Origin of the sequence: Bradyrhizobium jicamae (assembly GCF_001440395.1) — a bacterium.
Taxonomy (GTDB): domain Bacteria; phylum Pseudomonadota; class Alphaproteobacteria; order Rhizobiales; family Xanthobacteraceae; genus Bradyrhizobium; species Bradyrhizobium jicamae.
On the sequence record NZ_LLXZ01000001.1, the window covers coordinates 1 to 53,399 of the forward strand.

A 53,399-nucleotide genomic window follows, 5' to 3' on the forward strand; every position below is an offset into this window, starting at 1 on the left:
CGCGGCTCCGAAGGCTGTCGCAGCGGATGCGCCGCTGGCGCCGTCGGTTCGCAAGCTCTCCGCCGAGAGCGGCATCGATGCCGCGACCGTGCCCGGCTCCGGCAAGGACGGCCGCGTCACCAAGGGCGACATGCTGGCCGCGATCGAGAAGGCGGCTTCCGCGCCGACGCCGGTGAATCAGCCGGCCGCTTCGGTGCAGGTCCGCGCGCCGTCGCCGGCCGATGACGCCGCGCGCGAAGAGCGCGTGAAGATGACGCGGCTGCGCCAGACCATCGCGCGGCGGCTGAAGGATGTGCAGAACACGGCCGCGATGCTGACGACCTTCAACGAGGTCGACATGAGCCACATCATGGCGATGCGCACGCAATACAAGGACGTGTTCGAGAAGAAGCACGGCTCCAAGCTCGGCTTCATGGGCTTCTTCACCAAGGCGGTGGTGCAGGCGCTCAAGGACATTCCGGCCGTCAACGCCGAGATCGACGGCTCCGACCTGATCTACAAGAACTACTATCACATCGGCGTCGCCGTCGGCACCGACAAGGGCCTGGTCGTGCCCGTGGTGCGCGACTGCGACCACAAATCGATCTCCGACATCGAAAAGTCGATCGCCGATTTCGGCCGCCGCGCCCGCGATGGTCAGCTCAAGATCGACGAAATGCAGGGCGGTACCTTCACCATCACCAATGGCGGCATCTACGGCTCGCTGATGTCGACGCCGATCCTGAACGCGCCGCAATCCGGCATCCTCGGCATGCACAAGATCCAGGAGCGGCCGATGGTGGTCGGCGGCAAGATCGAGGTCCGCCCGATGATGTACCTGGCGCTGTCCTACGATCACCGCGTGATCGACGGCAAGGAAGCCGTGACCTTCCTGGTCCGCGTCAAGGAAAGCCTGGAGGATCCGGCCCGCCTGGTGCTGGATCTCTGAGACGTCAAGCTTGTCGGCATCGGTGTCAAAACCGGGCGTCGCGAGCCGTGGATCGATGCGCGCTCATGTGCGGAGGCTGATGTGACCGATAAAGTCGTTGTAATCACCGGCGGCAGCCGCGGCATCGGCCGCGCTACCGCGCTCGCGGCCGCCGCGCGCGGCTATCGCATCGTGGTCGGCTACGCCAGCAACAAGGCGGCGGCTGATGAGGTCGTCGCGCTGATCGAGGGCAAGAACGGCAAGGCGATCGCGGTGAAATGCGATGTCGCCGAGGAAAGCGATATCCTGGAGCTGTTCAAGGCGGCGGACAAGTTCGGCTCGTTGGGAGCGCTCGTCAATAATGGCGGTATTGTCGGCAAGAGCGGCGTGCGCGTCGACGAGATGTCGGCCGAGCGCATCCAGCACGTGATGGCGGTTAACGTCACTGGCTCCATCCTCTGCGCGCGTGAGGCGGTGAAGCGCATGTCGACCAAGCATGGCGGCAAGGGCGGCGTCATCGTCAATCTTTCCTCGGTCGCAGCGAGACTCGGCGCGCCGAACACCTATGTCGACTACGCCGCGTCCAAGGGCGCGATCGATTCTTTCACGGTCGGACTTGGCTATGAAGTTGCCGGTGAAGGCATCCGCGTCGCAGGCATCCGTCCCGGACTGATCGACACCGAAATCCACGCCGCGGGCGGCGAGCCCGATCGCGCCCATCGGCTCGCGCATCTGGTGCCGATGAAGCGCGTCGGCAGCGCGGAAGAAATCGCCAACGCCATCGTCTGGCTGATCTCGGACGAGGCATCCTACGTCACCAGCGCCATCCTCGACGTCTCGGGTGGGCGGTAATCCCTGACACCTTTCTGAAAGCTACAGGACTTCATCATGGCTACCTACGATCTCGTCGTCATCGGCACCGGCCCGGGCGGATATGTCTGCGCGGTGCGCGCGGCGCAACTCGGCATGAAGGTGGCGGTGGTCGAGAAGAACGCGACGCTGGGCGGCACCTGCCTGAACGTCGGCTGCATGCCGTCGAAGGCGCTGCTGCATGCGTCCGAAATGTTCGAGGAGGCGGCGCATTCCTTTGCCAAGATGGGCGTCAGCGTTTCCACGCCGAAGCTCGATCTGCCGGCGATGATGAATTTCAAGCAGCAGGGCATCGACGGCAACGTCAAGGGCGTCGAGTTCCTGATGAAGAAGAACAAGATCGACGTGCTGAAGGGCGCCGGCAAAATCCTCGGTGCCGGCAAGGTCGAAGTCAGTGGTGACGGCAAGACCCAGACGGTCGAGACCAAAAACATCGTCATTGCCACCGGCTCCGATATCGCGCGGCTGAAAGGCATCGAGATCGACGAGAAGCGCGTGGTGTCATCGACCGGCGCGCTTTCGTTGGCAAAAGTGCCGGAAAAAATGCTGATCATCGGTGCCGGCGTGATCGGCCTCGAACTCGGCTCGGTGTGGCGCCGGCTGGGGGCGGAGATCATGGTCGTCGAATTCCTCGACCGCATCCTGCCCGGCATGGACGGCGAAGTGGCGAAGCAATTCCAGCGCATGCTCGAAAAGCAGGGCTTTGCGTTCAATCTCGGCTCCAAGGTCACCGGCGTCGATACATCGGGCAAGATGTTGAAGGTCAGTGTCGAACCGGCGGCGGGCGGAGCGGTGGAAACGCTGGAAACCGATGTGGTGCTGGTATGCATCGGCCGCGTGCCCTACACCGAAGGGCTGGGCCTCAAGGAAGCCGGCATCGCGCTCGACAACCGTGGGCGCGTGCAGATCGATTCGCATTTCGCAACCAGCGTGAAGGGCGTCTATGCGATCGGCGACGTGGTGGCGGGGCCGATGCTCGCGCACAAGGCCGAGGATGAAGGCGTCGCCTGTGCCGAGATCATCGCCGGCCAGGCCGGCCACGTGAACTACGATGTCATCCCAGGCGTCGTGTATACCACGCCGGAAGTGTCGTCGGTCGGCAAGACCGAGGAAGAGCTGAAGCAGGCGGGCGTCGCCTACACCTCGGGCAAGTTTCCGTTCACCGCCAACGGCCGTTCCAAGGTCAACCAGACCACTGACGGTTTCGTGAAGATTCTCGCAGATGCGAAGACCGATCGCGTACTCGGCGTGCACATCATCGGTCGTGAAGCCGGCGAAATGATCCACGAAGCCTGCGTTCTGATGGAGTTTGGTGGCTCCGCCGAAGATCTGGCGCGCACATGCCACGCTCATCCGACCCGTTCGGAGGCCGTCAAGGAAGCCGCGCTTGCGGTCGGAAAACGCGCGATCCATATGTGATCTAGATCCGGGACATACCGGGTAGAGCATGGCTGAAGAAGCGGATATCCGGTTCTCGAAAAGGCCATGCTTTTGAACGAGGAGATAGAGCGGAGCGACCAATCAATGGACGTCATTCCGCTCTAGGGATTACGATCGATGATGCGCCGCCTGTTACAGCCGTTCTGGGTCCTGCTCGCGATCATCTTCCTGATCGAAGCCTGGCTGTGGGATCATCTCGAGCCGATCGTCGAGCGCATCGTTGCGCTGATCCCGCTCCGCGCCTTCAAGCAATGGCTGTCCGATCGTGTCGATGCGCTGTCGCCGGCGATGACGCTGATCGTCTTCGCCGTGCCTGTCATCCCGCTGTTTCCGCTGAAGCTGGTAGGCCTCTGGCTGTTGGCCAACGAATACTGGGTCAGCGCCATCATCGTCATGGTGCTCGGCAAATTCTTAGGCCTCGGCGTCACCGCGTTCATCTTCGACGTGACGCGCGCCAAGCTCCTGCAGATGGCGTGGTTCAAGAAGGCCTATGAATTCATCATGGCGATGCGCGCCAAGGCGGCGGAGCTGGTCCAGCCGATCAAGCAGCGCATCCGCGACATCCTGCGTGGCGACGGCACCGGCTGGTCATCGCGCATGCTGCGGACCATCGCACGCTTCCGCAAGAGCGTGCATCAGGCGCGGTAGTGGCGTCACCACAGGTGTCGTAGGGTGGGCAAAGGAGCAAAGCGACGTGCCCACCATCCATCACCGAAATCGCTGTGAGATGGTGGGCACGCTGCGCTTTGCCCACCCTACGGATCACGGCGTTCGCAGTTGCGCACCGATGACGAACGAAGGATCTCAATGCAGATGCAAGAGATGCGGCGCGTAGAGGCCGAGCGCGGTGATGGCGATGCCCACGATCGCCAGGGCGCCTGACACCCAGGCCAGAACCAGCATGCCGGTGATGATGGTGGCGGACGCCAGCACGATGCCGATCTGGAAGGCGGCGGAAGCGATTTCATAGTGATGATACTTCGCGGTCGCCTCGTCGCGCTGGTGCTCGGCGTGCTTGGCGCGTTTTGCCAGCTCCTCCGAACCCTCGCCGGTTTCCGGCTCCGAGCGATAGCGCTGCGCGGTCTTGTTCCAGTCGTCGATCTGCTTCTGCAGCGCCGCCTTTGCCGCATCGTCGCCGACGGTGCCCATGCTAAGCTTCGCGTGCTCGGCGGTGGCCTGCACCACGGTGCGACGGATGCTCTTGGCCTGGAAGAATGCCCAGAGATTCGAAGCCTCGACATTCCTGCTGATGGCTTCGGTCTGCGCACCCTTGCCCAGCGTTTCCGACAGCGCCAGAAACAGGGCGATCACCGCGATCAGCAACGCGATCTTCTTGTTCGAGCCCGACGCGTGCTCGGCATGCTCCGCATGCTCCATGCTTTCATGTGCGCCCATATTTTCCCCTCTCCAGTGAGATCAAAATTCACGATTGCCGAACGGGCAGTTCAAAGCAAGCGTCAAGCAGCCATTTGAACTGTTGCTTTAAGGGATTATTTTGTCGGTCCTTTTAAGCTTTCAATATGACAACCGCCGATTTCCTTGCAGTCTGTTTTTGGCCGCTCGTCATTCTTTTCGCCGTGCTGCTGAAAACCGTCCGCGACCCTGTGCTGTTGCGGTGGATCGGCGCCATCATCGGGCTCTTCATTGCGCTTTGCGTCCTACTGTGGGTGGTTTATGGCCCTAGCTCGCTGGTCGGTGTCGTCGACTTTTATCTGTTCTTGTTCATTGTTGGGCTCGGGCTGATCTGGCTCGGATTGCAAGAGTGGCGCTTCTTTCGGCCGGTTTCGAAATCGATATGGAAGGCCTGTGCAGCGATGCTCGGCGGTGCCGCCCTTGCGGCCCTGATGGGCACGATCCTGATTCAGGACTTCTTCCAGTCACCGATCGTTCTCGAAGGCCGCGTTCAGAACGTGCGAACGCGAGGAAGGCACAACAGCGAATACGTCGCCGACATAGCCGGTCGCACAGTCAAGGTGACGACACCGGTCTATGAGCGACTGAAACTCCTGCCGGTCGTCCGCGCGGAGGTTGGTCGCGGATCGAACTACGTGTATGCGATTGAGTATCTCGCTAATTAGAGCAGGATGGGATCAGGCTGGGCCGTGACGACCGACCGTCTCGAGCCCCGGACACAAGCGGCGGGCCACTACAAGCCGGGGCCCATTCTACTTTGCATGGGGTTGTTTTCGCGATTTTGTGTCTGACCGCGTCACCCGCGCGGGTGGGCGCTCTTGTACACTTGCAGCAGCCGTTCGCTGTCGATCCCGGTATAGATTTGGGTGGTCGAGAGCGAGGCGTGGCCGAGCAGTTCCTGGATCGCGCGCAAATCGCCGCCGCGGCTGAGCAGATGGGTCGCGAAGGAATGCCGCAGCGCATGCGGCGTGGCGCTGTCGGGCAGCCCCAGCGCGCCGCGCAGCCGCTCCATGGTGAGCTGGATGATCCGGGGGGATAGCGGCCCGCCGCGCGCGCCGACGAAGATCGGCCCGGCCGGAGGCAATGAATGCGGGCACATCGCAACGTAATCGGCGATCAGGGTAAGCACGTTCTGCAGCACCGGCACCATTCGGGTCTTGTTGCCCTTGCCGGTGACGATGATGACGTCGCCTTCGCCGGGTTTGGGCACATCGCGGCGCTTCAGTCCGAGCGCCTCGGAGATGCGCAGGCCCGATCCGTAGAGCAGCGCCATGACCGCGGCGTCACGCGCCAGGATCCAGGGTTCGCGTTCCTCGCCGGCGCGCTCGTTGGCATCCGCAAAGCGCTTGGCGGCGTGCATCTGGATCGGCTTGGGCAGGCTCTTTGCAATTTTCGGCGCGCGGATGGCGGAGAGGGCGCCGACCCTGCCTTTGCCTTCCCGCTCCAGAAAGCGCCCGAATGAGCGCAAGCCCGCCAGCGCCCGCATCAGCGAGCGCCCGCCGATATCGTCGGCGCGGCGCATCGCCATGAACGCCCTGACGTCGGTGGCTTCCAGCGCGGCGAACCGTTTCAGTGTGACAAGGCTTCCCCAATGCTCGGCGAGAAAGGTGAGGCACTGGCGGAGGTCGCGGGCGTAGGCTTCGCGTGTCTTCGGTGACAGCCGCCGTTCGGCGCGCAAATGCGTCAGCCAGCGCCCGACTTCCCGCGCGAACGCCTCGTCGGCGCAATCGAGCTCAAGCGCTTGCGGTGTCGGAACTTCCCTGGCCATCATCCCTGCCTTTGGAGTTCGCCTTGGAGGCCGCGCTCCAACGCATTATATGGCACCTCTTTGGTTTACCGTTCGCTAACCGGCCGGAGCAGCGCTAGCCTCGCTCTGGATACCCTGAGCCTGATTCCCCTGATGGACCACGCCACCCGCCAAACCAGTTCCTCGGCCTCGTCGACCCGCGTGGTCGACGTGCTGGTGCCGGTCGCGCTCAATCAAAACTATTCGTACCGCGTGCCGCGCGGCATGGAGTTGAAGCCGGGCGATGTCGTCTGCGTTCCGCTCGGCCCGCGCGAGGTGGTGGCAGTGGTGTGGGCGGAGAACGCCAATCCCGATCCGCGGCTGCATAATCGCCTGAAGGACGTCGGTGAAAAGCTCGACGTGCCGCCGCTCAAGGAAGAGCTGCGCAGCCTGGTCGACTGGGTCGCCAACTACACGCTGTCAGCGCGCGGCATGGTGCTGCGCATGGCGTTGCGGATGGGCGAAAATCTCGGCCCCGAGCGGATGCGCCTCGGCGTGCGGCTGGTCGGCGAGCCGCCGCGGCGGCTGACACCGGCACGACGCCGGCTGATCGAAGTGCTGTCGGATGGCCTGCTGCACGGCAAATCGGATGCGGCGCGGGAAGCCGGCGTCAGCTCCGGTGTGGTCGACGGTCTGGTCGACGAGGGCACGCTTGCGATTGAGGCGATGCCGCCACCGCCGGCGCCGCCGGCGCCCGATCCAGCCTTTGCCCAGCCGGAATTTTCTCCCCAGCAACGCGCGGCGGTGGACGCGATGCGTGCGCTCGCCGCCAACGGTACGTTCCATGTCGCGCTGCTCGACGGCGTCACCGGCTCGGGCAAGACGGAAGTCTATTTCGAGGCGATTGCGGAAGTCGTCCGGCGGGCCAAGCAGACGCTGATCCTGATGCCGGAGATCGCGCTGACAGGACAATTCCTCGACCGCTTTGCGCAGCGTTTTGGCGTGCGCCCGATCGAGTGGCACTCCGAACTGACGCCGCGCACAAGGCAACGCAATTGGGCCGCGATATCGGCCGGCGAGGCGCCGGTCGTGGTCGGCGCGCGCTCGGCGCTGTTTTTGCCTTACGCGGATTTGGGCCTGATCATCGTCGATGAAGAGCACGACCAGGCCTACAAGCAGGATGAGGGCGCGCATTATCACGCCCGCGACATGGCGGTGGTGCGGGCTCACATTGCAAAGATTCCGATCGTGCTGGCGTCGGCCACGCCGTCGGTCGAGAGCGAAGTCAATGCGCGCAAGGGGCGCTATCAGCGCGTCGCGCTGCCGTCGCGTTTCGGCGGCCAGCACATGCCGCATATCGAGGCGATCGACCTGCGCCGCGCGCCGCCGCCGCGCGGCCGCTTCATCTCGCCGCCGCTGGCCGAGCAGATCAGGTTCGCGATCGAGAAGCGCGAGCAGGCGCTGCTGTTCCTCAACCGCCGCGGCTATGCGCCGCTGACGCTATGCCGGGCCTGCGGCCATCGCTTCGCCTGCACCATCTGCGACGCCTGGTTGGTGGACCACAGGTTTCGCCAGCGCCTCGTCTGCCACCATTGCGGCTTCTCGATGCCGCGCCCGAACATCTGCCCGCATTGCCAGGCGGAGGAATCGCTGGCCGCGATCGGTCCGGGTGTCGAGCGGCTGCAGGAAGAGGCGGCGTCGCTGTTTCCGGAAGCGCGCACCATGGTGCTGTCGAGCGATCTCATCACCTCGATCGAGACCATGCGCAGCGAGCTGAACGAAATCGCCGAGGGACGCGTCGACATTATCATCGGCACGCAACTGGTGGCGAAGGGACATAATTTCCCGCGGCTCAATCTGGTCGGCGTCGTCGACGCCGACCTCGGCCTCGGCAATGGCGATCCTCGCGCCGCCGAGCGTACGTTCCAATTGCTCAACCAGGTGATCGGCCGCGCCGGGCGCGAGCAGGGCCGCGGCATCGGCTTTCTGCAGACCCACCAGCCCGAACATCCCGTGATGAAGGCCTTGGTCGCGAGCGACCGCGAAGCCTTCTACGCCAGCGAGATCGACTCGCGTGAGCGCACCGGCTACCCGCCGTTCGGCCGGCTCGCCAGCCTGATCATTTCCGCGGGCGATCGGCCGACTGCGGAAAGTTTTGCCCGCAGACTTACCGCCGTCGCGCCGATCGACGAGCGCATCCAGGTGCTCGGCCCCGCGGAGGCGCCGCTTGCGGTGATCAAGGGCCGCTACCGGTTCCGCATTCTGGTGAAGTCGCTGCGCAACGTCGATCTGTCGGAATATTTGCGCGAATGGCTCGCCGCCGGGCCGAAGACCAAGGGCAATCTCAAACTCGAAGTCGACGTCGATCCGCAGAGCTTTTTATGAGCGCCGAGCCCTTCAATTGGGAAGGCGCGCGTCAACCATTGGACCACAGATTGGTCGTGTATCCCTGCTCGACGAAGGCGTCGATCTTCGCCGCCTGATCCTCGTCACCACCGGTCCGGGCCGCAAAAATCTTTCCGAACGAGATGCGCTTGGCTTCCGGCCAGTGCTCCGGTTCCCAGAGGTGCGATCGGATCACCGAACGCGCGCAGTGGAAGTAGCTCCGCTCGATGTGGATCCGGATGGCAAGCAGCGCCGGGCGGCCTGACTTCCCAAGCGCGGCCAACAATTCGGCATCGTCAAACATCTCTGCCCGGCCCGAGAGCCGCAATGTCTCGCCGGTTCGGGGCCGCAGGAAGATCATGCCGATCCGGCCGGTCTCGATGATGTTCTGCAGGCCGAACGCGAGGTTGTTGCCGGCCCGTTCGGGAAGCAGCACCGTTCTGTCGTTTTCGACGTGGGCGAACCCGGGTTCGTCTCCCTTTGGAGACACCTCAATCGGCCCGTCGCGACCGGCCGTGGCCATCAGCCCAAACGGGCACGTCCGGAGGAAATCGATCGCCTGTTCGTCGAGGAAGGGGAGTATCTTGGCCCTGGTGGTCTCGCGGGGCTCGGGGAGGATGCCTCTCAGTTGCTCCACGGTTTTGACCTGGCTCATGATTGCGATCTCGTCAGTGAGGTGGGTCTGAAGCCGCGGAACGCCGCCCGCCTGTGTTCCCGCAGAACCTAGCACGGTCCTCCTGGCACCGTGGTGGCCAGAGCGGCACGGCAACAAGAATGCCTTTAACAAAAAGGCCTGCCGTCATTTGCGACGGCAGGCCTTTGTTGCCGCGGGAAGTCCCGCGACCATTTTCGCAACGCAACGCTACTCGATCTGATGGACCGGAAAACGGCGCGATTAGCGCGCCTTTAGGAAATAACCTCGGCGGTGACGTGGCCGACGCCGGCGCCGGTCAGGCCGATGGCACGGGCAGCGCCCTTGGAGAGGTCGAGCACGCGTCCCTTGATGAAGGGGCCGCGGTCGTTGATCGTGACGATCACGCTTTGGCCGCGGTGGGTCACCCGGAGCTTGGTGCCGAACGGCAGCGAGCGGTGGGCTGCGGTCATGGCGTTCTGGTTGAAGCGCTGTCCGGAGGCAGTCTTGCTGCCGGATTCATTGCCGTAGAAGGAAGCCTTTCCCGAGAAGCCGCGCCCCGTGCTCTGGGAGCCGATCGAGGCGTTGGCGTTCATCCAGTTGTCGCCGGCCGGCTGGGTCTTGGCTTGGTGGGAATGGTGGTGGTGATGACGGTGATGCCTCGACTTGGCGGAAGCTTCGGTGACGCTGCCGCCGACCAGGAGAGTTGCGGCGATCAACGCGAACGCTGTACGCGACCGGGTTAGAGTTCCCGGCACGATCGTATTGGTGTGCAACATTAAACCAATCCCTCAGAGAGTATTGCCACATGCGTGACAAATGGAACCCCCGTCCCAGTTTCAGCGGTTGCCGTTTGGTCACGCAATAAGGCATGAATTGGGCAGTAGTTCCTTATTATCGGCGGCTGACATATCTTGTTACCGTGTGCAACTAATCACGCGATATTCCGTAATCTTGGGCTTTAACCGAATTTTAACCCATTGAATACTGTCTACTACTCGCGAATACAGTCATCCTTAGGCGTGGAAAGATTTAGGCAAGTAATGGCCAAATGGAGGAGATTGGCCTGGTTCGTTCCGAGGGCGCCTGCTCATGGCCGCCATGCAAATACGATTGGAACCAATGCGTCGCTTGCTGACGCGTGCCAGCCGCTCGTTCGGCGCCCGGCCAAATTCCGGAGCGCTGAGCTGTCTCAAAACAACCTTCAACCGGTTCTGAAAATCGCCATGCGACAAGGCATCGCCCGAGCGCGCGGTCATGTTGCACCTGCGCGCTTGCTATGATAGCAAAGCCGCGATTTTACCGATCCCGGCACTTCCGTGCCGGTCGAAAATCGAAGTCCCGCTTGAATTCCAAGGGCTTGGATCGCTAGGCGCCGCTACCGTGGCGACGGTTTTTCCCTTGCGAATTTGACAGCTGAAAAGAGCGAGTCTGTGGCTGCAGAAGATCCGTCCGTTTCCGGGGTGTCCGGCCGTTATGCTACGGCCTTGTTCGAGTTGGCGCGCGACGAGAAATCCATCGACGCAGTAAAGGCCGATCTCGATAAATTCGAAGCCATGCTGAACGAAAGCGCCGATCTCAAGCGCCTCGTCCGCAGCCCGGTCTTCTCGGCAGAGGCGCAGGCCAAGGCGCTCAATGCGCTGCTCGACAAGGCCGGCATCACCGGCACCTCCGCCAAATTCCTTAAAGTGTTGACCGCCAACCGCCGGCTGTTCGCCGTGGCCGATGTGATCCGCGCCTTCCGCGCGCTGGTGGCGAAGTTCAAGGGCGAGGCGACCGCCGACGTCACCGTCGCCGAACAGCTCAATGAAAAGAATCTCGACGCGCTGAAGACCGCACTGAAATCAGTGACGGGCAAGGACGTCGCGCTCAACGTGAAAGTCGATCCCTCCATCATCGGCGGCCTTGTGGTCAAGCTCGGCAGCCGCATGGTGGATAGTTCGCTTCGCACCAAACTCAATTCGATCAAGCACGCGATGAAAGAGGCAGGCTGATGGACATCCGCGCCGCGGAAATTTCCGCGATCCTCAAGGACCAGATCAAGAATTTCGGCCAGGAGGCTGAGGTCACCGAAGTCGGACAGGTGCTGTCCGTCGGCGACGGTATCGCTCGCGTCTACGGTCTGGACAACGTCCAGGCCGGCGAAATGGTCGAGTTCGAGAACGGCACCCGCGGCATGGCGCTGAACCTCGAAACCGACAACGTCGGTATCGTCATCTTCGGCGCCGACCGTGAAATCAAGGAAGGCCAGACCGTCAAGCGCACCCGCGCCATCGTGGACACGCCGGTCGGCAAGGGTCTGCTCGGCCGCGTCGTCGACGCGCTGGGTAACCCGATCGACGGCAAGGGCCCGATCCAGGCCGACAAGCGCATGCGCGTCGACGTCAAGGCGCCCGGCATCATTCCGCGCAAGTCGGTGAGCGAGCCGATGGCGACCGGCCTCAAGGCGATCGATGCGCTGATCCCGGTCGGCCGCGGCCAGCGCGAGCTGATCATCGGCGACCGTCAGACTGGCAAGACCGCGATCGCGCTCGACACCATCCTGAACCAGAAGCCGCTCAACGCGCAGCCCGACGAGAACATCAAGCTGTATTGCGTCTACGTCGCGATCGGCCAGAAGCGTTCGACCGTTGCCCAGTTCGTGAAGGTGCTGGAAGAGCAGGGCGCGCTGGAATATTCGATCGTCGTCGCCGCCACCGCCTCCGATCCGGCGCCGATGCAGTACATTGCGCCGTTCACCGCCTGCACTATGGGCGAATTCTTCCGTGACAACGGCATGCACGCCGTCATCATCTATGACGATCTGTCGAAGCAGGCCGTCGCCTACCGCCAGATGTCGCTCCTGCTGCGCCGCCCGCCGGGCCGCGAAGCATATCCGGGCGACGTGTTCTATCTGCATTCCCGCCTGCTCGAGCGCGCGGCGAAGCTCAGCAAGGACCATGGCTCGGGATCGCTGACGGCGCTGCCGGTCATCGAAACCCAGGCCAACGACGTGTCGGCCTACATCCCGACCAACGTGATTTCGATTACCGACGGTCAGATCTTCCTGGAAACCGACCTGTTCTTCCAGGGCATCCGCCCCGCGGTGAACGTCGGTCTGTCGGTGTCGCGCGTGGGTTCGTCGGCGCAGACCAAGGCGATGAAGAAGGTCGCCGGCAAGATCAAGGGCGAGCTGGCGCAGTACCGCGAAATGGCGGCGTTCGCGCAGTTCGGCTCCGACCTCGATGCTTCGACGCAGCGCCTGCTCAACCGTGGTTCGCGCCTGACCGAACTCCTTAAGCAGCCGCAGTTCTCGCCGCTGAAGATGGAAGAGCAGGTCTGCGTGATCTGGGCCGGCACCAACGGCTATCTCGACGCGCTTCCGGTCAGCAAGGTGCGTGCATTCGAGGATGGCCTGCTGTCGCTGCTGCGCGGCAAGAACGTCGACATTCTCAACGGCATTCGTGACAGCCGCGATCTCTCCGATGATCTCGCCGGCAAGCTGAAGGCCGCGGTCGAAGGTTACGCCAAGACGTTTTCTTGAAGATTTGCCGTTGAGGCCCGGCTTCCAGCCGGGCCCGACGAACAGAGTGGCTTGCGATCGGGGCCTTGAGGCCAGATCGCCGGGGTGAACTGAGAATGGCTTCACTTAAAGACATGCGGGTCCGCATCGCCTCGACCAAGGCGACGCAGAAGATCACCAAGGCGATGCAGATGGTCGCGGCATCGAAGCTGCGCCGTGCGCAGACCGCTGCCGAAGCGGCCCGGCCCTACGCCGAAAAGATGGATGCGGTGATTTCCAACATCGCCGCTGCCGCCGCCGGTTCGCCCGGCGCGCCGGCACTGCTGGGCGGCACCGGCAGGGACCAGGTGCATCTGCTGCTGGTCTGCACCGGCGAACGCGGCCTGTGCGGCGCCTTCAATTCGGCGATCGTGCGTCTGGCCCGCGAGCGGGCGCTGTCCCTGATGAACCAGGGCAAGGAGGTCAAGATTTTCTGCGTCGGCCGCAAGGGCTACGACCAGCTTCGCCGCACCTTCGACAGGCAGATCATCGACCACGTCGATCTGCGCGGGGTTCGTCAGCTCGGCTTCGTCAACGCCGAGGACGTCGCCAAGAAGGTGCTGGCCCTGTTCGAAGCCGGCGAGTTCGACGTCTGCACGCTGTTCTATTCGCGCTTCAAGTCCGTCATCGCGCAGATCCCGACCGCCCAGCAGGTCATTCCGCTCGTCGTCGAAGAGCCGGCTGCCAATGCCGGTCCGTCGACTTCTTACGAATATGAGCCGGAAGAAGACGAGATCCTGACGCGGCTGTTGCCGCGCAATCTGGCGGTGCAGATCTTCCGCGCACTGCTGGAAAACAACGCTTCTTTCTACGGCGCGCAGATGAGCGCGATGGATAACGCCACCCGCAACGCCGGCGAAATGATCCGCAAGCAAACCCTAGTCTATAACCGAACCCGTCAAGCCCAGATCACCAAGGAGCTGATCGAGATCATCTCCGGCGCCGAGGCGGTCTAGCGCACGAACCAACCGACGGTCGTTCAAGTACAGAATTTCGAAGGAGAGCAATTCATGGCCACAGCAGCTAACCAGATCGGTCGCGTCACCCAAGTCATGGGCGCCGTTGTCGACGTGCAGTTCGAAGGTCATCTGCCGGCCATTCTCAATTCGCTGGAAACCAAGAACGGCGGCAACCGCCTGGTGCTGGAAGTCGCGCAGCACCTCGGTGAGTCCACCGTGCGCACGATCGCGATGGACGCGACCGAAGGTCTGGTGCGCGGTCAGGAAGTGACCGACACCGGCGAGCCGATCGCCATTCCGGTCGGTGACGGCACGCTCGGGCGCATCATGAACGTCATCGGCGAGCCGATCGACGAAGCCGGTCCGATCAAGTCCGAAGGCAAGCGCGCCATCCACCAGGAAGCGCCGACCTATACCGACCAGTCGACCGAAGCTGAAATTCTCGTCACCGGCATCAAGGTCGTCGATCTGCTCGCGCCCTACGCAAAGGGCGGCAAGATCGGCCTGTTCGGCGGCGCGGGCGTCGGCAAGACCGTGCTGATTCAGGAGCTGATCAACAACGTCGCCAAGGCGCACGGCGGTTACTCGGTGTTCGCCGGCGTCGGCGAGCGTACCCGCGAAGGCAACGACCTCTATCACGAGTTCATCGAGTCCAAGGTGAACGCCGATCCGAAGAATCCCGATCCGAGCGTGAAGTCGAAGTGCGCGCTGGTGTTCGGCCAGATGAACGAGCCGCCCGGCGCCCGCGCCCGCGTCGGCCTCACCGGCCTGACCGTCGCCGAGCACTTCCGCGACCAGGGCCAGGACGTGCTGTTCTTCGTCGACAACATCTTCCGCTTCACGCAGGCCGGCTCCGAAGTGTCGGCGCTCTTGGGCCGTATTCCTTCGGCGGTGGGTTATCAGCCGACGCTCGCCACCGACATGGGCGCGCTGCAGGAGCGCATCACCACCACGCAGAAGGGCTCGATCACCTCGGTGCAGGCGATCTACGTGCCGGCCGACGACTTGACCGACCCGGCGCCCGCCACCTCGTTCGCCCACTTGGACGCCACCACGGTGCTGAGCCGCGCGATCTCGGAAAAGGGCATCTACCCGGCGGTTGACCCGCTCGACTCCACCTCGCGCATGCTCTCCCCGCTCGTCGTCGGCGAGGATCATTATCAGACCGCGCGCATGGTTCAGCAGGTGTTGCAGAAGTACAAGTCGCTGCAGGACATCATCGCCATTCTCGGCATGGACGAACTGTCGGAAGAGGACAAGATCGCCGTGGCCCGCGCCCGCAAGATCGAGCGCTTCCTGTCGCAGCCGTTCCATGTCGCCGAAGTGTTCACGGGCTCGCCGGGCAAGTTCGTCGACCTCGCCGACACCATCAAGGGCTTCCGCGGCCTCTGCGAAGGCAAGTACGACCACCTGCCGGAAGCGGCGTTCTACATGGTCGGCACCATCGAAGAAGCCGTCGAGAAGGGCAAGAAGCTGGCTGCTGAAGCGGCTTAAGGGGCGAATGGTGGACAGGGAGTAGCGAACAGCGCTGCTCCCGTTCTTCCCACTCGCTGTTCGCTACTCGCTACTCGCAGGTTCTCCATGGCTACCTTCCACTTCGATCTCGTTTCACCTGAAAAGCTCGCCTTCTCCGGCGAAGTCGATCAGGTTGACATTCCAGGGCTGGAAGGCGATTTCGGCGTGCTCGCCGGACATGCACCGGTCGTGGCCGCGGTTCGCCCGGGCATCCTGACCATCATCGCCGGCGGCACCCGTGAAAAGGTGATCGTGCTCGGCGGCCTTGCGGAAATGTCGGAGAACGGCCTCACCGTGCTCGCCGACGTCGCCACCTCGATCGAGGATGTCGATCGCGCGCAGTTCGCCGAGACCATCGCCGAGATGGAAGCGAAGCTGGCCGAGAAGGAAGGTGGAGAGCTCGATCACGCCATCGAGCGGCTCGACCACTACAAGAGCATCCAGATCGAACTCAACGCCACGGCCATGCACTAAGCCCCGGGGCATCGCTCCGGGGCGGAATGAAGGCCCGGTTGCTATCAGCGCTCGTCACGTCGTGACGGGCGCTTTGTTTTTGACCTCGCCCGAAAGCATTGATTGCCCATGCGGTGCTGGCGTCGGGCTGGCCTCGACAATGTTGCACCGGGGAACTTCTGGCGGCATTCTGCCGCACCGGAACATGGTTCGGGGGCTGCTGTTCATGAAGCGCAAGATCGCGGCGATTTTTGCGGCCGATATTGCCGGTTACTCCAGACTGGTTGCCGAGGACGAAGAGGAGACGCTGCGTCGCCTGGCGTCCTACCGTCAGGTCACCGATGATTTCATCGCCAGGGGCGGCGGCCGCATATTCAATACCGCCGGCGACGCGGTGCTCGCTGAATTCCCCAGCGCGGTCGAAGCCGTGCGTTGCGCAATCGACATCCAGGAGAGCCTGCGCACCCGTAACATGGCCTATCCGCCCAGCCGGCAGATGGCCTTTCGCATCGGCATCACCATCGGCGACGTGGTCGAGCGTGACGGCGATCTCCTGGGCGACGGCGTCAACATCGCCGCGCGGCTCGAGGGACTCGCCGAAGTCGGCGGCATCTGCATCTCGCGCGCGGTGCATGAGCAGGTCGCCAACAAGCTGTCGGTGCAGTTCGCCGACATTGGCGCGCAGGAAGTGAAGAACATCCCGACGCCGGTGCATGCCTATATGGTGGCGATGCGCCGCGAGGACGGCACCTACACGACGCCGCAGGTCAAGAAGCCGGCGAAGTCGCCAGGCGTCGCACAGCCGAACTGGATGTGGCCGGTCGCCGTCACGGTGGTCGGCCTCGCCGCGATCGGTGTCGGCGGCTTTCTCTATCTCACCAAGCTGGAGACCTCGGCGACCAAGGTCGCATCTCCCAGCAGCATGGCGAGCCCTGCGCCGTCGCCGTCAGCGATCGCGGCCGTGCCCGCTCCGGTGCCCGCAGCCAAAGCCCCGGAGCGCCCATTGCCGCAACCGCCGTCGCCATCGGTGGTCGCGTCGGCCGACAAGTTTGCTGCGGCTAGCATTCCCTTCATCAGCGACAAGGCGCGCGCCTCGCTCGCCACCGACTACGCGCCGGCGGCCGACTTCAAGGCATTCGCGCTGAATGTCGGCGGGTTCAGTGCCTTCGTCACTGCGCAGCCGAGCGAGGAGGCGGCGAGGAGCGCGGCGGTCGAGCAATGTCAGAAGCGCGCGGAAGCCGCGCAATCGCCGCGCAAATGCGAACTGTATGCAGCCGGCGATGCGATCGTGTATGCCCATGGCAAACCGCCGCTGCCGCCATTGCCCTGGGTCCGGCGTGATCCCGCGACGGAGCAGCCCTTCGTCGCGAAGAATGTCCCGCTCGCCCGGGACCCTGCCAAGGCCCGCCTCGAAGCGGTTTATGCGCCGGCGCGAAGAAACAAGGCGCTGGCGATCGGACCCGGCGGCGGCGTATTGTTCTTTCCCATCGCGCTCGATACGGCGGACGAGGCGGTGCGGCGCGCGCTGGAGTCGTGCGGAGGAATCGCCAGCGTGCCATGCATGGTCGTCGCGATCAATGATGATTTCGTGGTCCCGATTCCGACCACGCTGAAGGTCACCGGCTTCTTCAGGGCCACCGGCAGCACGATGATATCCGCTGACGCACGCGACGATGTCGCGCGGCGGATGTCGGAAGCGCAGAGCGGCTGGAACGCGGTCGCGGTCGGCGCGGCCGGCCGGCCGGGACTGGCGCTGAAGGCGGCGAGCGAACAAGCGGCGATCAACGAATCGCTCGCCGATTGCGTCAAGCGTGACAGCAATTGTCAGGTTATCGGGATTGGCCCGTTTTCGGTCGGGCCGAACTAGTCCATGACGCGCCTGCGCCCAGTTCATCCGACGTCGACAGTATCCCGGGAGTCCGAATGTCTGCCGTCCGCCGGCCGATCGCCAGCAGCATGAACAGGTGCCGGTAGCCTTGGTACCTGGCGGCCGGACGGGTGCGTTCCCGCCCGCTGAACATCAGCGTGCCATTCCGGTCATGCACCCGCCATTCGAAGCTGCGGCGGCGCTTGGTCACAGTCACGTCGTTCATATGAGGCGAGACACCACGCGTTGCGATTTGTTCCATAACAACTCGTCTGCTGCCATGGTCCCTGTCAAGTGAATACGCGAGCGCCCGTCCCCACTATTCCATGAACCGGGAAGACCGGCCATAGGTTAGAGGTAGCGCATCGCGCCTGATGGCGCCTAGTGGGCGAAACCTGCAAACAGCCGGGTCACGGTCCGGTAGACGTCGCGCCGGAAGGGCACCACGAGATCGGCGACGCGTTCCAGCCTCTCCCAGCGCCAGGAATCGAATTCGGCCGGTTGGCCGTTGCGCGGCGTCAGCGGGTCGATCTCCTCGTCGCGGCCGGTGAATCGCACCGCGAACCATTTCTGTCGCTGGCCGCGGAATTTCGCCAAACGATGGTCGGGCGGACCGTCATAGGGCGGAAATTCATAATTCATCCAATCGGTCTCGCCGAGGTATTCGGCGCTGGCCGCCCCGGTCTCCTCCCAGAGCTCGCGCATCACCGCATCGCGCGGGTTCTCGTCGGCATCGATGCCGCCCTGCGGCATCTGCCATTCCAGCCCGGGAAGAATGATTTCCGGCCCGTCGTCGCGGAAGCGGCGGCCGATCAGCACGTGACCTGAGCTGTTGAACAGCGCAATTCCCACATTGGGCCGATAGGGCTTGTCGGACATGTCGATGGGAGCACCCGGTTCTCGTTGCGAAAAGGCGTCGAAGCGAACGGACTAACCGCCCGCGAGGCTGGAAAATTCCTTGACCACGCGTTCATAGACCGGCCGTTTGAACGGAACGATCAGGGTCGGGAGATTCTTCATCGGCTCCCAGCGCCAGCTCACGAATTCGGCCTTGTGTCCGCCGCCGCCGGGGCTGGCGACATTGATCTCCGCGTCCTTGCCGGTGAAGCGCACCGCGTACCATTTCTGCCGTTGGCCGCGATAGCGCCCCTTCCAGGCGCGACCGGCCACCGTGCGGGGAATGTCGTAGATCAGCCAGTCCGGGACCTCGCCGAGCTTTTCCACCGAGCGGACGCTGGTTTCTTCGTAAAGCTCGCGCTTGGCGGCCTCCCAGGTATCCTCGCCGGGATCGACCCCGCCCTGCGGCATCTGCCAGACATGGGTTTCATCGACATGTTCGATGCCGCCGGCGCGGCGGCCGATGAAGACCAGCCCGGCCGCGTTGATCAGCATCATGCCGACGCAGGTCCGGTAAGGCAGGTCTTCGTAGCGCGCCATTTCCGTCAGCTCTTCCTTGCCTGCATCAAGTTACCCACAATCGGTCTAACCGGCGCAGTCGGGGAAAGCCCGGTTCGCCGCCATCAGCTTGATCTCTAGCCTGATTTTGATTTCAGCATCGCCGTTGTCAATGGCACAAGCATGATGCCGCGGCTGTCCAGCGTCTTGATCCAGGCGGCAAGGCGATCGATCGAAATCGGCAGGGCCGAGGCGACGCCCACCGCCGTTCCGCGTTCCTTGGCGAGCGTCTCCAGCTTGACCAGCGTCCGGTCGATCTCGGCCGAGGTCGGTACGGCGTCGATGGTAAAATCGGCCTTGGCAAACGGCATCGATTGGGCCGCCGTGAGCGATCCGGCGGAGCTGCGCGGCGAGGAGCCGTCATCGAGATAGCCGAGGCCGCGCTTGGCCGCCTCGCGGATGATCGGCTGCATCACGGTGTCGGTTGCCGTGAAACGTGCGCCCATGAAGTTGGCAATCCCGGCATAGCCTTGAAAGCGGCTGAGGTGCCAGTAAAGCCGGTCGATGTTCTGCTCTGACGTCAGCGTCGTCAGCAGGGTTTGCGGTCCGGGATCGTTATCGGGATAGTCGAACGGCTCCATCGGAACCTGCAGCAGGATCTCGTGGCGCTGCGCCCGCGCCCGCTCGGCCAGTTTGGCGGGGTCTGCCCCGTAAGGCGTGAAGGCCAGCGTCACGGCCGGCGGCAGTTTCATGATGGCGTCGGTGGTCTTGGCGGCGCCGACGCCGAGGCCGCCGACGACGATGGCGATCACGGGCATCTTGGCGGCCTTGATGCGGTCGGCGTCGGCTGCATAGACCGTGAACGGCTTGAGGCCGTCGGCCACCACCGGGATCATGCCGTAACGCGACTTTTCCAGAAGCCGCTGATCGATGCCGGCCATCGGGCTTGCCGGCGCGGATTCCGCGCCTGCCTTGTCGCCGGCGTCGCCGCCGATCACGATGTCCTGGCGCTTGCCGCTGGAGCCGTCGATGATGGTGACGGTCTTGTTGTCGCCAGCCGGGGCCTGCGAGGACGCCGATTTCGCCGCCTTCTCGGCGACAGGCTGCCTGTCGTCCGTCGCCGGCGTGCGCAAGGCAACGCGGGCGCTCGGCTCCCCGCCCAGCGGGTTGTCGACAAAGAGGGCAACGGTCAGGAAGCCGACCAGGAACAGGCCGAGCAGCACCGCCAGCGCCTGCATCGCGGTGAACGGTAGCCGAAACCGGCGCTTCTTGCGCTCCGTTTTCTGCCCGAGCGGCGTGCTCAGTTCGTCGGCCGTTTCCGTCATGGACCTCCCCGAATCAACCACGCCGACGATACCACGATGGGCCGGATTCGAGCGCCTGCGCCGGGCCCGCAAAAGCACCGGTCAGGGGAGAGAACGAAAAAAGGGGCGGCCCGAGAGCCGCCCCTTTGTGTTCTGACGAAAACCTGTCTGGCGAAAATCCGCCGGATCAGTTCGCCGCCTTGGTGGCGGGCTTGTCGACTGCCGCCTTGTCGCCGGTCGCCGGCGCGCTCGCCGTCGACTTGATGCCGTGCAGCAGGTCGGCCGCGGTCTTCAGCGCCTTGTCGTCCTTGGCGTCCGGCGGCACGTAGGACTGCGATCCGGTCTTTTCGTCGCCATCGTTCTTCAGGTGGCCGCGCAGCGAAGCCTCGCCCTTGGTGTCGGTGCGCGACTTCAGCTCATCCGGCACATCCTGCAGCACCTCGATGTCGGGCACGATGCCCTTGGCCTGGATCGACTTGCCGGACGGCGTGTAATAGCGCGCGGTGGTCAGGCGCAGCGCGCCGTTGCCGCTGCCGAGCGGAATGATGGTCTGCACCGAGCCCTTGCCGAACGAGCGGGTGCCGACCAGCGTCGCACGCTTGTGGTCCTGCAGCGCGCCGGCGACGATTTCGGAGGCTGAGGCCGAGCCGCCATTGACCAGTACGATGATCGGCTTGCCCTTCGTCAGGTCGCCCGCATGGGCGGCGCGGCGCTGGGTTTCCTCGGCATTGCGGCCGCGGGTCGAAACGATCTCGCCCTTCTCGAGGAAGGTGTCGGAAACCGTCACCGCCTCCTCCAGCAAACCGCCGGGATTGTTGCGCAGGTCGATGATGAAGCCCTTCAGCTTGTCAGCACCGATCTGGTTGGTGAGGTTGCCGATCTCGCGCTTCAGGCCTTCGGTGGTCTGCTCGTTGAAGGTGGTGACGCGGATATAGGCGATGTCGTCCTGTTCGACGCGCGCACGGACCGAGCGGACGCGGATGTTGTCGCGCACCAGCGTGACTTCGATCGGATTGTCCTGGCCCTTGCGGATGATCTTGAGACGGATCTTGGTGTTGACCGGTCCGCGCATCTTCTCGACCGCCTGGTTGAGGGTGAGACCCTGCACGGCTTCGTCGTCGAGATTGGTGATGATGTCGTTGGCCATGATGCCGGCCTTCGACGCCGGCGTGTCGTCGATCGGCGAGACGACCTTGATCAGACCGTCTTCCATCGTGACCTCGATGCCGAGCCCGCCGAATTCACCGCGGGTCTGCACCTGCATGTCGCGAAAACTCTTCGCGTCCATGTAGCTGGAATGCGGATCGAGGCCGGCCAGCATGCCTGAGATCGCCGACTCGACAAGCTTGCCGTCGTCGGGCTTCTCGACATAGTCGCTGCGCACGCGCTCGAACACGTCGCCGAACAGATTGAGCTGGCGATAGGTGTCCGAGGTTGCGGCACGCGCACTCGATCCCATCAGCACGGAACGAGGCTGGGTGACGAAAAGCGTCAAAGCCGCACCGGTGGCGGCGCTGAGAAGAATTACAGAAGTCTTGCGCATCATCCGCGAACCTTTTCGCCTTCGTTAGCGGCCCACCATGGGCCTGAGTCGATTGGAGTGCCGTCCTTACGGAACTCGACGTAGAGCACCGGCTGACTCGCGGTCGTCGCGAGAATGGATGCGACCTGGGACGTCGTCCCCATGGTCGCGACCGGCTCTCCCGTAAGTACAAATTGGCCGATGTTTACCGAAATGCGCTCCATCCCGGCGATCAGGACATGATACCCGCCCCCGGCATTGAGGATCAAGAGTTGTCCGTAGCTGCGGAAGGGCCCGGCGTAAACAACCCAGCCGTCACACGGGGTTGTGACCTGAGCCCCGGCCCGGGTGGTCAAAGAAATGCCTTTTTCCACGCCACCCGCGCCGTCGGAACCGCCAAAATCGCGAATCTTGCGGCCGTTAACCGGAAAGGCGAACAGTCCCTTCGCAGAAGCGAATGCGATCGCCGGACTGAGCCGGGCGGGATCCTTCAGTGCCCCCAGATTGGGCTTGCCGCCCGGGGCGGGCGGGGCGCCCTGCAGGCTGGCGGTGGCGGCCGCCTTGGCGGCGCTCTTCAGGTCCTGCTCCATTTTCGAGATCAGGCCCTGCAAACTGTCGACCTGCTTGGACAGGTTGATGGCACGCGCGCCTTCGGCCTCCATGTCCTTTTCGATCGCGCTCTGCTTGCGCTGCCGCTCTTCCACCAGCGCCGCCAGCCTGATGGAATCGTCCTTCATCCGGTCGCGGTCCCGGGCCAGCACGTCGCGCTGGTTGGCAATGTCCCTGCGCAGATTCACCAGCTCGGTGAGATCGGCCGTGAGTTTTTCCGCGCGGCCGCGCAACTCGGGCACGACGGACCCAAGCAGCATGGCCGTGCGCAGCGATTGCAGCGCGTCCTCGGGCCGAACCAGCAACGCCGGTGGCGTGCGCCGGCCGGCCCGCTGCAGTGCCGCCAGCACCTCGACGATTTCGGAACGGCGTGAATCGAGCGAAGCGCGGATCTGCATCTCGCGGCTGTCGAGCGGTCGCAGCCGCCCCTCGGTCTCGCCGATGCGGGTCTCGAGGCTGCGCACCTGCGCGGCGATGTCGATGATTTGCTGGTTGAGCTTGGAGCGGTCCTGTCCGATTGCCGCGATGTCGGCTTTCAGTTTCTGTTGCAGCTCGGCGGCCTTGCGCTGCTCCTGGCGCGCCGCCTCCAATTCCTGCTCCCGCTGCTTGAGGGCGTCGGGAGAAACTGCCGTCGCCTGCTGCGCGGGCGCCGCAGGCTGCTGCGCCAGCGCCGGCGATGCCGTGGCGAAGCTTGCGGAAAGCAAGATCAGCGGAAGCGACACGGCTGACATCAGGGACACGCCGCGATCGGCGGTGCCAGGGTATGAATGAATGTCCCGCGTTGAATGCATCCGGCCTATGCTGCGTTGTCTGTATTCACCTCACCGTGCCTTACGCGCGATGGTAGGGGTGGCCGGCCAAAATGGTCGCGGCCCGGTAAATCTGTTCGAGAAGCATGACGCGGACCATTTGATGCGGCCAGGTCGCCGATCCGAACGCAATGCGCGATTTTGCTTTGCGCTGCAATTCGGGCGAAAGTCCGTCCGCGCCTCCAATGGCGAAAATTGTGTTGGCGATCCCTTCATCCCGCCACTGGCCGAGCTGCCGGGCAAACGTCGCGCTATCGATGCTCTTGCCGCGCTCGTCCAGCGCCACCAGCACCGACTTCTCCGGTATCGCCGCCGAAATCGCCGCGGCTTCCTCCGAGATCCGTGTCGCGGTATCGCGCGCGCGGCTTTCCGGAATTTCATGAATCGCAAGGCCGCGGAAGCCGAGCTTGCGGCCGATGTCCTCGAAGCGCTCGCGATAGCGTTCGGCCAGTTCCTGTTCCGGCCCCTGTTTCAGTCGGCCGATTGAGACCACGACAACGCGCATGATTGCTGTTTCTGGCGTGCACTTTTCCAGCACGCGCGCTTTCCGCGCGCGTCAGGCAAACTACATGCGCCTCAGCCGATTCGCATCGGCCGGGCGTTCAGATCGCTGCCGCTGCCGGGTTCTGCGCCCACAACCTTTCAAGGTTGTAGAATTCGCGTACCTCGGGTCTGAACACGTGCACGACCACATCGCCGGAATCGATCAGCACCCAATCGCAATTGGGCAAGCCCTCGACATGGATGTTCTTGATGCCGGTTTCCTTCAGGGCTTTGGTGACGTTTTCCGCGATCGCGCCGACGTGCCGGTTGGCGCGTCCAGTGGTGACGATCATGTAATCGGAAAAGGCGGATTTGCCGCGAAGGTCGATGGTGACCGTTTCTTCCGCCTTCATATCGTCGAGGCGGGAGAGGATCATATTCAGCGTCTTGTCGGCGTCGGGTTGCGCCTTCAAGGCCGCAGCTTGCGTCGATGTTTTACGCGGGGTCTTGGCAGACTTGCCAGGAGTCTTGCTGCCGGGAGTCTTGCTAGTTGCCTTGGGTAAAACAGACTTCGACTTGGACAATACAGATGTGGCCAGGGACCATTCCTTTCACTGTATCGCGAACGCCGAATCCTTAGGCGTCGCGGACCATATTAGGCATGTGGGGTTAATGGTTTCAATATTCCAGTATCCCCACCCGCCGGTTCAGCCTGAACTGTCACTTCTTTGCCTTCCAGCTCCCGTCAGAGTTCCGAAGGCCGGTCGATGACATCTTGAGTTTCATGCCGGTCAGGAAAACCCAGGCCGGCGCCTGCTGATCGGTTAGCCGGGTCGCCTGATTCTCGGGCAATCTGTAGCGCGCCAGCGCCTGGGCGGCGGGCGCGGCGAGCGCCCGGAAACTCTGCGGCGGACGGTCGATCACGGCGATCGGCACTTCGGCCGCGATGCGCCGCCAGTCCTTCCAGCGATGGAACTGTGCGAGGTTGTCGGCGCCCATGATCCAGACGAGGCGCACGCCAGAAACGCGGCGCCGCAGTTGCATGATCGTATCGACAGTGTACCTGGTGCCGATGACAGCTTCGAGACAGCTGATATCGATGCGCGGATCGTCAGCGACCTCAAGTGCGGCTTTCGCGCGCTCGGACAGACCGTGCAGCCGGTCGGTATCCTTCAGCGGATTGCCCGGCGTCAGCAGCCACCAGACGCGATCGAGCTTCAGGCGCTTGATCGCAAACAGGCTGATCGCGCGATGCGCCGCGTGCGGCGGATTGAACGAGCCGCCGAGCAGGCCGATCCGCATGCCGTTGGCGTGAAAAGGGATAGCCTGCGCGGCGGATTGCAGTTGCATCAGCCAGGTCACCGCGGGCGCGGGCTAGAGCTATTTCCGCTTCGATGGAATCGAAACGGAGCTCCAGATTCTTGTTCTGACGCGTTTTCTTGACGCGAACCGGTTTCCACTTCGCTCGAAAACCCTCTGCGGTTCACGGCCGCGTCTGCCCGGTGCCGTGAACACGGTATTTGAAGCTCGTCAGCTGTTCAGCGCCGACCGGGCCGCGGGCGTGGAATTTGCCGGTGGCGATCCCGATCTCCGCGCCGAAGCCGAACTCACCGCCATCGGCGAACTGCGTCGAGGCGTTGTGCAGCACGATCGCCGAGTCGACCTCGCTGAGGAATTTTTCGGCCGCCTTGGCGTCTTCGGCCACGATTGCGTCAGTGTGGCGCGAGCCATGGTTCTGGATATGCGTGATCGCCCCGTCGACACCGTCGACGACGCGCGCGGCGATGACGGCATCGAGATACTCGGTATCCCAATCCTCGTCCGTTGCCGGCTTCACGCGCGCATCGATGTTCTGCACGGCGTCGTCGCCGCGCACCTCGCAGCCGGATTCGAGCAGCATCTCGACCAGCGGCTTGAGCGTCGTCGCGGCGCCCGCGCGATCGACCAGCAGCGTCTCGGCCGCGCCGCAGACGCCGGTGCGGCGCATCTTGGCGTTCAGCACGATCGACCTGGCCATGTCGAGCTTGGCGCTGGCATCGACATAGACGTGGTTGACGCCTTCGAGATGCGCAAACACCGGCACGCGCGCTTCCGCTTCGACGCGTGCCACCAGGCTCTTGCCGCCGCGCGGCACGATCACGTCGATGCCGCCGTTCAATCCCGACAGCATCAGCCCGACAGCCGCGCGGTCGCGCGTCGGCACCAGCGTGATTGCGGCCTCGGGGAGGCCGGCCTCGCGCAGGCCCTGCGAGAGGCATTCGTGTATCGCGCGGCACGAGCGAAAACTGTCGGAGCCGCCGCGCAGGATCACCGCGTTGCCGGACTTCAGGCACAGGACGCCGGCATCAGCCGCGACATTGGGACGGCTCTCGAAGATCACGCCGATCACGCCGAGCGGCACGCGCACGCGCTCGATGGTCATGCCGTTCGGCCGCTGCCAGCTCTCGGTCACGGTGCCGACCGGATCGGGAATGGCGCGCACCGTGGCGACACCATCAGCCATGGAATCGATCCGCGCCGGCGTCAGTGTCAGGCGATCGATGAAGGCCGAGGTCGCGCCTCCGGCGCGGACTTCCGCGACATCCTCGGCATTGGCCGCGAGGATCCTTGCCGAATTGGCGCGGATCGCCCGCGCAATGGCCTCCAGCGCCCGGTCCTTCTGCTCCGGCGGCGCCAGCGCCAGCACCCGCGCGGCGGCGCGCGCTTGCGAAGCGAGGTCGGTCATCAGAGCGGGCAGATCGGCGTTGCCGTCGATTGCCTTCAGGGGGGCGGTCATCGGAGATCTCAGGAGCTAGAGTAAGGCCATGTCCTAGCACGGAAATCCCGCATTTGCGAGGTCCGGAACCGGCATGGCTGGGCGGCTCCGGAGGCCGAAGCTCGGCCAATGGCCTACTTGACCGGGACTGTCCCGGCCGGGCCCACCACCAGATCGTCGCGGTGGATCATCTCCGCCCGTCCGCTGATGCCGAGGATCGCCATCACGTCCGGCGACGAGCGGCCCTTGATCTTCTCGGCATCCTCGGCGTCGTAGGCGACGAGGCCGCGGCCGATTTCGTGGGTATCGGGTCCGCGCACCACTACCGCATCGCCGCGGGCGAACTGGCCGTCGATCCTGATCACGCCGGCCGGCAGCAGGCTTTTGCCGGCGCGGAGGGCCGCGACCGCGCCGGCATCGATGGTCAGCGTGCCCCTAGGCTCCAGTGAGCCCGCGATCCAGCGCTTTCGGGCCGTGACCGGATTGGCGGGCGTCAGGAACCAAGTGCAGCGGCCGCCGTCCGCAATGGCCTGCAGCGGATGCTCGATCTTGCCGGAGGCAATCAGCATATGCGTGCCCGAGGTGGTCGCGATCTTCGCCGCCTCGATCTTGGTGAACATGCCGCCGCGCGACAATTCGGATTCGGCCGCGCCTGCCATGCCCTCGATTTCCGAGGTGACGGATTCGACGACCGGAATCAGTTTTGCGTTCGGGTTGGCGCCGGGCGGCGCGTCATAAAGACCGTCGATGTCGGACAGCAGGATCAGCAAATCGGCGCTCGCCATGGTGGCGACGCGCGCGGCGAGGCGATCATTGTCGCCGTAGCGGATTTCGTTGGTGGCGACCGTGTCGTTTTCGTTGATCACGGGCACCGCGCGCCACTCCAGAAGTTTGGCGATGGTCGAGCGGGCGTTGAGATAACGTCTGCGCTCCTCGGTATCCTGCAGCGTCACCAGGATCTGCCCGGCGCCGATGCCGTGCGCCCCCAGCACTTCCGACCAGATCCGCGCGAGCGCGATCTGGCCTACCGCGGCGGCGCCCTGGCTTTCCTCGAGCTTCAGGGGACCGCGCGGCAACTTCAGGCGGCTGCGGCCGAGCGCGATGGAACCTGATGAAACCACCAGAACGTCGCGGCCTTCACCATGCAGCTTGGCGATATCGGCGACCAGCGCCGACAGCCATTTGGCGCGGACTTCGCCGGCGTTAGAATCGACCAGCAGCGAGGAGCCGACCTTGACGACGATGCGGCGGAAGTTTTTGAGCGCGGGGCGTTTCATGATGCGGTCGAATGAAAGGGATTGTCGGGAAGCAATACGCGCCAGTTCCGCGATTTGGAAGTGGCGCGGCCGCGGCAAGGGCCAGGTTTGAGCTAGCCCTGCGGCGGCGTCACCGGCGCCCACGGCGCCTGCCCACTCTTGGCCTTGAGCGACACCGGGGCCTCGCCGATCACCTCGACCAGCGCGTTGAGCGCTTCCTGCACCCCTTCGCGGGTGGCGGCGGAGAGCAGAAGCGGCGTCTTCTTCGCGGCGCGCTTCAGCCGCTCCTTCTGCTTCTTCAATTCGTCGTGTGCGACCGCATCGATCTTGTTCAGCGCGACGATCTCGATCTTGTCGGCGAGGTGCCCCTCATAGGCCTCGAGCTCGGTACGCACCGTCTTGTAGGCCTTGCCCGCATGCTCACAGGTCGCGTCGATCAGATGCAGCAGCACGCGGCAGCGCTCGACATGGCCGAGAAAGCGGTCGCCGAGGCCGGCGCCTTCATGCGCGCCCTCGATCAGGCCGGGAATGTCGGCGAGCACGAATTCGCGGCCCTGCGCGTTCACGACGCCGAGCTGCGGATGCAGCGTGGTGAAGGGATAGTCGGCGATCTTCGGTTTCGCCGCGCTGACGACGGAGAGGAGGGTCGATTTGCCGGCATTGGGCAGGCCGACGAGGCCGGCATCCGCAATCAGTTTCAGCCGCAGCCAGATCCAGCGCTCCTCGCCTTCCTGTCCCGGATTGGCGTTGCGCGGCGCGCGGTTGGTCGAGGATTTGAAATGCGCGTTGCCGAAGCCGCCATTGCCGCCCAGCGCCAGCACGAACTTTTCGCCGAGCTCGGTGAAGTCGTGGATCAGCGTCTCGCGATCCTCGTCAAAAATCTGCGTACCGACCGGCACCTTGAGCACGATCGATTTGCCGTTGGCGCCATGGCGGTCCTTGCCCATGCCATTGGTGCCCTTCTGCGCCTTGAAGTGCTGCTGGTAGCGGTAATCGATCAGCGTGTTCAGCCCGTCGACCACCTCGACGATGACGTCGCCGCCACGGCCGCCATTGCCGCCGGAGGGGCCGCCGAACTCGATGAACTTCTCACGGCGGAACGCCACGCAGCCGTTGCCGCCGTCGCCGGAGCGGATATAGACCTTTGCTTCGTCAAGGAATTTCATGATCGCCACTAGGTAGGGCAGGGGGCGCCGGACGGCAACCCTCAAGCGGTACCACATTGGCAAAAAGCCTTAATTTTCGGGCTTTTTTCGGCTCTAGCCGATAGCAGGCGCGTTTACCTTCGCAAGCGCCGGCGCTTCCGCCGCGCCCTGCATCATCACTGGGCTCGTTCCCATTTGGTCATGGCCTCGCGGAACATCTGCTCGCCACGATAGCCTTTCTCGACCGCAAGGATGCCGCGGCGCTGACTGGCGTAGAATATCGGAATATCGAACCATGGCCGTTGCTTCAAAAGCTGCACATTGCGCGCACCATCGGCTTCGTGGCCCGACAGGCCGACCAGAAATGAACCGTCGGCGACCTTGACTGTCTGACCGACTAGCGGGACGCCTCTTGCCCGTTCGGAGATCTTCAGCAGTATGCCTGGTACGGAGACGACTGCGCCGCGGGCAGCCTCATTCGCCTGCACAAAGGTTATTTCCACGAAGTGACGCGCCGCGGCGATAGTGGTGTGGGGCCGTTACGTCTGGACAGGCCTCCGTCGGATCAAAAATTTCTGCATTCCCTCCAGCACCAATTCCTTGCGCTGGTTGAACACGGTCGAACGCAGCGTCACCACGCCGGTGCTGCGGCCGGGGACGAGTTCGATGACTTCGAGCGCGGGGTAGATGGTGTCGCCGGCATAGACCGGCTTCAGGAACTTGCTCGACTGTTCGAGGAAGCCGACCAGCGATTCCTCGACGATATAGGGAAACAGGCCCGCGCCCGGCGCGGTGTGGACTAGGGTCTGGAAGCCGTGCGCGAGCAGGTCCGGCATGCCGCGGGCGCGACAATATTCGACGTCGTAGTGGATCGGATGGGTGTCGCCGCTCGCGGTCTGGAACGCGGCGAACACCGCCGACGTCTGGGTCCGGCTCGGAATCACGAAGCGTTCGCCGAGCACGAAATCCTCGAACCAGCGCTGTTCGCTTACCATGCGGTGCTGGGCGGGGTCGAAGTCGGTCATGTCGATTTCCTGTGGCGCTTCTCGGAGGGTGTACCGGTATCGCAGAGCACGGCCGCTGCGACAATTGGTTCAATTCGTCGTGCCCGGGCTTGTCCCAGGCGTCCACTTGCTTAAAACAGCGGCACAAGAACGTGGAGGGCCGAAGCACGTCCGGCCGTCACTGGGAACCACCGGAAAACGTCACGCCCGCCAATGAGCCTGTTCGCCAAAATTTCTACCTATGACGAGCGTTCGGCGCGGCTGGCCGGCATCGGCTTGATGCTGCTGTCGATCTTCATGTTCTCGTTCGGCGATGCGCTCGGAAAATTCATGGTCGCGACCTATTCGGTCGGGCAGTTGTTGTGGCTGCGCGCCTGCGCGGCGCTGCTCGTGCTGTTGCCGGTGATCTGGAAGCAGCGCGCCGAGTTCAATCGCATCGAGCGGCCATGGCTGCAGTTGTTGCGCGTGACGCTCTCGACGCTCGAGGTCGCGGCGTTCTTTCTCGCCACCGTCTATTTGCCGCTCGCCGACGTCATCACATATTATTTGGCTTCGCCGATCTTCGTCACCGCGCTGTCAGGCATCGTGCTCGGCGAGCGCGTCGGCTGGCGGCGCTGGACTGCAATCCTGATCGGGTTCTGCGGCGTGCTGATCGCGCTGCGCCCGTCGACGCAGACGGTAAGCTGGCCGGCGATGATCGCGCTCGGCGGCAGCCTGTCGTTTGCGCTCCTGATGCTGATCACGCGCTCGCTGCGGAACACGCCGGATATCGTGCTGACGACGTCGCAGTTCGGCGGCACCTTTCTGCTCGGCGCGCTGATGTCGCCGATCGGCTGGGTGACGCCGACGCTCGGCAGCCTCGGCCTGTTTGCCGCGGCGGGCGTGATTTCCGTCGTTGCGCTGTTGTGCATCAATCGTTCGCTGAAGCTGGCGCCGGCCAGCGTCGTGGTGCCGTATCAATATTCGATGATCGTATGGGCCGTGATCTTCGGCTTCGTGGTGTGGGGCGACGTGCCGTCGGTCTCGACGCTGATCGGCGCGGCGATCATCATCGGTGCGGGAATCTATATCTTCATGCGCGAGCAGAAGTTGGGCCGCGAGGAAGCGGTGGTCAATCCGCCGGCGTGATTCTGTTGCTTACCCTCCCTTGGAGGGGGAGGGTCGGCTCGCATGAGCGAAGCGAAATGAGAGACGGGGTGGGGTGATCTCTCCACTCGGGCACTGTTGGGTCTGGAGAGACCGTCACCCCACCCCGCCGCTTCGCGGCGACCCACGAGCGAGCTTCGCTCGTCTCGGACCCCTCCAGGGGAGGGTGCGAACTACCCGCTACCTCCGCGTCGAGCTTCCCCAGTTCTTCAGTGATGCCCACACGCCGCGCGTCAGGCGGAAGCGGTCGACCGGGGTTGACGATCCCAGCGCCTCGAAGCGGTGCAACTCGACGCCGCTCCACTGGAAGCCGCATTTCTCCAGGATGTTGCGCGACGCCGGGTTGGCGACGCGGGCGCCTGAAATCAGGTGCTCGGCATCGAACTCCTCGAAGAAGAAATCGATCATCGCGCGCGCGGCTTCGGTGCCGAAGCCCTGGCCCCAATGCGCGACGCCGAGCCAGTAGCCGAGTTCCGGCGCGTCCGGCTCGCTGCCGTCGATGCCGACCATGCCGATCGGCGAATAATTCTGTTCGATCAGAAACACCGTCTCGCTGTTGTCGGCGGCCTTGGCGCGCACGAACTCGACCGCATGATCCTGCAGATAGGGATACGGCAGGCGGCGGGTGTTTTCCGCTATGCGGCGATCATTGGCGAGATGCGCAATCGCTTTTACGTCCGCGAGCGTCGGCCGGCGCAACGTCAGCCGCTCGGTCTCGAGGACGCAGCTACTCGTCTGACGCAAGGGCGAGGTTTGGATCGGGATGTCCTGCAACATGTCGGGCTCCTGATTGCGAAAATGCGCAAATTAAAAAGGGGAGGCCGGTTTCCCGCCTCCCCTGGAGCCCTTTTCGACTCCGCCGGTTCAACAGGACCCGGCGGACTCGAATTTTGTCCACCGTCTATTCGGCCGCCTCCGTCATCGGGACTACCGATACGAAAGTGCGACCATTGGCTTTTGCGCGAAACTCGACATGACCTTCGACCTTGGCAAAGAGAGTATGGTCGGTGCCCATGCCGACATTAAGGCCGGGGTGCCAGGTGGTGCCGCGTTGACGCGCGATAATGTTTCCGGGAATCACGTGTTCGCCGCCGTACGCCTTGATGCCAAGGCGCTTGCCCGCTGAATCGCGACCGTTGCGCGATGAACCGCCTGCTTTTTTGTGAGCCATGGCCCGTCTCCGACTTCTCGAATATTTCTAGATCAATTCCTTGACGGAATCATTTCACTTTTTCTCACGCCTCAACTTTTCGTAGAGGCGCGTTACTTCTCGCTTTTGCCCTTCGCGGCGGCCTTCTTGGCCGGGGCCTTCTTTGCCGCGGGCTTCGCCGCGGCTTTTTTCGCGGGCGCCTTCTTCTTGGCCGGCGCCTCGTCGCCCTCGGCGGCAGGAGCAGCGACCTTTTCCTTCTTCGGCCGCGGGCCGATCGAAGGCTTGGCATTATCGGTCAGGATCTCGGTGATGCGAAGCACCGTGATCTCGTCGCGATAGCCGCGCTTGCGGCGCGAATTCTTGCGGCGACGCTTCTTGAACGCGATCACCTTGGGGCCGCGCTTGTGGTCCAGCACTTCGGCCGCGACGGTAGCGCCTGCCACGGTCGGCGTGCCCAGCACCGGCGTGTCACCGCCGACCACCAGAACTTCACCAAGCTGCACGATCGTGCCGACGTCGCCGGCGATCTTGCCTATCTCGAGCACATCATCCGGAACGACGCGGTATTGCCGGCCGCCGGTTTTGATGACTGCGAACATCGTTTTTTTCCTTCGTGTTCGATCCCGGCCTCGGACATATTCCCAACAGGGTTGCCCGGGTCGGCTTTTTGGTCAGTCGTTATGGGTACGATTTTCGCGCGGCCGGGGAGCAAACCCCTTGAGATTTCGCGCAAAAACAAGCGGCGCGAGAAATCCCGCGCCGGATGCGGGGACTTATAGCCGGACAATGCCGGGAGTCAAGGCGAAATGGCCCAAAAAGCCGCCAAAAATGAAGGATTTGGGCCGAAAAGGGCGAATAGGGAGTAGCGAATAGCGAGCAGTGGTTCTATTCGCCATTCGCCCTCTCGTTTGAAACCAATGGGTTCCCCGCCCGTTATCGCCGACGAGAGATCCGGCAGGGCGAGGGTAATGGCAGAAGACACCGGTACGACCACGGGCATCGCCCGTCACGGGGCCACCCGCCTGCCGTCGGTCGAGGTCGACAGTTTCAACGTCGAATTGAAGGACGACGAGGGCTTTCTCGGCGACCGTGCCAGCAAGGGGGCTTTCCGCAAGATTCTGGACGACCTCCGCAAGCCGCTGAAGAAAAACGGCGACGATCCCTTGGGGAAGAAATCCAGCGGCGAGATCGCGAAAAGCGAGCTGGACGCGGCATTGTCGGGCGACGATGTCGACGCCGCCGCGCTGGTGCACGGCGCGATCGAGGAATTCGCCCAGGAGCTGGCCTATGTGACGGGGCGGTTTCTCAAGACCAAGACGTGGGCAGATACCGAGTGCATCGTGGTCGGCGGCGGTTTCCGGCAGAGCCGCGTCGGCGAGCTCGCGATTGCCCGCACCGACATCATTCTCAAGGCGGAGGATTTCGACGTCGATCTGGTGCCGATCCGCTTTCATCCCGATAATGCCGGCCTGATCGGGACGCTGCATCTGGCCCCGTCCTGGATCTTCGAGGGCCATGACAGCATCCTCGCGGTCGATATCGGCGGCACCAACATTCGTTGCGGCGTGGTGGAAACGCGCTGGAAGAAGGCACCCGATCTTTCCAAGGCGGAAGTGTGGAAGTCCGAGCTATGGCGGCACGCCGACGATGAGCCGACGCGCGAAGGCGCGGTCAAGCGGCTGGTCAAGATGCTGAAGGATCTGATCGCGACCGCTGAGACCGAAGGCCTGAAGCTCGCGCCATTCATCGGTATCGCGTGCCCCGGTGTCATCAACGAGGACGGCTCGATCGAAAAGGGCGCGCAGAATCTGCCTGGCAATTGGGAAAGCTCGAAGTTCAACCTGCCGGCCAGCCTGGTGGAGGCGATCCCGCAGATCGGCGATCACGATACTGCCGTGCTGATGCACAATGACGGCGTGGTGCAGGGTCTCTCCGAGGTTCCCTTCATGCAGGATGTCGAGCGTTGGGGCGTGCTGACGATCGGCACCGGACTCGGCAATGCGCGCTTCACCAACCGGCGGAAAGACGAGAAAAAAGCCAAGAAGAGCAAGGATTAGCGCCAAAGCGGGATGACTTTTCTTCGAATCGTCATCCCGCTTTATCACTTTTTTTGAGCATGATCTTTTCGGAAAACCGGTGCCCACTTTTCCGGATCATGCTCTGGCATTAACGTTTTGCGCGGGTAGTAAGGTTGACTGGTTAGGTTAAAATCTACTTCGCGTTGCCGTTTCGCGGCGCCTTGCTACCGTCGCCCGCGTCGCTCCGCTGACCGGCGAAGCCGCACTTCCCGGCCAGAATTTCAAAGCAGCGGCACGGGACCGTCAGTTTTTGTCGCGTCTGGCGGTCCCACCCCATTTTCATCAACCTTCCATCCGCGGTTAACGCCAGCCGACGCGTTCGAAGAACGCTGCAACCTCCGACGCTGCGCGATCGGGGTCTTCGCGATGCGGGAAATGTCCGACGTCAGGAAACATCGCGAGATCGAGATCGGCGAAGGTTTCGCCGAGTCGGTCGGTCCAGGCATAGGGAAACAGCGGATCATGCTCCGCCCAGCGAACGCAGGTCGGCAGCTCGATCGGCGGCGCCGGAGGCGCTTCGCCTTTCAGCATCTTCATTCGCCCGGCATGGGCCGCGCGATAATAGGCAAAGCCGCCAGCGAGATTGCCGGCCTTCATGAAATTGTCGGTGAAAGCCTCGATCACCTCGTCGAACGCCTGTTTCCGATGCGTCCAGTGTTTCAGGAAGTAGCTGATATAGGCGCGGCAGCTTTCCCGCGTCGCGCCGACCAGCGTTGGCGCGATCTCCAGCTGGTTGAACGACTGGTACCAGATGTTGTTGAGCCGGTCCGGTTCCGCCATGCGCGGCCCGATGCCGGGATAGACGAAGTCGAAGAAGAACAATCCGGCGATGCGACTTGGCGTGGTGCGCGCCAGCGGCTGCATCAATCCGCCGCCGACGTCATGGCCGACGATGCCGGCCTGCTTGAGGCCAAGCGCATCCATCAACGCCAGAATGTCGGCGGCGTGCTGATCGGGGCCGTGCGGCCCATCCGGCTTGTCGCTGTCGCCAAAGCCGCGGAGATCCGGGGCGTATAGTGTGAAGCGGTCGGCGAGCCGCGTCATTACCGGCTCCCAGCTCAGCCAGAATTCCGGCCAGCCATGCAACAACAATAGCGGCCGCCCGCTCCCGGTTTGTGCGACATGGAACGCCGCTCCGTTGGCCCGAACCGTCAGATGCTCCATTTCCGGCTCCCTTTTGCGCTTCTGCCCTCGGAATTCTTGTGCTCCGCGCCTTGTCTGTCCCGCCATCCTCGCATAGAACACGGCCCGACCACGCGGCCGATTCCGGCCCGTCTTGGCGCCTGGAGAGGTGGCAGAGTGGTTGAATGCACCGCACTCGAAATGCGGCATAGGTGCAAGCCTATCGGGGGTTCGAATCCCTCCCTCTCCGCCATGAAGATCCATAAGCGCTTGCACGGGTTGGATTTTCTTTCTCAGCCTGTTTCTCATACCACATTTGGCCCCACATTTACTCTTGGATGGCTTTGGACTTTCGTGGTCCTCCTCGGCCCTTTGAACTTGGTCAATCATCCCAGCGATAGCTACCCGGAGTAGCCTCGCGAGCATCAAGAAATAGGGCCGAGAGATGATAAATACTCGGCAGGCTAACGCATCTCGATGGATCGCCACTTGAGCGCGTCTGCTACTTTATGGAGGCAGATTGCGCGGCAATTACCGTGGCAGATGGTCAACCACGCCCAATACAGACCAACACCAAATCCAACAAACACTCGACGGATACGCCCAACTCATAACGGACAGGATCAAACAAGGCTGGTCATGCTACTTGGTGACCGTCCTGTTCTCCCAGCTACCGGGCACACGATCAGTGATCATCAGTCGGATGAAACAAGAGGTCCAACGCGTCTATTCGACCCTCATCACGAGAGTACATCGCAAGCCTCGAACAGCCTCTCCCGATGAACTTCCAATCTTGATCGGTGCGGTAGATCTTCCCGTTTACAAGACTGACCGCTCTACAGCGCATTTGGTTCGATGTAACGGCGGACTACACTTTCACGCCATGATCTTGGTCCCCGACCGATCGCGACTGCGCGAGCCACTCCAAGATCATTTCCACGCTTGCGCACGTCTCTATGGGACGGACGGGGCAATCTCCAGAATCGATGTTCGTCCCGTGGCAGATGGCTATGCGCGCGTGGTCGACTACGTCTTCAAGACGATAAAGGGGGGCAGCATCTCGTACGACGAGGGCGTATTAATCCTGCCAAGGGCACGCGACGAGCTGACATCGGGGCGGCTTAAACGTTCTGCCGCGGACCGTCCGACAGTCGCTTCCAGTTTTTACCGAGTAAAACGGCCTTCCAATGCCAACCTTTAGGAGTAGCGCGTGCTACGGGGCTGATAGCAACCGGTTAACCAAGTATCATCAGTCTCGGAAGGCCATTCCGCTGATCGTTGAGAACGTTCAACAATGGCAGCCGCTTGCCCGATCTGATGATAGAAGAGATCATAGATCATCAGCGATTTCTGTAATCCACGTGTGTGTTGAGGGTGGAAAATGGCATCGCACGGATCCGGGGATTCGCCATTTCAGAAGCTGAGATCTCCCGTTCTATAGGATCGTGGACACTGTCCCCGTACAGCCATCGTTGCGTGCCCTAGATGAGTAAGCCCGCAGGTCATATTGCTGGGATACGGGCGTTGGCGGAGCTTCGGCGGCCACGCTGCGGAACGTCTCCTTGCAGTGCGAACAACAGGATGCCTAGCGGATCAATACCGCAATGCGTCTAACCCAGTTACCCATTCGAGCTCACGCCCACTTCGGCCACTAAACTGTCAGTTGCAGTCTACTTCATCTGGAAGTAGTATTGATTGCTAGCCTAAGCGGCAAGCGATCTCAGGGATGAGATAGATCACTATCACGACGTGTGTCGCACGCGGAAGAGTCCTCGGCTCTCGAGGCAAATATGATCTTACCGAGTTTCGCTTCAAAGCAATAATAAATGCAAATTCAACGCGAGCCTTTTCGAACCGAGCTAGCGGAGACGACAGACGGCTGGGGAGTTGAGGTTGGAGATTCAGACGTAACAGAATTCTGCCGCCGGATATGCTGCCACTCGTGAAACTACGCGGTTTTTTACGAGAGGGACACTATGGAAATCAGAATCACGCAGGTGCGCGCGATACTAAATCGCCTTGCCGATGGGCACAGGGAACCACGTCACTCTGGGAAGGCCCGCTTCTGGAATCTTTCTCGAGACGAGTTTGTGAACGGGCCAATATATCAGAAGAAGCCAATCGACCCCGGAAAGCCGCAAGAATCCTTCCTTGTCAAAATTCTCAAAGGACCCGTCGATGGCTTCGCTCAGATGCCCGCGGGAGGACCATACATCAGCGCCGGCGACCTTACGTTCATCGAACAATGGATAGCTGATGGCGCCCCGGACATGGATGCAGAGGCTGTAAAGGCACTCGCTTCGTAGTATTAGCAACTCGGGCAAAACCAATGATGATCCGAGAACTTATGGCCGTGCCTGACGGCAAGCGCGGCGTAAGGTGGCTAAAGGAAAGCATCCGGGCCGCAATTAAACTCGAGTTCGCAACCGTTCCGCCATACTTGACGGCGATGTGGTCGATCGTGGACCCCAATGATCCCGTGGCACGAACAATCCGTGAAGTGGTCGTGGAAGAGATGCTGCACATGGGTCTCATGTGCAATATGATGGTTGCATTAGGTGAAACTCCGGCACTCGACGCACCAGATTTTGTCCCTTCTTACCCGGGCGCTTTACCTGGCGACGTGAATCCAGATCTAACGATCGCGCTCCGGCGACTTACCCCTTCGCAATTAAAGGTGTTCATGGATATTGAGTATCCAGAAGGAGGACCAATCACCACGTTAGCGCTGCGCACATTCGAGACTATTGGAGCATTTTATGCGGCTCTGCTGTCAGAGTTTGAGGCCGCAAATCCCACTCTCGATGTTACAAAGCAGCGTCAAGAACCGATTTCGGGCGTTTTCAGAATGAGCCAGCTAGCTGATGTGCGCCGAGCCATCGACATCATTCGTCATCAGGGCGAGGGATCAAAGCAATCACCCGAAGAGGAAGGAATGTCAGGCCGTCTAGCGCATTTTTACCAATTCCGAGAGGTCTACATCGGGAATAAATACGTTCGAGATTCGGCTACTATGACGTGGGGCCATACCGGAGCGCCCGTGCTGATGCCAAGCGTCTTTCCGATGGCCGATATTCCGACAAGCGGTTATCAACAGACTGACGTACAAGACTCAGCTGTAAGATCTCTTATTGAGCAATTCGATATCTCGTACTCGTCCATGTTGCGCCAACTCAGAACGGCATGGGAAGACCAAAGCGCTCCCCTCGGCGATTTCTCGGCGACCGATCCGATCCAGACAATGTTCAACCTGGGTCCCCTTGCCCGTGAACTGATGCAAAAACAAATTCGGCCCGACAACGCTGCAACCTACGGCCCTTGTTTTCGGCTCGTGAGCAGATGACAAACTTGTGGAGCGCCCGAAGAAACTCCGGGTGGTTCATTGCCCCACTTCTCGCAAGGCCCTTCTTTCTCTCAGCGTTACTGCTTAGCGCTGGATAACGAAAATGGAGTTGAAGCATCAGGGTCTAACTCAAGGAATTTAGCGGAGCCGCGTGACCAAAACTTGCAAATTTCGAGGAAGCTCGACATGAAAGCAAAGCTCCTTCTGGCGATTTTCACGATAGGAGTAGGAACACTCGCAATAGCCCAAGAGAATTTTGGTCGTTTCGAAAATTCGCCTAAATTGGAATTTGTGGTTGAAGGTCCGGGTAAGGGGCGAGACATGAGACTTCTAGAGGACTTCACCTATATCGACCCAGGTGGAGGCGAATGGACGGCCAAGAAGGAATTTCAGACGAATGGCGCATCGATTCCGCAAGTGTTCTGGTCCTTCGTTGGCGGGCCGTTTGATGGGCCCTATCGTAGCGCTGCAATTATCCACGATTGGTTTTGCGACAAAAAGGACAGGCGCTGGCAAGATGTCCACCGTGTTTTCTACTACGCGAGCCGTGCAGCAGGCGTCGGGGAAATAAAAGCCAAGATACTTTATGCTGCAGTTATGTTCGGCGGCCCCCGATGGGGAAAAGGAAAATCTCAGTGTTACGCCAGTTGCCATGGAGCGGCTGGAATGACGGAAGAACGTGGAGTGACGGTCTTATCACCGACACTCAGCAAAGAAGGTGCGCAAGAGATCGTTGATTGGGTGAAGAAGGAGAATCCATCCCTCGACGATATAGACAGACGGACGAAGCTTGCTCACGGCTTAGCGTCTTTTGAGTGAGATGGTACTTCTAACTACGCGACCCGATATGCACTGTAGGTCAGCTGTCAATCTAGACTATGCTTCTGCTCGTTGATCCAGTTAGGATTTCAACAGCGCTCCGCCACTGTCACGCCTCCCTGACAAGCCAACTAACCAAACCGGGGTGAGGTATCTGCAATCGGGGGGCGGGCGACCGAACTGCACGCAGCCCTCGCCCTGTTGGAAGGGTCACGTTAGTGCTTGATAGACCGCTGATCGACCACTTTCTGTATTCGCAAATGTTGCGGCCACGGCTTCAGAGTAGATCGCAGCAGCTTCCATCGAGAGTCCACCTGGAAACATAATCGCGCCGGCGGCTACAAGCGCTGATGAGAGAGCGTTGATAAGCCCCTGGGACGTGATGGGGTCGAAAGCGGTCGCGGCATCCCCAATCGCGATCCAACCTTCGCCCGCGGCGGGCGATAGGCACGAGGATGAAGCGTTTACCTGGTGTCTAGTACGGTCTTGAAAGCGACCATTGTTACGATACACGGTCCACTTCTCGCGACGACCATTGGGGCCGGACATCGTATAGTCCCAGCTTCCAGCCGAACCCTCGACATCGAGCCAAACCGGCCCCTGGCGCGGGCCCTCACATTCGTTCACGAGGACGCGTTCGGCAAGGAGCCGCTCGCTGCAGGTTCGACGAGCATCAAGACGGCGCGCCAACACTGATGGTCGGCCGCTGGCGTCTACCACGATCGGAGCAACGATCGTCAGTGTGTTTAACTTTTGAGAGGCCACTATCTCGAACCCTTGCTTGCTTCTTTGTACAGCGGAAGCACGAGCTTCAACAAAAAAAGCTCCAGCTTCGATCGCGAGTTCACGGAGGCGCATATCGAGCTTGGCGCGATCAACGACTGTTCCTAGACCGTGTGGTTGACGCAAGAAGTCATCGTACTCGATCTCATGGGTACCCCAACGACGCCGAATACCTGCGCACGGGACCCCTATCACCGAACTTTCGACGAGTTCGACTATCGCCAATGCCTGAAGCACAGAACGCGCGGAAGGCGCTAGCAACTCTAGTCGGTCGGTTATCTTGTTTCCGGGATCCAGCACTGCAACGCGCTTACCACGGAGAGCGAGCAGGCGTGCGAGCGTTGCTCCTGCTGGTCCCGCTCCCACGACAGCAATCTCCGCTGACAGCGAGAGGGACAATGATTCAAATCTCGCCCTGGCGAAAACTGCGCGCGGGCGGAACTGACGCTTCCGCCTCATCACGGAGAACGGCAAAGAGCTCGGCCCGCGCCGTTTCCAAACGGTCTAACTCTTCTATCGCAGTAATCAGTTTGACCTTAAGGTCGCTACCGGCGAAGCTTGGATCACGCCCCTGCTCGACACGAACATCCATTGGCAGATGTTTCGGAGGGTCTTGCACCGGTAGAACCATTCCGAGCTTTGCCCAATCGCTGATCATCTTATTAAGACGAGCATAGTAATCGGGTCCTCGAACGTCGCGAAGCCAGTCTACCCGCAGCATGAAATGCTTTTGCGCCTGGACCGGCCATTTTGAAAAATCTATGCGTGCTGCGCGCTCATAATTTGCTGTGGCCAGAACTTGGTCAGGAACGCGAGCACCCCAAAACGTCGGCATCGAAAGAAATGTTGTAGGAAAATAGTCTGCTGAAGAATTACACGATGTACCATCGGTTTGCCAGGGTACGCCCATGAATCGCGTCAAGGCTCCCGCGGTGACGCCGTCAAACGGACCGTTAGCACCAACGCAAACAGCGGGCGTCAATTCGGGGCCGTAGTCCTGCTCAGCTGGGCCATCGCCAGGTAAGACTTTGAGCCGATAAGCGCCTGCCCAAAGCCGGGGGAGGCGCATAACCCAGGTGATTTCGATGCCAGGATGGAATGGGCCCCCAAGACAATCATGGAGGGCGGCGCGCTCGAGATGTGCGACTTGATCTCTAGGCGATAGGGCAGAAAAGTGGGGTGGCGTAGGAATCGAAGCGGGCCAATCCTCCGTGAAATCGCCCTCTGCCCAGCGACGCAGGTGATCGTACTGCGTCTGAGTGACCGCGAGATGTCCCGTGGCGTGGGCGGGCTTTGTTGGCGGGTCCCACAGAGTATCTACGCCGTCCCCATAGATCTGGGGAATCTTTGGCTCAACAAGATCCCCGCGTGCGTTTGGATTGCGGAACAGTCTGAAGACAACCCGTCGCCATTCCTCATTAGTGTTCGCGCCATCCTGTAGTTTGTCGATGATGGTCGGATCACGTGCATCGATTGGAGATCCATGTCCGTGCGCAACAAAAAGGCCGTGGTTGACCCACTGCAGGCGGGTGAGTCGGTCGAAAATTGGCCAGATGTCGTTGGTGAATGATGTCGTAGTAATCTTGGGAAGCCATCCCTCATCCTGAAAAGTTTCACGAACGACGTCATCCATCGTAACTAGGCCCGTGAGACCTGGAGCGTAATTTGGTGGCGTAACCGCCACATAACCCGGCTCTGCCTCAATGCTCTGACCGGCTGCGAAAGTCACAGTCGCCCGGACGGGACCGTCAGAGATATCGTCATGCCAGCCCACATTATTGGCGAAGGTTAGGGGGATTAACCCCTTTCGGAAGGGAGCTGCAGCGCCGTGACCTCCAAGGAACAGCAAGCGGCCTTCGGAATCCGTACGCAATTCCCCTAAGGGGACGATTTTGCGCCAAAACGTCCCATCGCCGAAAATTATGGGTTGGGCATTTGCACCCTCGATGGAGAGCGGTGTTGGCACGATGTCTAGGCTGCTTCGTCCACCAGGGATGGAAACGTCGCGGTTGCGCTTGAGTGCCGGTTTGCTCAGGCCATCCGGCAGATCCATGGCCTGATTAAACTCGTACCACCCCGCCTTGAGGTTAGCGACGGCAATACGCCATTCGATGCGCGCGTGGTCGGCCGTGATTTCCGCGACACTTCCATCCTTGAAGTGAGCATAAACGCGGAACCTTGCGGCTTGCCGCTTGATGCTTCCATCAGCCGTCCGGAAATGCTCAGCATATACTGCAGGCGACCCGTCCGGAAGTGTAGACCAACCACCGATTACCTCGGGGCCGACGATATAATCTTCAGGTCCCCTGGCGTTGCCGATGCGGGCGATTCCAAGCGGCGGATAAACCTTGATTACGTCGATCAGACTTGGATCCATGGCGTGTCTCAAATTCTTTGATGAAAAAGATGAGAACAATCTGTCTAACGCCCAGAGGCTGTCACGATTCGCATCGCTCCAAACACCTTTGAGGAGCCCAATCGAAAAATTTTGTTAGCCCCATTGGTCGCTGAATCTTTCAGCCCAGTGTCCTCGCCTCGCCTTGTTATCAGCACCCCTCAAACTTATGTGGGGCATTCCCACTTGGTAGCTGCACTGGAATATCCTTACATAGGTTGGCTGGCTCCGTTTTCGGATCCGTCAACCCTTGCTCTATGAAAGCGACCAGGGCATCTATTTCAGTGGATGAAAGCTGTATCGGGTTCGCTATCTTTGGCGAGAGATCCTGAAGGACCAGATGTTTCGGCCCCATGTTGCGGATGTCGGCCGCAACCTTTTCCGTATCGGCCGAGTAAGACTGCATCGACTTTCGAACGTCGAGATGGTGGACGACCGCACTCCTGATGGACGTGAATGTGCCGTTGTGCATGAATGTCTTTTGACGAGCGATATTGCGCAGCGGCGACGTTCTGAACTTATATTTAGCTGAAGGATCTTCCTTTAAGATATCGGCTAGCCCGACATCACCGGTATTGAAATCAAAGACCACATTGCCAGTCTCATGCTTGATAAACTGACCGCCGACACCAGGAAATAAGGGCGGAACTCCTATGTTGTGATTTTCAAAGTCACTGAACATTTCGTTCGACTGTCCCGCGACCGCGTGGCATCCGACGCACTGGCCTTTGCCAAAAAAGATCAGCGCACCTTCTTTCGCCTGGGCTGACATTGCCGTTCGGTCACCGCGAGCGAACCGATCGAGGGGAGCATCAGCCATAGTAAGGCTAAACTGAAACTCGGCGAGGGCTGTTCCAATCATGCCGAAGCTGATTGCCTTTCCTGCCGATTCAGGGAATGCCTTGGCAAAACGATCTTTGTAAGCAGAGTTTTGAACCTTCTCCAGCACTTGAGTCCGGATCGCTTCGTTGCGGGATCCATTGAAGTCGGGATCTGGAAGTTTGTCTCCATCATTGACGTTGCTCATCGGTGCAATGCGCATTGCATTGATCGTCCTTGCTTCGGACTTTGATACGGGCGCTGGCAACCTACTTACGGCCTTGCTATCCACCAGGACGAAATCACCACCGAATCGAGAAAACGCTACAACTTGCCCCTCCGCTCCTCTAAAGCCCGCCATTTCCGGCATTTCGGTCGAAGGTATATGGCCTTGAGCAGCGAGGAGACTCTTCACAGTTTGATCGTGGGCTCCAAATTTCTCGGAGCCTTCGGGACTCGGAAATAGAAACCCCTTGCTGTTGTCGAAGGGGTTGCCACTTAGCGAACTAAAGCGACCATTCCACATCAATTTTGGATAGAAAGCGGTATTAACGAGGATCGGACTGCGGCGCTGATTTCTAGGTCCCTTTCGTCCCTCTCCGACGATGTCGTTATTGTCGACACCGATCGCAATTGATTGAGTATCGCCATACGCACGTTGAGGAGCATGGCAACCAGAACAGCTGTTATCTCCGTGCAAGGCTAGGATTTTGTCAAAGAACAGGTCACGCCCCAGCAGCACCTTTTCCTGGTCGAGGGTCGGGAGCTTGTCTTTAATTCGGCCCGTGAACCCGGCTGCCTTAAGGGCGGCGTCTAACCTGCTATCCAGATCCGCGGGAGACTGCGCATGCAACGCAACGATGCCGGAAAAACTCAGCGCGCTCGCAATTGAAATTGCGAGAGTTGCGCCAAAACGACGCCTGGAATCTGCAAACATTCGATTCCCTCCTGAAAATTCATAAGTGCAATCTGGAGAAATTCTACCTCAAATAAACACCAAAACAAGGGGGGTGATGCCACCCTTGAAGGCACTTTTTAATAGACCGAAGCCCAGACGAGAGAGGGGTCCCGAAAAGCCATACACCTCATTCGCTATGCGCATCCTGGAGGGGAAAAGCCGCAGCGCCCGCTAGCGCGAGCATGGCAGCTGATAGCGGACGTCTACAAGTGTGCACAAGAATTCAATTATGTCGTGCTTCTCCGCGGGGGTGAGGTTGAGGGGTGCAGAGCCTCGCCTACCCCGGTCATAAAAATCGATTACCTCACGTAAGCTCCTAAAGGAACCGTCGTGCATGTAGGGTGCCGTGATTGCGGAATTCACTAGTGATGGCGTCCGAAAGGCATGAAGATTTTCGGTGCCGGGCTGGATATCGCCTCTTCCGTAGTCGAAGCCAAGACTATACGAGTCGGCTCCCGTTGCTTGCAAAATGATCTGTCGTCGCGGCAATCCAATGTCATGAAAAAGATTATCGGTGAAGAGAGGAGGCGCGTGGCATTCGGAGCAACCTGCCTTACCAGTGAACAGCGCAAACCCAGCTTCTGCGGCTCTAGGTAACGTAAGCCCTTTTCGGACGATTTCTTCGAATTTGGTCTCTTTCGTAGCGACCACCTCCAACAAATACCGCTCCAAGGAGTATGCGACATACTCGGCTGCGGATGTCTTGGCCTTGGCCGCGGCGGCTTCAAAATCTATCTTCAATAATGGTTCCGTAGAAAGGTATCTTTGCAGACTTGCCTCTGTTGCGCCCACCTCTTGTTGGCTGAGCAGCGGCTCGAGAATCTGCTGCTTTAAGCTCGCGTGGCGACCGTCCCATGTGAACGAGGTGTGGCGGTTGACGTTTAGAAGAGACGGAGCATTGCGCCGAAGAACAATTATTCTAGCAAGTGACCTTTCATATCCGTCTTGAAAAGCGCGATTTGGATCGTGACAAGAGCTGCAAGCTAGGCCGGGAGACTTGCCCAACAGCTTACTTTGGAACAGCAACTCCCCAATCTGCACTTCTGTGCTTTCGCTCGAGTGAACGAGAACAAGGGATATGGCAAAGGCGCAAAGCAGCGCCTTTGTTGTTCTCTGTTTATCAAGTCCGCCCAAAGCTCTTGGACCTTATGCGGCGGATCCAATTGGCCAAGAAGCCGAGAGGGGATAGATCCCGTTCTTCATCGATGATGCAGCAGCTGTCGGATCTACCTTATGCAGCAGTTGAGTTGTTCCATACTTTGGATCTACCACCCGGATCGTCGTTCCAGCAGGGACGGAGAACTCGAAGGCCCCCTGAGCGTTGGTTTCCCCTAGCGAGGTATTGGTCTCGTGATTGAATACTTTGGCTCCCGCAACTGGCGCCAAGTCCGAATAGACTATGTTCAGCCTTACCTTGACAGCAGCCGCTGATTGACCAAATGCCGGCACTGCCAGGGCTACAAAGGAAGCTAGGACACACAGCAATCGTTTCATCGTTATACTCCCATAAGTTGAAACGCTTATAGGTTGAGAGATTTAAGTCAGCTGTCAAGAGGTGGCCGCAGTTTCACGGTGTTCTCCTGCTCGGCCTCATCCCTGATGAGGCATATGGCCGGGTAAGTTTGGATTGACGGAAATCGGTATGAGAGGTCGATGTCTCTGAATACGGCGCGGATGGTCGGCAGATGGGGTCTAATTGTTGACCTAACTATCTAACCCCGTGAAGGTAGTGCCGATCCCGATAGCATTCGTTAGCCTCTTAGGGCTCTGTGGGGGTTTAACCGCGCTGCCCCCAGAGAATGACGGCGGCACCGATTATACAGATGTATGCGCCCGCGATATCCCAGCGATCCGGGCGCGCGCTCTCACAGCCAGACAAGCAACACTACAATGTAGATGCCGCCGTAGGTGGCGTACGCGCGCCCCGCTGCCGCCGTCTTGACCAGCCTCAGCTAGAGTAGGTATGCGCACACCACTCTTTTGGACGGCGATTCGGGTCCGTTAGTCCATGACGGCTTCGTCGGCACCTTATTCATTGCAAGCCAGCCGATGAATCCCTCGGGTTTGCCAGTCCTTGACGGACTTCAATTAGAACGCATTCCGTCAGATGAAAGCTATGTTGCGCCGCGGCAGCATCTCGACCACCCGTATCGGCCTACTCCCTTATTCGAAACGATAAGTGGAATCTCCGCGGTCGGTTGATATGACGACTTTCACAGGGTTGCACGCCGTGACCCCGTATAGTCCTAGACCAATTCGTTGGGTCTCGCCCAGCACCATTGGTGCACCGTCCTTTTTTGGAATGGCATTCGAGAGATTTACGCACTTTGGATCGTCGTTCATCAAGACGCTTTTGACGATGATGGGCTTTTCTTCTCGTGACTGGACGTTCAGGATATCGTAGCGCGCGTTGTTCGGTGAAATGCGCGTTTGCTCTATCCAGACCTTGAAATCGGGAGGACCATCCAAGAATCGCATCGCTTCGGGATGCTGCGCCGCGTAAATTACGCCGCCCGCTATTACAAGCACGAAGAAGTACCGAAACATTCTCTGCCCCACTAGTCTAGGTCGCCTCAATGCCGTTTGAGGCTTTAAAGCCGTGGGCTAATAAACCACAGGCTGGTCGGGTCCGTACATGGACTTTCGCCAACTTTTTGCGACGAACCTTCGCCGCCTCCGACACGAGAGGAAGGTCTCGCAGGAGCAGCTGGCCCACGATGCAGGGATAGATCGGGCTTATCTCAGCCGGGTCGAACGGGCAGTGACCTACGTTGGGTTGGAGATCATCGAGAAACTGGCGGCCATCCTGGAGGTGGATCCAGCTGAGTTCTTCCGGCGGCCCACCCGGACCCGCAAGAAGGGCGGTTAGACTTCTGCCGAGCCCGCCCGCCTCCTCGGCCCGGTCGAACCCTACATGTCCTAAGTCCAGATCTCAGTTTATGGCCGACCTTCCCAAGGGACGGAGGATGGGGGCTATGCAGAGACGAGAGTTCTTGAAGGTTGGAGCAGGCTCGGCCGTGGTGGCCTCGGAAGGGGTGAGCGGTTTCTAGCTCGCGGCCAACACGGGGACGTCCTTCGAGATGCTGGAAGACTTCTATGGCAAGAAACGGATGCGCGATCCCCGTATGGCAACAGAACTTACCAAAAGCTGGAAGCGCGAAGATACAAGTTAACCGTTCGCGCAACTACCGTGGGTAGCCTCAAGCGCATCACAAAAAATCGTGCCTCGAAGAATAAATATGTGGCAGGCTTACGTATCTACGCGGGATGAGCTCACATCACGTCGGCTTGAAACGGGCAGCGGTTGGTCGTCCAATAGTGGCGCCAGTTTTACTGAGTAAAACGGCTTCCAATGCCAAGCTGTGGCAGTAGCCCATGCTACGAGACTGATTAGGATCGAGCAACCGGTTAGCCAAGTATCATCAGTTCTCGGAAGGCCATTTCGCTAGTCGTTGGGAAAGGCAAACACTGGCAACCGCTTGCCTGATCTGATCATAGAAGAGATCAAATATCTCGAGTTATTCGTCGTTCCTTAGCTAAAGTATGCTCCAATGCTTAGTCTTCCGGCTCGCGCTTTGTCGCCTGTTCCAATGGAGTTTCGAGAAGCGAGCGGAGCCGGTTCAAAAGCGCGGTGGCGGGCTGCATTAGATCGACGGTAGCAAATCGAATTTTTTGGCCTTGAACGATCACGAACTCGTCGAGGTCGCGATCAACAGAGGGATAAAGGAGAATACCTTCGGCGATGCGGCTAAGCGGATCCGTTTTACGGTCCGCCTGAGAGCGCAGGTATGCATAAAGTTGGTAGATATGTTCACTCTTAAAGGAATCCCCGCCATGCATGCGAGGGGTCAGCACATTTGTAAACTTCGTATCCATCACAATTCGTCGTTCGATCCCTTTGTCAAGTTTCAGATCTGGCTTCATACGAGGCAAAAGTGCGTGCGCTCCGGTCGATGAAGAAATTACATCCCAGTCCATCCAGCTTTGTGGATGAACCTTCCAGCCATCGCGTCCGTGAAATTCGTGTTTGTAGAATCCCGCCACAGCCTTCTCAAATATGCTCCGAAGTAAGGCCTCATCTCGACTCAATCTACTCGATGCCACGCTTCCGCTTGCTTCATTGGGTAGAACTAGGTCTAGCGCGATGCGAGCGACGGAAACCATGAGGCGATCGTCGGACTGGTGGCTTGCGATTTGGTCGCGAGATAGTTCACGCCGAGTCGGTCGAATAGTTCCGACGCCTAGCAAGTGCAGCCTCTTTGCTAGCCGGCGGCAGTCTGATCCCACCTTTTTGTTGCGCACTCCCGCAGCCATCGCAACTAGAGCAGCCCGGACGTATCGGTTGCGCGGCGTGTCAAAAGTCTGCTCCTCAAACCGGCAAGCGATTCGTCCGCGTTCGAGCTGCATCCCTGTCAACGTCTCAAGCCAATCAATCCGTCCCCGCACCCGGGAAATGATTGCTTGACGAGATTCATACCCCCGAGAAAGGTTGCGTTGTAGACGTCGCTCCACTGCTTCGATCAGTAGGCGAGCCAATACGTCAGGCAGCTCAGCGGCATCGTCCAGGCCTACATCGACGCGATCTAGGAAAACGGCTAAATCAGAAGCATAGGCGAGAAGCACCCACAAATTACGGACTGGAATGCCGTATTCGGATCGCCACATATCGGGTGAACTACTGAAATCGCTTAGAGCGCCACTCAATGATCTAGCCGCAAGGATTTGACTGCCGCCTTATATTTCTCCTCGTTATCGTACCAATATTCTGCCACGAGAGGCGCAATTTCACTTTCTACTATTTCGTTGTACCACCTTCGCCAGGTTTCAACGTTCAAAATTGGCTCTCCGACTAGCGGTGTAACATAACTATGGCCGACTCTATATTGAGGTCCCAGCGCGCGATCATTCGCGATCTCATCGTTCAACTTCGTGAGCTTATTTTCAATTTCAATAATTAGCTCGATGGGTACGCCCAACTTACGGCACCAAGCTCGCCATGGCCCTCCTAGTGCAGGTGCAAGCGAGAGGAAGGAAAACCGACGCCTCAAAGCGAGGTCGACGAGCGCTAACGAACGATCGGCAAGATTCATCGTACCGATAATGTAGAGATTCTCGGGTACGTGGACGCGCTCGTCGTCTGTTCTTGGATAAGCGAGTCGTAGCCCTTCAGCCTCTGTTCTTTTGTCCGTCTCAATTAGTGTCAACAACTCCCCGAATATTTGCGCCGGATTGCCCCGATTGATTTCCTCTATGACGAGAACGAATGGTCGGTTTTTCTCTTTATCCGCAGATCTGATTGCTTCTAAGAACGCTCCATCGGCGAGCGCCAATCCGCCCCTCCCGTCTGGACGCCAGCCCCGAACAAAATCTTCATATGACAGGGATGGTTGAAACTGAACCGCCATCAGTCTGGAATCATCCCTTTCGCCGACCAGAGCAAATGCTAATCGTTTGGCAAGCCAGGTTTTCCCAGTTCCAGGTGGTCCTTGCAATATTATGTTCCTCTTTCGGCTCAGCAACGCAATCGCCGTTTCAATCTCGGCCCGTTCTAAGAAGCAACCATCGTTGATGATAGAATCGATTGTGTAGGGCTGACCGAGAGTCTCGACAGATTTACTTTTGTCTTCCTGCAAGGTGGCATTGTCGCCAGCTGCAGGACCGCCTATGACCCAGCGCTCCATGAAGTCTTTGGGTAATGCTGCAGCGTAGTCGTCACCATCTTCAGTGAGAGACAAGTGAGAAACGCCGTTGATAGTGGAAGTCTGAGCCAGACCGACTAACTTTGCCCAAGATATAATATGCGAACCCGGTTGAGCAGTCGTCCATGTCGGGACTAATGATTGGAGCTGCTGAGAAAGCACAGTTTGTGCAAGGCCCTCCGGATTGTCTCGTAAGATAGAAAGGAGATGGCCCATACCAAAGACGCGCCCGACGAGTGGCGCGCGCAATACTTCCGCTGGATTATCGGCAGTGAGAAGTTCGAGACCCCGTTCTGTGGGCCGATAAGCTCCGTTATCCAGGTCGATTAAGCCCAAGCCCCCTTGCGCCTGCGAAATGATGTTCCCGGCGCTGCTGACGTTGAGTTGCGTGGCTTCAGTCAGGATAACGCCAACAAGATCCTCTCGGCTAATACCGTGTTCGGCTTCCCGTACAATTGCCAAGAGAAGACGAACGTTGTCACGAACATAGGTTAGACTGCGACGTTGAGCGTTTGCCGGCAGCAGCGAAATGGTCGGAAGATTGCTTGGCTCACCTGGTCCCGCCTCCAATGTAATCGCACCGTCTTCAATCCGCTTGACTTTTTTCTCCCATAAAAACCAAGTGAATATCGATTGGTCTACTTCGCCAGATAGATCGATGGGATCACCCAGTACTTCCCGAAGTCGGTGACGTAGAGCCGCATGTTGCGCTACGAAATCTCCTGCAAGCCGCTGGGCCCCAATAAGACGCTGAACCCCCCAAACCCGTGGACCATCCATTAAGCACGTTATGTCGTGCGGATACATCAACGCAAGCAAACGAATGATCCGCGCCTTGGGGCGTCGCTTGGCATAGGTTGGATGCACTCGTGATAGGATTTCATCAAATCCGTTTTGCAGGACCGTGGAGCGCGCAACGAGATCTAATCCCTCCAAAGAATCCCGCATTTCCAGGAGCCGTTTCGCCAAGCCTTTATCATTGTAGGCCCCCGTTACAGTAACGGACGTGCCCGGCCCGATATTGGACACCGGATTGTCATCCCACAACATTTGCTGGAATTTCGGAGCCACCCATTGAGCTTCGTCCGCATTGCGCACGAGTTCAACGTGATTAACGTATCGTTTCCGCCATTCTGCGACCCGGTCCTCGGCTCGATACTCACCGAAAGGTCCACTAAACAGCGCAGAAAGCTCTTGGTCATTAAGAGTAGCAGTCACGTTTCCCGCTCCAATTTAATGTTACCTATCAATCTGTGAACGTGGCGTCAGCGATCCAAATTCAACATGAAAGGCGAGTCTCGTAAAGCTACAGGTTGCGCATCTGATTTAAAGATATGATCAACGCGTGGTCTGCGGCGAGAGACCCCCGAGAACCAAAGCCCGCCGTGGTGAACCAAGTGACCTTGCCTGTCTGGCTCTGACACGTGGATGGCTGATTGCCTCCAGAAGCGGTGAACCATTTCCGATTGTTCAAATTCAGAATTTCAATCTGATCTTGGAGCAGAAAATGCTTCCTGGTACCTACGTTCGCGGCGAGCTAACGGCACGGAGCGCTTCTCGCTGTGATAGGATAAGAATGCATCCCCGGATCTGAAAAGCGGGTGACCTGTCATCTTGGCAAGTCGCCCCACTTAAATTGCACGCGGGGATCGCGTTCGGCGCGGTCTCTGAAACTGCGGACAAATACTGAGCGAGGTACTCGAGAATCGAACCGAGAGTAGGCTGCTGTAAGCGCTGTACAGTTTGTGATCTATGGCACTTGTTCTTCGGTTGCAAAGCCGTGCGTTAAAAGACCGGCTACGGGCTGGCTGGGGGGCATGGACCTCGGCGATCGATCCGCGCCGAACCTTCGCCGCCTTCGGCACGAGAGGAAGCTTTCGCAGGAACAGTTGGCCTACGATGCCGAGATCAACCGGGCCTAGCTCAGCCGGGTCGAGCGGCAGTCGCCTACGTTGGGTTGGGAATCATCGGGAACTGGCAATCATTCTGGAGGTGGATCCGGCCGAGTTCTTCCGCCGGCCATCCAAGTCCGGCTATCGTAGGAAGGCCCATTGGGTCTTCTGCCAGCGTCGCTGGTCTCTTGGGTCCGGCTGGGCCAACATGTCCTTCGCCGCGATTTCAGTTTACGGCCGACCTTCCTGGACGAATAGAGGGTCGGATGGACATCGACCGTAGGAAGCTATTGGCTGGTTCGGCTTGCCTGACCCTGACAGGTTTGTCCGAACCCGCAGTTGCTTGTTGCCGGACTGACGCGACTACGCGTGACAAGACGCCTCCGTGGTATCCTCTGACCCGGTCACTCCTCGATCGTGCCCGGCGAGCCAACGCGACCGACGGACGAGCCGACACGGCGAGCATTGAGCGCCTCATTCGCGATGACGCAGGGTTGCGCCAACCCTCCCGTTATAAAATGGCGGACTGATGCGAGAGATGCTTTCGACAATCTCAAGCGGCTCGGCTTGGACGCGCTGCTTCAAATGGGTGACGCGCATTTGTGGCGACGTGCCGGACCGCAGGCGTATGCTGAGGATGATCGCTTAAATTCAGCAGCCGTCCTTGGGAGTCGGATCGCTGGATAAGTTCGGTCAACAGAGCATGACACCGCTCTCATGGCGCCAAAGCTGTTCTCAAAGGCTCGGGTGATGGCTGAAAACACATCGGTAGAAGCAGTTGCCAAGGTCAGAGCCATCGCGGCTCAGATCGGCTGGCTAGAAACATGCATTCCGGTAGTTGCGGCTTAAGCCGTCACCGACGTCGAACTCTTTCTGTCTGCCAAGGTCTCTGAGGGGACGATACATCATCATCAGTTGCGGGTCTTCGAAGCGTACGAGCTGGGTCTGCTCGCCACCTGGGAACTGCCGGACGCCGTCGTCTGCGTACCCCGCGTGTAGAGACGACAACAATGCCGGGCGACGGGGCCCAGCCATCACCCGGCTCAGAGGATCAGGCGGCCTTGCGCGCCTTGCCAATGGTGCCGCTCTTGGCGGCCTAGCTGAACAAATCGTCCAACTCTCCGGCGCGGACTGCGGCGATCAGGGTATAGATCACGGTCGGAAGCTTGTCCTTGGACGGGACGACGATGCCGGCCTTGCCCTTTT

Annotated in this window: 47 protein-coding genes, 1 tRNA gene and 1 pseudogene; 19 read left to right on the forward strand and 30 right to left on the reverse strand. The window is 60.5% G+C overall.

Translation table 11 applies throughout. The features are described from left to right. The 4 genes from odhB to CQ12_RS00020 form a co-directional block, all read left to right on the forward strand. Positions 1-928, forward strand: a 928-nt coding sequence (gene odhB / locus CQ12_RS00005) for a 2-oxoglutarate dehydrogenase complex dihydrolipoyllysine-residue succinyltransferase (RefSeq protein ID WP_057833317.1), incomplete at its 5' end; no start/stop codon positions are given. 81 nt (positions 929-1,009) lie between these two features. Further along, positions 1,010-1,759 (forward strand): SDR family oxidoreductase, encoded by a 750-nt coding sequence (locus CQ12_RS00010; protein ID WP_057833318.1) that lies wholly within the window; start codon positions 1,010-1,012, stop codon positions 1,757-1,759. 36 nt (positions 1,760-1,795) lie between these two features. Then, on the forward strand, positions 1,796-3,196 hold the full coding sequence (gene lpdA / locus CQ12_RS00015; protein WP_057833319.1) for a dihydrolipoyl dehydrogenase: 1,401 nt from the start codon (positions 1,796-1,798) through the stop codon (positions 3,194-3,196). Between the two features lie 138 nt (positions 3,197-3,334). Further along, entirely contained in the window at positions 3,335-3,865 is a 531-nt protein-coding gene (locus tag CQ12_RS00020; protein WP_057833320.1) for a hypothetical protein, read from the forward strand. A 156-nt stretch (positions 3,866-4,021) separates the two neighbouring features. Here the strand turns inward: CQ12_RS00020 and CQ12_RS00025 are convergent, their stop codons facing one another. After that, entirely contained in the window at positions 4,022-4,612 is a 591-nt protein-coding gene (locus CQ12_RS00025; protein WP_057833321.1) for a DUF4337 domain-containing protein, read from the reverse strand. Positions 4,613-4,737: 125 nt separating this feature from the next. On the opposite strand from CQ12_RS00025, the gene CQ12_RS00030 reads away from it, so the two are divergent. Further along, positions 4,738-5,295: a hypothetical protein gene (locus tag CQ12_RS00030; RefSeq protein ID WP_057833322.1), complete on the forward strand. Its 558-nt coding sequence runs from the start codon at positions 4,738-4,740 to the stop codon at positions 5,293-5,295. Positions 5,296-5,426: 131 nt separating this feature from the next. On the opposite strand, the gene CQ12_RS00035 is transcribed toward CQ12_RS00030, so the two are convergent. Then, positions 5,427-6,398 (reverse strand): tyrosine recombinase XerC, encoded by a 972-nt coding sequence (locus CQ12_RS00035; protein ID WP_057833358.1) that lies wholly within the window; start codon positions 6,396-6,398, stop codon positions 5,427-5,429. Between the two features lie 132 nt (positions 6,399-6,530). Between CQ12_RS00035 and CQ12_RS00040 the strand changes: the two genes are divergently transcribed. After that, positions 6,531-8,741 (forward strand): primosomal protein N', encoded by a 2,211-nt coding sequence (locus tag CQ12_RS00040; protein WP_057833323.1) that lies wholly within the window; start codon positions 6,531-6,533, stop codon positions 8,739-8,741. Positions 8,742-8,772: 31 nt separating this feature from the next. On the opposite strand, the gene CQ12_RS00045 is transcribed toward CQ12_RS00040, so the two are convergent. Beyond that, positions 8,773-9,396: an MSMEG_1061 family FMN-dependent PPOX-type flavoprotein gene (locus CQ12_RS00045; protein ID WP_057833324.1), complete on the reverse strand. Its 624-nt coding sequence runs from the start codon at positions 9,394-9,396 to the stop codon at positions 8,773-8,775. Between the two features lie 251 nt (positions 9,397-9,647). Next, a complete protein-coding gene (locus tag CQ12_RS00050) occupies positions 9,648-10,151 on the reverse strand; it encodes a septal ring lytic transglycosylase RlpA family protein (RefSeq protein WP_057833325.1) in 504 nt (167 codons plus the stop codon). Between the two features lie 654 nt (positions 10,152-10,805). Between CQ12_RS00050 and CQ12_RS00055 the strand changes: the two genes are divergently transcribed. From CQ12_RS00055 to CQ12_RS00080, 6 genes are all read left to right on the forward strand, one after another. Continuing rightward, positions 10,806-11,366: a F0F1 ATP synthase subunit delta gene (locus tag CQ12_RS00055; RefSeq protein ID WP_057833326.1), complete on the forward strand. Its 561-nt coding sequence runs from the start codon at positions 10,806-10,808 to the stop codon at positions 11,364-11,366. Then, on the forward strand, positions 11,366-12,895 hold the full coding sequence (atpA, locus tag CQ12_RS00060; protein ID WP_057833327.1) for a F0F1 ATP synthase subunit alpha: 1,530 nt from the start codon (positions 11,366-11,368) through the stop codon (positions 12,893-12,895). The genes CQ12_RS00055 and atpA overlap by 1 nt, the downstream gene beginning before the upstream one ends. A 95-nt stretch (positions 12,896-12,990) precedes the next feature. Continuing rightward, entirely contained in the window at positions 12,991-13,869 is an 879-nt protein-coding gene (locus tag CQ12_RS00065) for a F0F1 ATP synthase subunit gamma (RefSeq protein ID WP_057833328.1), read from the forward strand. Positions 13,870-13,923: 54 nt separating this feature from the next. After that, positions 13,924-15,366, forward strand: coding sequence for a F0F1 ATP synthase subunit beta (atpD, locus tag CQ12_RS00070; RefSeq protein ID WP_057833329.1), 1,443 nt, complete (start codon positions 13,924-13,926; stop codon positions 15,364-15,366). Positions 15,367-15,453: 87 nt separating this feature from the next. Next, the gene (locus CQ12_RS00075) at positions 15,454-15,861 is read left to right on the forward strand and encodes a F0F1 ATP synthase subunit epsilon (protein WP_057833330.1); all 408 of its coding nucleotides are present in this window, start codon (positions 15,454-15,456) and stop codon (positions 15,859-15,861) included. 205 nt (positions 15,862-16,066) lie between these two features. Beyond that, entirely contained in the window at positions 16,067-17,707 is a 1,641-nt protein-coding gene (locus tag CQ12_RS00080; protein WP_057833359.1) for an adenylate/guanylate cyclase domain-containing protein, read from the forward strand. A 381-nt stretch (positions 17,708-18,088) separates the two neighbouring features. Here CQ12_RS00080 and CQ12_RS00085 read toward each other — a convergent pair whose 3' ends face one another. The 13 genes from CQ12_RS00085 to CQ12_RS00145 form a co-directional block, all read right to left on the reverse strand. Further along, positions 18,089-18,586: an RNA pyrophosphohydrolase gene (locus CQ12_RS00085; RefSeq protein WP_057833331.1), complete on the reverse strand. Its 498-nt coding sequence runs from the start codon at positions 18,584-18,586 to the stop codon at positions 18,089-18,091. A gap of 51 nt (positions 18,587-18,637) precedes the next feature. Then, positions 18,638-19,144 (reverse strand): RNA pyrophosphohydrolase, encoded by a 507-nt coding sequence (locus CQ12_RS00090; RefSeq protein ID WP_057833332.1) that lies wholly within the window; start codon positions 19,142-19,144, stop codon positions 18,638-18,640. Positions 19,145-19,239: 95 nt separating this feature from the next. Beyond that, positions 19,240-20,427 carry a divergent polysaccharide deacetylase family protein gene (locus CQ12_RS00095; RefSeq protein ID WP_057833333.1) on the reverse strand — a complete coding sequence of 396 codons (1,188 nt, stop codon included), beginning with the start codon at positions 20,425-20,427 and terminating at the stop codon, positions 19,240-19,242. A 166-nt stretch (positions 20,428-20,593) separates the two neighbouring features. After that, positions 20,594-21,952 (reverse strand): S41 family peptidase, encoded by a 1,359-nt coding sequence (locus tag CQ12_RS00100; protein ID WP_057833334.1) that lies wholly within the window; start codon positions 21,950-21,952, stop codon positions 20,594-20,596. Next, positions 21,949-23,268, reverse strand: coding sequence for a murein hydrolase activator EnvC family protein (locus tag CQ12_RS00105; RefSeq protein WP_057833360.1), 1,320 nt, complete (start codon positions 23,266-23,268; stop codon positions 21,949-21,951). Before CQ12_RS00105 ends, CQ12_RS00100 begins: the two co-directional genes overlap by 4 nt. 100 nt (positions 23,269-23,368) lie before the next feature. Continuing rightward, positions 23,369-23,851: a 23S rRNA (pseudouridine(1915)-N(3))-methyltransferase RlmH gene (rlmH, locus tag CQ12_RS00110; RefSeq protein ID WP_057833335.1), complete on the reverse strand. Its 483-nt coding sequence runs from the start codon at positions 23,849-23,851 to the stop codon at positions 23,369-23,371. A gap of 97 nt (positions 23,852-23,948) precedes the next feature. Next, on the reverse strand, positions 23,949-24,302 hold the full coding sequence (gene rsfS, locus CQ12_RS00115; protein WP_057833336.1) for a ribosome silencing factor: 354 nt from the start codon (positions 24,300-24,302) through the stop codon (positions 23,949-23,951). Between the two features lie 247 nt (positions 24,303-24,549). Further along, positions 24,550-25,179 carry a nicotinate-nucleotide adenylyltransferase gene (locus tag CQ12_RS00120; protein ID WP_057833361.1) on the reverse strand — a complete coding sequence of 210 codons (630 nt, stop codon included), beginning with the start codon at positions 25,177-25,179 and terminating at the stop codon, positions 24,550-24,552. 133 nt (positions 25,180-25,312) lie between these two features. Then, entirely contained in the window at positions 25,313-26,605 is a 1,293-nt protein-coding gene (locus CQ12_RS00125) for a glutamate-5-semialdehyde dehydrogenase (protein ID WP_057833337.1), read from the reverse strand. 113 nt (positions 26,606-26,718) lie between these two features. Then, the gene (proB, locus tag CQ12_RS00130) at positions 26,719-27,861 is read right to left on the reverse strand and encodes a glutamate 5-kinase (RefSeq protein WP_057833338.1); all 1,143 of its coding nucleotides are present in this window, start codon (positions 27,859-27,861) and stop codon (positions 26,719-26,721) included. 92 nt (positions 27,862-27,953) lie between these two features. Next, positions 27,954-29,006 carry a GTPase ObgE gene (gene obgE, locus CQ12_RS00135; RefSeq protein ID WP_057833362.1) on the reverse strand — a complete coding sequence of 351 codons (1,053 nt, stop codon included), beginning with the start codon at positions 29,004-29,006 and terminating at the stop codon, positions 27,954-27,956. A gap of 155 nt (positions 29,007-29,161) precedes the next feature. Beyond that, entirely contained in the window at positions 29,162-29,488 is a 327-nt protein-coding gene (locus CQ12_RS00140) for a hypothetical protein (RefSeq protein WP_057833339.1), read from the reverse strand. Positions 29,489-29,524: 36 nt separating this feature from the next. Next, positions 29,525-30,010 carry a MaoC family dehydratase gene (locus CQ12_RS00145; protein WP_057833340.1) on the reverse strand — a complete coding sequence of 162 codons (486 nt, stop codon included), beginning with the start codon at positions 30,008-30,010 and terminating at the stop codon, positions 29,525-29,527. Positions 30,011-30,202: 192 nt separating this feature from the next. Here CQ12_RS00145 and CQ12_RS00150 point away from each other — a divergent pair, with 192 nt between their 5' ends. After that, positions 30,203-31,117 (forward strand): DMT family transporter, encoded by a 915-nt coding sequence (locus tag CQ12_RS00150; RefSeq protein ID WP_057833341.1) that lies wholly within the window; start codon positions 30,203-30,205, stop codon positions 31,115-31,117. A 198-nt stretch (positions 31,118-31,315) separates the two neighbouring features. On the opposite strand, the gene CQ12_RS00155 is transcribed toward CQ12_RS00150, so the two are convergent. From CQ12_RS00155 to rplU, 3 genes are all read right to left on the reverse strand, one after another. Continuing rightward, on the reverse strand, positions 31,316-31,912 hold the full coding sequence (locus tag CQ12_RS00155; protein WP_057833342.1) for a GNAT family N-acetyltransferase: 597 nt from the start codon (positions 31,910-31,912) through the stop codon (positions 31,316-31,318). A 124-nt stretch (positions 31,913-32,036) separates the two neighbouring features. Further along, positions 32,037-32,306: a 50S ribosomal protein L27 gene (rpmA, locus tag CQ12_RS00160; RefSeq protein WP_028348532.1), complete on the reverse strand. Its 270-nt coding sequence runs from the start codon at positions 32,304-32,306 to the stop codon at positions 32,037-32,039. 92 nt (positions 32,307-32,398) lie between these two features. Further along, positions 32,399-32,884, reverse strand: a complete 486-nt coding sequence (gene rplU / locus CQ12_RS00165; RefSeq protein ID WP_057833343.1) for a 50S ribosomal protein L21 — start codon at positions 32,882-32,884, stop codon at positions 32,399-32,401. 369 nt (positions 32,885-33,253) lie between these two features. Here rplU and CQ12_RS00170 point away from each other — a divergent pair, with 369 nt between their 5' ends. After that, a complete protein-coding gene (locus CQ12_RS00170) occupies positions 33,254-34,342 on the forward strand; it encodes an ROK family protein (protein WP_057833344.1) in 1,089 nt (362 codons plus the stop codon). A gap of 321 nt (positions 34,343-34,663) precedes the next feature. Here the strand turns inward: CQ12_RS00170 and CQ12_RS00175 are convergent, their stop codons facing one another. Then, positions 34,664-35,527 carry an alpha/beta fold hydrolase gene (locus tag CQ12_RS00175; RefSeq protein WP_057833345.1) on the reverse strand — a complete coding sequence of 288 codons (864 nt, stop codon included), beginning with the start codon at positions 35,525-35,527 and terminating at the stop codon, positions 34,664-34,666. A gap of 121 nt (positions 35,528-35,648) precedes the next feature. On the opposite strand from CQ12_RS00175, the gene CQ12_RS00180 reads away from it, so the two are divergent. The 4 genes from CQ12_RS00180 to CQ12_RS00200 all read left to right on the forward strand — a co-directional run bounded on the left by CQ12_RS00180 (position 35,649) and on the right by CQ12_RS00200 (position 39,647). After that, positions 35,649-35,738, forward strand: a tRNA-Ser gene (locus CQ12_RS00180). A 1,723-nt stretch (positions 35,739-37,461) separates the two neighbouring features. After that, complete coding sequence (locus CQ12_RS00190; protein ID WP_057833347.1) at positions 37,462-37,791, forward strand: hypothetical protein; 330 nt, start codon at positions 37,462-37,464, stop codon at positions 37,789-37,791. A gap of 23 nt (positions 37,792-37,814) precedes the next feature. Then, on the forward strand, positions 37,815-38,828 hold the full coding sequence (locus CQ12_RS00195) for a ferritin-like domain-containing protein (protein WP_057833348.1): 1,014 nt from the start codon (positions 37,815-37,817) through the stop codon (positions 38,826-38,828). Between the two features lie 186 nt (positions 38,829-39,014). Beyond that, positions 39,015-39,647, forward strand: coding sequence for a DUF1353 domain-containing protein (locus tag CQ12_RS00200; RefSeq protein ID WP_057833349.1), 633 nt, complete (start codon positions 39,015-39,017; stop codon positions 39,645-39,647). 210 nt (positions 39,648-39,857) lie between these two features. Here CQ12_RS00200 and CQ12_RS43235 read toward each other — a convergent pair whose 3' ends face one another. The 7 genes and pseudogenes from CQ12_RS43235 to CQ12_RS00220 form a co-directional block, all read right to left on the reverse strand. Further along, entirely contained in the window at positions 39,858-40,889 is a 1,032-nt protein-coding gene (locus CQ12_RS43235) for an NAD(P)/FAD-dependent oxidoreductase (RefSeq protein WP_157087915.1), read from the reverse strand. Then, entirely contained in the window at positions 40,834-42,807 is a 1,974-nt protein-coding gene (locus CQ12_RS00205) for a LodA/GoxA family CTQ-dependent oxidase (protein WP_057833350.1), read from the reverse strand. The genes CQ12_RS43235 and CQ12_RS00205 overlap by 56 nt, the downstream gene beginning before the upstream one ends. 169 nt (positions 42,808-42,976) lie before the next feature. Beyond that, a complete protein-coding gene (locus CQ12_RS00210; RefSeq protein ID WP_057833351.1) occupies positions 42,977-44,581 on the reverse strand; it encodes a cytochrome-c peroxidase in 1,605 nt (534 codons plus the stop codon). Positions 44,582-44,773: 192 nt separating this feature from the next. After that, on the reverse strand, positions 44,774-45,736 hold the full coding sequence (locus CQ12_RS00215; RefSeq protein WP_057833352.1) for a cytochrome-c peroxidase: 963 nt from the start codon (positions 45,734-45,736) through the stop codon (positions 44,774-44,776). A gap of 12 nt (positions 45,737-45,748) precedes the next feature. Further along, complete coding sequence (locus tag CQ12_RS43240) at positions 45,749-46,096, reverse strand: hypothetical protein (protein WP_157087916.1); 348 nt, start codon at positions 46,094-46,096, stop codon at positions 45,749-45,751. A gap of 283 nt (positions 46,097-46,379) precedes the next feature. Then, positions 46,380-46,554, reverse strand: a pseudogene (locus CQ12_RS47535) (YnfA family protein); the annotation flags it as partial. Positions 46,555-46,765: 211 nt separating this feature from the next. After that, positions 46,766-47,149 (reverse strand): hypothetical protein, encoded by a 384-nt coding sequence (locus CQ12_RS00220; protein ID WP_057833353.1) that lies wholly within the window; start codon positions 47,147-47,149, stop codon positions 46,766-46,768. 88 nt (positions 47,150-47,237) lie between these two features. Here CQ12_RS00220 and CQ12_RS00225 point away from each other — a divergent pair, with 88 nt between their 5' ends. Then, positions 47,238-47,471 carry a helix-turn-helix domain-containing protein gene (locus CQ12_RS00225; protein WP_057833354.1) on the forward strand — a complete coding sequence of 78 codons (234 nt, stop codon included), beginning with the start codon at positions 47,238-47,240 and terminating at the stop codon, positions 47,469-47,471. A gap of 686 nt (positions 47,472-48,157) precedes the next feature. Here the strand turns inward: CQ12_RS00225 and mcrC are convergent. Both mcrC and CQ12_RS00235 read right to left on the reverse strand, forming a co-directional pair. Then, positions 48,158-49,267, reverse strand: coding sequence for a 5-methylcytosine-specific restriction endonuclease system specificity protein McrC (gene mcrC, locus CQ12_RS00230; protein WP_057833355.1), 1,110 nt, complete (start codon positions 49,265-49,267; stop codon positions 48,158-48,160). Positions 49,268-49,302: 35 nt separating this feature from the next. Further along, entirely contained in the window at positions 49,303-51,519 is a 2,217-nt protein-coding gene (locus CQ12_RS00235) for an McrB family protein (protein ID WP_057833356.1), read from the reverse strand. Between the last annotated feature and the right edge of the window lie 1,880 nt (positions 51,520-53,399).

Bases quoted from the DNA above. Each gene is read 5' to 3' on its own strand.
- CQ12_RS00175 (WP_057833345.1), bottom strand. From the start codon at position 35,527: ATGGAGCATCTGACGGTTCGGGCCAACGGAGCGGCGTTCCATGTCGCA.
- CQ12_RS00050 (WP_057833325.1), bottom strand. From the start codon at position 10,151: ATGTTGCACACCAATACGATCGTGCCGGGAACTCTAACCCGGTCGCGT.
- CQ12_RS00225 (WP_057833354.1), top strand. From the start codon at position 47,238: ATGGACTTTCGCCAACTTTTTGCGACGAACCTTCGCCGCCTCCGACAC.
- CQ12_RS43240 (WP_157087916.1), bottom strand. From the start codon at position 46,096: ATGAAACGATTGCTGTGTGTCCTAGCTTCCTTTGTAGCCCTGGCAGTG.
- rplU (WP_057833343.1), bottom strand. From the start codon at position 32,884: ATGTTCGCAGTCATCAAAACCGGCGGCCGGCAATACCGCGTCGTTCCG.
- CQ12_RS00220 (WP_057833353.1), bottom strand. From the start codon at position 47,149: ATGTTTCGGTACTTCTTCGTGCTTGTAATAGCGGGCGGCGTAATTTAC.
- CQ12_RS00040 (WP_057833323.1), top strand. From the start codon at position 6,531: ATGGACCACGCCACCCGCCAAACCAGTTCCTCGGCCTCGTCGACCCGC.
- CQ12_RS00095 (WP_057833333.1), bottom strand. From the start codon at position 20,427: ATGACGGAAACGGCCGACGAACTGAGCACGCCGCTCGGGCAGAAAACG.
- CQ12_RS00105 (WP_057833360.1), bottom strand. From the start codon at position 23,268: ATGTCAGCCGTGTCGCTTCCGCTGATCTTGCTTTCCGCAAGCTTCGCC.
- CQ12_RS00120 (WP_057833361.1), bottom strand. From the start codon at position 25,179: ATGCAACTGCAATCCGCCGCGCAGGCTATCCCTTTTCACGCCAACGGC.
- rpmA (WP_028348532.1), bottom strand. From the start codon at position 32,306: ATGGCTCACAAAAAAGCAGGCGGTTCATCGCGCAACGGTCGCGATTCA.
- CQ12_RS00065 (WP_057833328.1), top strand. From the start codon at position 12,991: ATGGCTTCACTTAAAGACATGCGGGTCCGCATCGCCTCGACCAAGGCG.
- CQ12_RS00075 (WP_057833330.1), top strand. From the start codon at position 15,454: ATGGCTACCTTCCACTTCGATCTCGTTTCACCTGAAAAGCTCGCCTTC.
- CQ12_RS43235 (WP_157087915.1), bottom strand. From the start codon at position 40,889: ATGAGGCGGAAGCGTCAGTTCCGCCCGCGCGCAGTTTTCGCCAGGGCG.
- mcrC (WP_057833355.1), bottom strand. From the start codon at position 49,267: ATGTGGCGATCCGAATACGGCATTCCAGTCCGTAATTTGTGGGTGCTT.
- rlmH (WP_057833335.1), bottom strand. From the start codon at position 23,851: ATGCGCGTTGTCGTGGTCTCAATCGGCCGACTGAAACAGGGGCCGGAA.
- CQ12_RS00125 (WP_057833337.1), bottom strand. From the start codon at position 26,605: ATGACCGCCCCCCTGAAGGCAATCGACGGCAACGCCGATCTGCCCGCT.
- CQ12_RS00150 (WP_057833341.1), top strand. From the start codon at position 30,203: ATGAGCCTGTTCGCCAAAATTTCTACCTATGACGAGCGTTCGGCGCGG.
- atpD (WP_057833329.1), top strand. From the start codon at position 13,924: ATGGCCACAGCAGCTAACCAGATCGGTCGCGTCACCCAAGTCATGGGC.
- CQ12_RS00035 (WP_057833358.1), bottom strand. From the start codon at position 6,398: ATGGCCAGGGAAGTTCCGACACCGCAAGCGCTTGAGCTCGATTGCGCC.
- CQ12_RS00085 (WP_057833331.1), bottom strand. From the start codon at position 18,586: ATGTCCGACAAGCCCTATCGGCCCAATGTGGGAATTGCGCTGTTCAAC.
- CQ12_RS00090 (WP_057833332.1), bottom strand. From the start codon at position 19,144: ATGGCGCGCTACGAAGACCTGCCTTACCGGACCTGCGTCGGCATGATG.
- CQ12_RS00080 (WP_057833359.1), top strand. From the start codon at position 16,067: ATGAAGCGCAAGATCGCGGCGATTTTTGCGGCCGATATTGCCGGTTAC.
- obgE (WP_057833362.1), bottom strand. From the start codon at position 29,006: ATGAAATTCCTTGACGAAGCAAAGGTCTATATCCGCTCCGGCGACGGC.
- lpdA (WP_057833319.1), top strand. From the start codon at position 1,796: ATGGCTACCTACGATCTCGTCGTCATCGGCACCGGCCCGGGCGGATAT.
- CQ12_RS00170 (WP_057833344.1), top strand. From the start codon at position 33,254: ATGGCAGAAGACACCGGTACGACCACGGGCATCGCCCGTCACGGGGCC.
- proB (WP_057833338.1), bottom strand. From the start codon at position 27,861: ATGAAACGCCCCGCGCTCAAAAACTTCCGCCGCATCGTCGTCAAGGTC.
- CQ12_RS00045 (WP_057833324.1), bottom strand. From the start codon at position 9,396: ATGAGCCAGGTCAAAACCGTGGAGCAACTGAGAGGCATCCTCCCCGAG.
- CQ12_RS00100 (WP_057833334.1), bottom strand. From the start codon at position 21,952: ATGATGCGCAAGACTTCTGTAATTCTTCTCAGCGCCGCCACCGGTGCG.
- CQ12_RS00195 (WP_057833348.1), top strand. From the start codon at position 37,815: ATGATGATCCGAGAACTTATGGCCGTGCCTGACGGCAAGCGCGGCGTA.
- CQ12_RS00210 (WP_057833351.1), bottom strand. From the start codon at position 44,581: ATGTTTGCAGATTCCAGGCGTCGTTTTGGCGCAACTCTCGCAATTTCA.
- CQ12_RS00145 (WP_057833340.1), bottom strand. From the start codon at position 30,010: ATGACCGACTTCGACCCCGCCCAGCACCGCATGGTAAGCGAACAGCGC.
- CQ12_RS00190 (WP_057833347.1), top strand. From the start codon at position 37,462: ATGGAAATCAGAATCACGCAGGTGCGCGCGATACTAAATCGCCTTGCC.
- CQ12_RS00025 (WP_057833321.1), bottom strand. From the start codon at position 4,612: ATGGGCGCACATGAAAGCATGGAGCATGCGGAGCATGCCGAGCACGCG.
- CQ12_RS00205 (WP_057833350.1), bottom strand. From the start codon at position 42,807: ATGGATCCAAGTCTGATCGACGTAATCAAGGTTTATCCGCCGCTTGGA.
- CQ12_RS00020 (WP_057833320.1), top strand. From the start codon at position 3,335: ATGATGCGCCGCCTGTTACAGCCGTTCTGGGTCCTGCTCGCGATCATC.
- CQ12_RS00030 (WP_057833322.1), top strand. From the start codon at position 4,738: ATGACAACCGCCGATTTCCTTGCAGTCTGTTTTTGGCCGCTCGTCATT.
- CQ12_RS00155 (WP_057833342.1), bottom strand. From the start codon at position 31,912: ATGTTGCAGGACATCCCGATCCAAACCTCGCCCTTGCGTCAGACGAGT.
- CQ12_RS00200 (WP_057833349.1), top strand. From the start codon at position 39,015: ATGAAAGCAAAGCTCCTTCTGGCGATTTTCACGATAGGAGTAGGAACA.
- atpA (WP_057833327.1), top strand. From the start codon at position 11,366: ATGGACATCCGCGCCGCGGAAATTTCCGCGATCCTCAAGGACCAGATC.